General features: G+C 58.3%; 47 protein-coding genes (1 of these 47 running past the window's edge). 25 read left to right on the top strand and 22 right to left on the bottom strand.

The features are described 5' to 3' along the window. Nucleotides 1-200 precede the first annotated feature (200 nt). Both AC0Z42_RS25120 and AC0Z42_RS25115 read left to right on the top strand, forming a co-directional pair. The gene (locus AC0Z42_RS25120; RefSeq protein WP_202634664.1) at nucleotides 201-758 is read left to right on the top strand and encodes a recombinase family protein; all 558 of its coding nucleotides are present in this window, start codon (nucleotides 201-203) and stop codon (nucleotides 756-758) included. Between the two features lie 2 nt (nucleotides 759-760). Beyond that, nucleotides 761-3,730 (top strand): Tn3 family transposase, encoded by a 2,970-nt coding sequence (locus AC0Z42_RS25115; RefSeq protein ID WP_485470800.1) that lies wholly within the window; start codon nucleotides 761-763, stop codon nucleotides 3,728-3,730. Nucleotides 3,731-4,141: 411 nt separating this feature from the next. Here the strand turns inward: AC0Z42_RS25115 and AC0Z42_RS25110 are convergent, their stop codons facing one another. After that, complete coding sequence (locus tag AC0Z42_RS25110; protein ID WP_075791083.1) at nucleotides 4,142-5,158, bottom strand: YeiH family protein; 1,017 nt, start codon at nucleotides 5,156-5,158, stop codon at nucleotides 4,142-4,144. Between the two features lie 106 nt (nucleotides 5,159-5,264). Here AC0Z42_RS25110 and AC0Z42_RS25105 point away from each other — a divergent pair, with 106 nt between their 5' ends. The 8 genes from AC0Z42_RS25105 to sorB all read left to right on the top strand — a co-directional run bounded on the left by AC0Z42_RS25105 (nucleotide 5,265) and on the right by sorB (nucleotide 11,843). Beyond that, nucleotides 5,265-6,188, top strand: a complete 924-nt coding sequence (locus tag AC0Z42_RS25105; protein WP_036216428.1) for a LysR family transcriptional regulator — start codon at nucleotides 5,265-5,267, stop codon at nucleotides 6,186-6,188. An 81-nt stretch (nucleotides 6,189-6,269) separates the two neighbouring features. After that, nucleotides 6,270-6,698: a nuclear transport factor 2 family protein gene (locus AC0Z42_RS25100; protein WP_091874566.1), complete on the top strand. Its 429-nt coding sequence runs from the start codon at nucleotides 6,270-6,272 to the stop codon at nucleotides 6,696-6,698. 28 nt (nucleotides 6,699-6,726) lie between these two features. After that, nucleotides 6,727-7,233 (top strand): RNA polymerase sigma factor, encoded by a 507-nt coding sequence (locus AC0Z42_RS25095; protein ID WP_075791081.1) that lies wholly within the window; start codon nucleotides 6,727-6,729, stop codon nucleotides 7,231-7,233. Next, nucleotides 7,230-8,027 carry an anti-sigma factor family protein gene (locus tag AC0Z42_RS25090; RefSeq protein WP_075791080.1) on the top strand — a complete coding sequence of 266 codons (798 nt, stop codon included), beginning with the start codon at nucleotides 7,230-7,232 and terminating at the stop codon, nucleotides 8,025-8,027. The genes AC0Z42_RS25095 and AC0Z42_RS25090 overlap by 4 nt, the downstream gene beginning before the upstream one ends. A 5-nt stretch (nucleotides 8,028-8,032) precedes the next feature. Beyond that, entirely contained in the window at nucleotides 8,033-8,476 is a 444-nt protein-coding gene (locus tag AC0Z42_RS25085; protein ID WP_051306793.1) for a DUF305 domain-containing protein, read from the top strand. A gap of 3 nt (nucleotides 8,477-8,479) precedes the next feature. Further along, complete coding sequence (locus AC0Z42_RS25080; protein ID WP_485470799.1) at nucleotides 8,480-9,874, top strand: YncE family protein; 1,395 nt, start codon at nucleotides 8,480-8,482, stop codon at nucleotides 9,872-9,874. A 119-nt stretch (nucleotides 9,875-9,993) separates the two neighbouring features. Beyond that, nucleotides 9,994-11,193, top strand: a complete 1,200-nt coding sequence (gene sorA, locus AC0Z42_RS25075) for a SorA family sulfite dehydrogenase catalytic subunit (protein WP_485470804.1) — start codon at nucleotides 9,994-9,996, stop codon at nucleotides 11,191-11,193. Nucleotides 11,194-11,204: 11 nt separating this feature from the next. Next, on the top strand, nucleotides 11,205-11,843 hold the full coding sequence (sorB, locus tag AC0Z42_RS25070; protein WP_228892616.1) for a SorB family sulfite dehydrogenase c-type cytochrome subunit: 639 nt from the start codon (nucleotides 11,205-11,207) through the stop codon (nucleotides 11,841-11,843). A 146-nt stretch (nucleotides 11,844-11,989) separates the two neighbouring features. Here sorB and AC0Z42_RS25065 read toward each other — a convergent pair whose 3' ends face one another. Further along, nucleotides 11,990-13,006 (bottom strand): tyrosine-type recombinase/integrase, encoded by a 1,017-nt coding sequence (locus tag AC0Z42_RS25065; protein ID WP_083684450.1) that lies wholly within the window; start codon nucleotides 13,004-13,006, stop codon nucleotides 11,990-11,992. Between the two features lie 186 nt (nucleotides 13,007-13,192). On the opposite strand from AC0Z42_RS25065, the gene AC0Z42_RS25060 reads away from it, so the two are divergent. After that, the gene (locus AC0Z42_RS25060; protein WP_485470798.1) at nucleotides 13,193-14,161 is read left to right on the top strand and encodes a DNA-binding protein; all 969 of its coding nucleotides are present in this window, start codon (nucleotides 13,193-13,195) and stop codon (nucleotides 14,159-14,161) included. Between the two features lie 107 nt (nucleotides 14,162-14,268). Further along, entirely contained in the window at nucleotides 14,269-17,229 is a 2,961-nt protein-coding gene (locus AC0Z42_RS25055) for a Tn3 family transposase (protein WP_290419606.1), read from the top strand. An 8-nt stretch (nucleotides 17,230-17,237) separates the two neighbouring features. On the opposite strand, the gene AC0Z42_RS25050 is transcribed toward AC0Z42_RS25055, so the two are convergent. Beyond that, nucleotides 17,238-17,810 carry a hypothetical protein gene (locus tag AC0Z42_RS25050; protein WP_485470797.1) on the bottom strand — a complete coding sequence of 191 codons (573 nt, stop codon included), beginning with the start codon at nucleotides 17,808-17,810 and terminating at the stop codon, nucleotides 17,238-17,240. 123 nt (nucleotides 17,811-17,933) lie between these two features. Beyond that, nucleotides 17,934-18,950: a DNA-binding protein gene (locus tag AC0Z42_RS25045; protein WP_485470796.1), complete on the bottom strand. Its 1,017-nt coding sequence runs from the start codon at nucleotides 18,948-18,950 to the stop codon at nucleotides 17,934-17,936. A gap of 252 nt (nucleotides 18,951-19,202) precedes the next feature. Between AC0Z42_RS25045 and AC0Z42_RS25040 the strand changes: the two genes are divergently transcribed. Then, a complete protein-coding gene (locus AC0Z42_RS25040; protein ID WP_070289365.1) occupies nucleotides 19,203-20,153 on the top strand; it encodes a site-specific integrase in 951 nt (316 codons plus the stop codon). A gap of 174 nt (nucleotides 20,154-20,327) precedes the next feature. Then, nucleotides 20,328-20,891: a hypothetical protein gene (locus AC0Z42_RS25035; RefSeq protein WP_485470795.1), complete on the top strand. Its 564-nt coding sequence runs from the start codon at nucleotides 20,328-20,330 to the stop codon at nucleotides 20,889-20,891. Here the strand turns inward: AC0Z42_RS25035 and AC0Z42_RS25030 are convergent. The 9 genes from AC0Z42_RS25030 to AC0Z42_RS24990 form a co-directional block, all read right to left on the bottom strand. Next, nucleotides 20,882-21,970, bottom strand: a complete 1,089-nt coding sequence (locus AC0Z42_RS25030; RefSeq protein ID WP_070289012.1) for a DMT family transporter — start codon at nucleotides 21,968-21,970, stop codon at nucleotides 20,882-20,884. The genes AC0Z42_RS25035 and AC0Z42_RS25030 overlap by 10 nt on opposite strands. A 107-nt stretch (nucleotides 21,971-22,077) precedes the next feature. Then, nucleotides 22,078-22,440 (bottom strand): hypothetical protein, encoded by a 363-nt coding sequence (locus tag AC0Z42_RS25025; RefSeq protein ID WP_139142964.1) that lies wholly within the window; start codon nucleotides 22,438-22,440, stop codon nucleotides 22,078-22,080. Between the two features lie 112 nt (nucleotides 22,441-22,552). After that, nucleotides 22,553-23,161, bottom strand: coding sequence for a hypothetical protein (locus AC0Z42_RS25020; RefSeq protein WP_070289015.1), 609 nt, complete (start codon nucleotides 23,159-23,161; stop codon nucleotides 22,553-22,555). Nucleotides 23,162-23,172: 11 nt separating this feature from the next. Next, nucleotides 23,173-23,883, bottom strand: a complete 711-nt coding sequence (locus tag AC0Z42_RS25015) for a HupE/UreJ family protein (RefSeq protein ID WP_070289017.1) — start codon at nucleotides 23,881-23,883, stop codon at nucleotides 23,173-23,175. A gap of 50 nt (nucleotides 23,884-23,933) precedes the next feature. Beyond that, entirely contained in the window at nucleotides 23,934-25,163 is a 1,230-nt protein-coding gene (locus AC0Z42_RS25010) for a TolC family protein (RefSeq protein WP_070289019.1), read from the bottom strand. Continuing rightward, nucleotides 25,160-25,462, bottom strand: a complete 303-nt coding sequence (locus AC0Z42_RS25005) for a DUF3240 family protein (protein ID WP_070289021.1) — start codon at nucleotides 25,460-25,462, stop codon at nucleotides 25,160-25,162. Before AC0Z42_RS25005 ends, AC0Z42_RS25010 begins: the two co-directional genes overlap by 4 nt. Next, nucleotides 25,455-28,538, bottom strand: coding sequence for an efflux RND transporter permease subunit (locus tag AC0Z42_RS25000; RefSeq protein WP_485470803.1), 3,084 nt, complete (start codon nucleotides 28,536-28,538; stop codon nucleotides 25,455-25,457). The genes AC0Z42_RS25005 and AC0Z42_RS25000 overlap by 8 nt, the downstream gene beginning before the upstream one ends. Then, the gene (locus AC0Z42_RS24995; RefSeq protein WP_070289025.1) at nucleotides 28,538-29,653 is read right to left on the bottom strand and encodes an efflux RND transporter periplasmic adaptor subunit; all 1,116 of its coding nucleotides are present in this window, start codon (nucleotides 29,651-29,653) and stop codon (nucleotides 28,538-28,540) included. Before AC0Z42_RS24995 ends, AC0Z42_RS25000 begins: the two co-directional genes overlap by 1 nt. 223 nt (nucleotides 29,654-29,876) lie before the next feature. Next, nucleotides 29,877-30,272 (bottom strand): hypothetical protein, encoded by a 396-nt coding sequence (locus AC0Z42_RS24990; RefSeq protein WP_139142965.1) that lies wholly within the window; start codon nucleotides 30,270-30,272, stop codon nucleotides 29,877-29,879. Nucleotides 30,273-30,703: 431 nt separating this feature from the next. On the opposite strand from AC0Z42_RS24990, the gene AC0Z42_RS24985 reads away from it, so the two are divergent. Continuing rightward, nucleotides 30,704-31,375 (top strand): heavy metal response regulator transcription factor, encoded by a 672-nt coding sequence (locus AC0Z42_RS24985; protein ID WP_070289029.1) that lies wholly within the window; start codon nucleotides 30,704-30,706, stop codon nucleotides 31,373-31,375. After that, nucleotides 31,372-32,799: a heavy metal sensor histidine kinase gene (locus AC0Z42_RS24980; RefSeq protein WP_070289031.1), complete on the top strand. Its 1,428-nt coding sequence runs from the start codon at nucleotides 31,372-31,374 to the stop codon at nucleotides 32,797-32,799. The genes AC0Z42_RS24985 and AC0Z42_RS24980 overlap by 4 nt, the downstream gene beginning before the upstream one ends. Nucleotides 32,800-32,841: 42 nt before the next feature. Here AC0Z42_RS24980 and AC0Z42_RS24975 read toward each other — a convergent pair whose 3' ends face one another. From AC0Z42_RS24975 to AC0Z42_RS24940, 8 genes are all read right to left on the bottom strand, one after another. After that, nucleotides 32,842-33,327: an arsinothricin resistance N-acetyltransferase ArsN1 family B gene (locus AC0Z42_RS24975; protein ID WP_070289033.1), complete on the bottom strand. Its 486-nt coding sequence runs from the start codon at nucleotides 33,325-33,327 to the stop codon at nucleotides 32,842-32,844. Nucleotides 33,328-33,430: 103 nt separating this feature from the next. Then, nucleotides 33,431-34,090 (bottom strand): NADPH-dependent FMN reductase, encoded by a 660-nt coding sequence (locus AC0Z42_RS24970; protein ID WP_198511367.1) that lies wholly within the window; start codon nucleotides 34,088-34,090, stop codon nucleotides 33,431-33,433. Nucleotides 34,091-34,167: 77 nt separating this feature from the next. Further along, nucleotides 34,168-34,911 (bottom strand): arsenical resistance protein ArsH, encoded by a 744-nt coding sequence (gene arsH / locus AC0Z42_RS24965; RefSeq protein WP_070289034.1) that lies wholly within the window; start codon nucleotides 34,909-34,911, stop codon nucleotides 34,168-34,170. Next, nucleotides 34,904-35,335, bottom strand: a complete 432-nt coding sequence (gene arsC, locus AC0Z42_RS24960; RefSeq protein ID WP_070289036.1) for an arsenate reductase (glutaredoxin) — start codon at nucleotides 35,333-35,335, stop codon at nucleotides 34,904-34,906. The genes arsH and arsC overlap by 8 nt, the downstream gene beginning before the upstream one ends. A 14-nt stretch (nucleotides 35,336-35,349) precedes the next feature. Continuing rightward, nucleotides 35,350-36,633: an arsenic transporter gene (locus tag AC0Z42_RS24955; protein WP_100429698.1), complete on the bottom strand. Its 1,284-nt coding sequence runs from the start codon at nucleotides 36,631-36,633 to the stop codon at nucleotides 35,350-35,352. Then, nucleotides 36,627-37,136, bottom strand: coding sequence for an arsenate reductase ArsC (locus AC0Z42_RS24950; RefSeq protein WP_070289038.1), 510 nt, complete (start codon nucleotides 37,134-37,136; stop codon nucleotides 36,627-36,629). Before AC0Z42_RS24950 ends, AC0Z42_RS24955 begins: the two co-directional genes overlap by 7 nt. A gap of 69 nt (nucleotides 37,137-37,205) precedes the next feature. Beyond that, nucleotides 37,206-37,706 (bottom strand): arsenate reductase ArsC, encoded by a 501-nt coding sequence (locus AC0Z42_RS24945; protein WP_070289039.1) that lies wholly within the window; start codon nucleotides 37,704-37,706, stop codon nucleotides 37,206-37,208. Nucleotides 37,707-37,763: 57 nt separating this feature from the next. Continuing rightward, the gene (locus tag AC0Z42_RS24940) at nucleotides 37,764-38,090 is read right to left on the bottom strand and encodes an ArsR/SmtB family transcription factor (protein WP_070289040.1); all 327 of its coding nucleotides are present in this window, start codon (nucleotides 38,088-38,090) and stop codon (nucleotides 37,764-37,766) included. Nucleotides 38,091-38,631: 541 nt separating this feature from the next. Here AC0Z42_RS24940 and AC0Z42_RS24935 point away from each other — a divergent pair. Further along, nucleotides 38,632-38,976, top strand: a complete 345-nt coding sequence (locus AC0Z42_RS24935) for a CzcE family metal-binding protein (RefSeq protein WP_083287603.1) — start codon at nucleotides 38,632-38,634, stop codon at nucleotides 38,974-38,976. 39 nt (nucleotides 38,977-39,015) lie between these two features. Here the strand turns inward: AC0Z42_RS24935 and AC0Z42_RS24930 are convergent, their stop codons facing one another. Then, entirely contained in the window at nucleotides 39,016-39,444 is a 429-nt protein-coding gene (locus AC0Z42_RS24930) for a YybH family protein (protein WP_083287604.1), read from the bottom strand. Between the two features lie 443 nt (nucleotides 39,445-39,887). Between AC0Z42_RS24930 and AC0Z42_RS24925 the strand changes: the two genes are divergently transcribed. The 8 genes from AC0Z42_RS24925 to AC0Z42_RS24890 form a co-directional block, all read left to right on the top strand. Then, nucleotides 39,888-40,241, top strand: coding sequence for a hypothetical protein (locus AC0Z42_RS24925; RefSeq protein WP_070289041.1), 354 nt, complete (start codon nucleotides 39,888-39,890; stop codon nucleotides 40,239-40,241). 1 nt (nucleotide 40,242) lies between these two features. Beyond that, on the top strand, nucleotides 40,243-41,628 hold the full coding sequence (locus AC0Z42_RS24920; protein ID WP_070289042.1) for a TolC family protein: 1,386 nt from the start codon (nucleotides 40,243-40,245) through the stop codon (nucleotides 41,626-41,628). Then, nucleotides 41,625-43,016, top strand: a complete 1,392-nt coding sequence (locus AC0Z42_RS24915) for a multicopper oxidase family protein (RefSeq protein WP_070289043.1) — start codon at nucleotides 41,625-41,627, stop codon at nucleotides 43,014-43,016. Before AC0Z42_RS24920 ends, AC0Z42_RS24915 begins: the two co-directional genes overlap by 4 nt. A gap of 25 nt (nucleotides 43,017-43,041) precedes the next feature. Continuing rightward, a complete protein-coding gene (locus tag AC0Z42_RS24910; RefSeq protein ID WP_070289045.1) occupies nucleotides 43,042-43,371 on the top strand; it encodes a copper-binding protein in 330 nt (109 codons plus the stop codon). A gap of 21 nt (nucleotides 43,372-43,392) precedes the next feature. Beyond that, nucleotides 43,393-43,761 (top strand): copper homeostasis periplasmic binding protein CopC, encoded by a 369-nt coding sequence (copC, locus tag AC0Z42_RS24905; RefSeq protein ID WP_070289046.1) that lies wholly within the window; start codon nucleotides 43,393-43,395, stop codon nucleotides 43,759-43,761. Next, on the top strand, nucleotides 43,762-44,661 hold the full coding sequence (locus AC0Z42_RS24900; RefSeq protein ID WP_070289047.1) for a copper resistance D family protein: 900 nt from the start codon (nucleotides 43,762-43,764) through the stop codon (nucleotides 44,659-44,661). Between the two features lie 41 nt (nucleotides 44,662-44,702). Next, a complete protein-coding gene (locus AC0Z42_RS24895) occupies nucleotides 44,703-45,206 on the top strand; it encodes a cupredoxin domain-containing protein (RefSeq protein ID WP_413770987.1) in 504 nt (167 codons plus the stop codon). Between the two features lie 99 nt (nucleotides 45,207-45,305). Further along, nucleotides 45,306-46,520: the 5' portion of a heavy metal translocating P-type ATPase gene (locus AC0Z42_RS24890; protein WP_070289048.1), read on the top strand. Its footprint extends 1,167 nt past the window's final position; the window shows 1,215 of its 2,382 coding nt (coding positions 1-1,215); its start codon is at nucleotides 45,306-45,308; its stop codon lies off the right edge, out of view.

Genomic DNA, 46,520 nt, shown 5'->3' with positions numbered 1-46,520 from the left:
GATATGCGAAATTGTGAAATCGGACGTACTCCATCCGAAATTACGGATTGATATCGAATAAGTCAGATTAGGCTATACCCTAACCTGATGTCAGATGCTGTACGCAAACAACGTCAGAATAGAGTCTTAATTCATATTTATTGACACATTCAGCCAAAGGTAATAGATTTCATCCTGACACTTTTACCTTTGGAGGAATTTTGCAAGGTCAACGCATCGGCTATGTCCGCGTCAGCAGCTTCGACCAGAACCCGGAACGGCAATTGGAGGGTGTTCAGGTGGCGCGGGTGTTCACCGACAAGGCTTCTGGCAAGGACACCAAGCGCCCCGAACTTGAAAGGCTGCTGGCCTTCGTCCGCGAGGGCGACACCGTGGTGGTGCACAGCATGGACAGGCTGGCACGCAACCTTGATGACCTGCGCCGCATCGTTCAAGGGCTGACGCAACGGGGCGTGCGCATGGAGTTTGTCAAAGAAGGGTTGACGTTCACCGGTGAGGACTCGCCGATGGCCAATCTGATGCTGTCGGTCATGGGGGCCTTTGCTGAATTCGAGCGCGCCCTGATCCGCGAACGTCAGCGCGAAGGAATCGTGCTTGCTAAGCAGCGCGGGGCCTACCGGGGGCGGAAGAAATCGTTGAACAGCGAACAAATTGCCGAGTTAAAACGGCGAGTCGCGGCAGGGGATCAAAAAACCTTGGTGGCCCGTGACTTCGGCATCAGCCGCGAAACCTTGTACCAGTACCTGCGGGAAGACTGACCATGCCGCGCCGCTCAATCCTGTCCGCCACCGAGCGAGAAAGCCTGCTGGCACTGCCAGATGCCAAAGACGAATTGATCCGGCAGTACACGTTCAACGAAACCGATCTGTCGGTTATTCGCCAGCGTCGCGGGCCAGCGAACCGGTTGGGCTTTGCCATCCAGCTTTGCTACCTGCGATTCCCTGGCGTCATCCTGGGTGTCGATGAACTGCCGTTTCCGCCTTTGTTGCGCATGGTGGCGGCACAGCTCAAGGTTCCGGTGGAAAGTTGGGATGAGTACGGTCAGCGTGAGCAGACACGGCGCGAGCACCTAGTCGAACTGCAAGCGGTGTTTGGGTTCAAGCCCTTCACCATGAGCCACTATCGGCAAGCCGTGCATACATTGACAGAGCTGGCCTTGCAGACCGACAAAGGCATTGTGCTGGCCAGCACCCTTGTCGAAAACCTGCGGCGGCAGAGCATCATCCTGCCCGCCATGAATGCCATCGAGCGCGCAAGCGCCGAGGCCATCACCCGTGCCAACCGGCGTATTTACGCGGCGCTGGCCGATTCTTTGTTGCAGCCCCACCGTCAGCGACTGGACGAACTTCTCAAGCGCAAGGACGGCAGCAAAGTGACGTGGCTGGCATGGCTGCGCCAGTCGCCCGTCAAGCCGAATTCTCGGCACATGCTCGAACACATCGAGCGCCTCAAAGCTTGGCAGTCGCTTGACTTGCCCGCAGGCATCGAGCGTCAAGTTCACCAGAACCGTCTGCTCAAAATCGCCCGTGAGGGTGGACAGATGACACCCGCCGACTTGGCCAAATTCGAGGTGCAACGACGCTATGCCACTCTGGTAGCGCTGGCCATTGAAGGCATGGCCACCGTCACCGACGAAATCATTGACCTGCACGACCGCATCATCGGCAAGCTATTCAATGCGGCCAAGAACAAACATCAGCAGCAGTTTCAGGCTTCCGGTAAGGCGATCAATGACAAGGTGCGGATGTATGGCCGAATCGGCCAAGCCTTGCTGGAAGCCAAACAGAGCGGTAGCGATCCGTTCGTCGCCATCGAGGCCGTTATGCCGTGGGACACCTTTGCCGCCAGCGTCACGGAGGCGCAAAAGCTCGCACAACCGGAGGGCTTCGACTTTCTGCATCGCATCGGTGAAAGCTATGCCACGTTGCGCCGGTACGCGCCGCAGTTCCTGGATGTACTCAAGCTACGGGCGGCTCCAGCCGCCAAGGGCGTGCTCGATGCCATCGAGGTGCTGCGCGACATGAACACCGACAACGCCCGCAAGGTGCCCGCCAACGCGCCGACCGCATTCATCAAGCCACGATGGACCAAACTGGTGCTCACGGACGAAGGCATTGACCGGCGCTACTACGAGCTGTGCGCGCTGTCGGAGCTGAAGAACGCGCTGCGCTCGGGTGATGTCTGGGTGCAGGGATCACGTCAGTTCAAGGACTTCGACGAGTACCTGGTGCCGGTCGATAAATTTACCTCCTTGAAGCTGGCCAGCGCATTGCCGCTTGCCGTGGCCACTGATTGCGATCAGTATTTGCACGACCGGCTGGCATTGCTGGAACAGCAGCTCGCCACCGTTAACCGCATGGCGGCGGCCAATGATCTGCCGGATGCCATCATTACCGAGTCCGGCCTGAAGATCACGCCGCTGGATGCGGCGGTGCCGGAGACCGCGCAAGCCCTGATCGACCAGTCGGCGATGCTGCTGCCGCACGTCAAGATCACCGAACTCTTGATGGAAGTTGATGAGTGGACGGGTTTCACCCGGCACTTCACACATCTGAAAACCGGTGACACCGCCAAGGAAAAGACGTTGCTGCTGACGACGATCCTGGCCGATGGCATCAATCTTGGGCTCACCAAGATGGCCGAGTCCTGCCCTGGCACGACCTACGCGAAGCTGTCGTGGCTGCAAGCGTGGCACATCCGGGATGAAACGTACTCAACGGCCCTGGCCGAGCTGGTCAATGCGCAGTTCCGGCAACCCTTCGCCGCGAACTGGGGTGATGGCACCACGTCATCGTCGGACGGACAGAACTTCAGAACCGGCAGCAAGGCCGAGAGCACGGGGCACATCAACCCGAAATATGGAAGCAGCCCAGGACGGACTTTCTACACCCATATCTCCGACCAGTACGCACCTTTCAGCGCCAAGGTGGTCAACGTCGGCGTGCGCGATTCCACCTATGTGCTCGATGGCCTGCTGTACCACGAGTCGGACTTGCGCATCGAGGAGCACTACACAGACACGGCAGGCTTTACCGATCATGTCTTCGGCCTGATGCACTTGCTGGGATTCCGGTTTGCACCGCGTATCCGTGACTTGGGCGATACCAAGCTGTTCATCCCCAAGGGCGATGCCGCCTATGATGCGCTCAAGCCGATGATTAGCAGCGACAGGCTGAACATCAAGGCTATTCGCGCTCATTGGGATGAAATCCTACGGCTGGCCACTTCGATCAAGCAGGGCACGGTGACGGCCTCGCTGATGCTGCGCAAGCTCGGCAGCTACCCGCGCCAGAACGGCTTGGCCGTGGCGTTGCGCGAGCTGGGGCGTATCGAGCGCACGCTGTTTATTCTGGATTGGCTGCAAAGCGTGGAGCTGCGCCGGCGCGTTAATGCCGGGCTGAATAAGGGCGAGGCGCGCAACGCGCTGGCCAGAGCTGTGTTCTTCTACCGATTGGGTGAAATCCGTGACCGCAGCTTCGAGCAGCAACGCTACCGTGCTAGCGGCCTCAACCTAGTAACAGCGGCCATCGTGTTGTGGAACACGATCTATCTGGAGCGCGCCACCAGTGCTTTGCGTAGCCACAGCCAGACAGTCGATGACGCGCTGTTGCAGTACCTGTCGCCGCTGGGGTGGGAGCACATCAACCTGACCGGCGATTACCTCTGGCGCAGCAGCGCCAAGGTTGGTGCGGGTAAGTTCAGGTCGTTGCGACCGCTGCCACCGGCTTAACGTGCTTTATTTTCCGTTTTCTGAGACGACCCCACCTGGCGAAGTTCCGTCCTGCGGGGGCGACCAGTACGAGCAGCGCCCGGCAGTAATGGCTCGATGAGTTTCCATTCCTGATCACTCACATCAGTAGGATAACCCTTGCGCTCCTTGGGAACCCGGACCTTATGCCGTGTTCGTTGCTCTGCTGTCCACATGGCGTACTCCTATCGAAGAGGACCATTTGGACATCATAGTTGCTTCCGAGTTTTCAAACCGTCTCTAAGCGATGAATCAAGACCGCTCTGGCAAGCGCATTGCGCGACTGCTTGCCAAGCGTATCAGACTGTAACTTTCTGCAATACCACCAAGTTTCTCGTATTAAAAAAATACAGATCCTCGATTTCTAACGGTAGCCGCTAATCGGGCAGTGCTTCAAACGATGCCGAGCATTTTTATCAGGAAAAAACTGATGACTGCCAACGCCAGCAGCGACAACACGACAACTGCGGCGACCCGGCAACCGGCCCGCATGACTGAGCGCGCATCGACGCCGAGTCCGAGTGCGGCCATCGACATAATGGTGAGGAAATTCGCCGTCACGTGCATCGGCGCAATTGCCGCCTCTGGAATGGCGCCGAACGAGCGCAAGGTCAGCAGTAGCAAAAAGCCGACGATGAACCACGGGACCATATGCGACAGCGCAGGACGACGACCACCTTCGCGCCGACCAATCAGCGACAGTACCAGCACGACTGGGCCCAGCATCAGCACCCGCACCAGTTTCACCAGGGTGCCGATGTGGACGCTGCTAAGCGATATCGATGAGGTCGCGGCCAGCACCTGGGGCACCGCGTAGACGGTCAGCCCGGCAAAGACACCGAACTGCGTTGGTGAAAACGACAACAGTGACACCATTAGCGGCAGCACCAGCACCACGACAACGCCAAGCACGGCAGTGAAGGCGATCGCCGCAGCGACGTCCTTTCCATCCGCATCGATAACCGGGGCCACCGCGGCAATGGCAGAGTTACCGCAAATCGAATTGCCGCAGGCAATCAAGATGGCCATCTTGCGCGGCAGACCAAAAGCACGGCCAAGGGCAAAGCTGAGCGCAATCGCGATGGCGACCACTGCCGCGATGCCGCTCATCAGACCGATGCCGTTTTCGAGCAGCGCACCGGCGCTGACCGAAGCGCCCAGCAGCACGACCGCGATTTCCAGCAATAATTTCGCACCGACTTGGATGCCGTCTTCGAAGCGAGTATCGAGCCGATGCACCGTCCGCACGGCGGTGCCTAGAAGAATGGCCAGCACCAGGCTTTCGAGCCATGCGTGGCCAAATAAAGCGCTTTCGATGTTTTCCATTGCGTAAGCTATCGCAGTAACCACAGCGCAAAGTGCCAAGCCTGGCAGCGCGTTGCGAACGAGTTTTAGTGGTTGCTTGACCATTTGCCGCTCCTGATTCTCGAATTCAATAGAACGATTATCAAGTCGACAGATTGTTATGTCCATCTTACAATATCGAATATATCGTTCAATAGAATTGAACAATCAGATGACACTAGAACAATTGCGGATTTTTGTTGAAGTCGCCGAGCGACAGCATTTGACCCAGGCCGCCGCAGTGTTGGCGCTCACCCCTTCAGCGGTAAGTGCTTCGATCAAGGTGCTGGAAGAACGCTATGGTACTGCCCTATTCAATCGCGTCGGCCGCGGCATCGAGATCAGCGAAGCGGGCCGTATTTTCCTGATAGAAGCACGCCGCACGATCGCCAGCGCGCGCGCCGCCGAACTGACATTGGCCGAGCTGGGTGGAATGAAACGTGGCACGCTGACCATTCATGCGAGTCAGACTATCGCCAGCTATTGGCTACCCGAGTACCTCGTGCAATTTCGCCAAGCGCATCCGGCGATCGCACTGAGCGTGACCATCGATAACACCCATAATGTCGCCCAAGCAGTGCTTCAGGGGGGCGCCGACCTTGGCTTTGTCGAGGGCGCCATCGACGAGCCGACACTATCGGTCGATGCCATCGCATCCGACCAGATCGTCGCTGTAGTCGCAGCGCACCATCCATGGGCTTCAGGGAGGAGGCTGCTGCACGCGGATCTTCTTGAGGCACAGTGGATCTTGCGCGAAAAGGGGTCCGGCACGCGCTCGGCGCTCGAGTGCGCACTTCAGGCGATGCATGTCGACTTCGATGCACTCGATATCGCACTCACATTGCCGTCCAACGAAGCGGTCCGCTCCGCTGTGATGGCCGGCAAGTTCGCCACCGCCATGTCGGAACTGGTAGTAGCCTCGCATCTGCGGGCAGGTTTGCTGGCGAAAGCAAACATCGACTTGCCGGAGCGCGCGTTCTACATGTTGCGCCATCCCGAACGGTACAAGACAAAGGCATCTCTGGCGCTGGAAGCGATGATCCGCCTCTCCCAAATAGCGCGCGACGAAACGCCTGCGAAAATTAATTTGAAATAGATGGAATAAATCATCCGCAGATCCGTTCACCTCGATAACACCGGTTTTTTCCGTCCGACTGACCCAACCAGGGAGAATTTCATGAAACAAGCGACCTTCGCCGTCATCCTCGCTATCGCTTCGATCGGCAGCGCTGTCGCCAGCCCGATGAGCGATGCCGCGCAGATTCACTTTAGCGCCATTGGCGCCGGTGACACGTCCGTCATCATGCGTGGCTATGCCGACAACGCCCAGCTGACATGGGTCGGCGGGCCGCTTGACGGCATGTACGCCGGTTCCGATGCCATTCGCGCCACCTGGGAAAAGTTCGGCAAGGCTGTCGGGCCGGCGCGCGTGACTGTGCTTGCTCTGGAGGAATCGGCGAACCCAAAGGGTGCGACGATCGTCGCCAAGGTGCAGTTCGAAGGCAAGGCACAGGTCAATGTGCGCTATGTGCTGACCTACCGCGATGGCAAGCTGGTCAACGAAACCTGGCAGATCGATCCGAAACTGACCGCAGCAGCTTATTGATTAATCGACCGATACTCCAGTGACATCCATGCCCAATTCGCGCGACCAGCTGCTGGCCTGCATTCCCCGTCTGCGCCGCTATGCGCGGGCATTGGTCGGCGATCGGGCCGGCGCCGACGACCTGGTGCAGGACACGGTCGAGCGCGGATGGGGGAGACTGGCGTCATGGGAGGGTGGTAGCGATATGCGCGCATGGTTGTTCAGCATCATGCACAACCTGCGTATCGACCAGGCGCGGCGGCCTTCAGTGCCGACGGAAGCGCTCAACGAGGAGACATCGATGGCACTAGCACCTGGCAGTCCTTCAAGCGGACTCGAACTGCGCGACATGGAAACGGCCTTGCGTGCGCTGCCAGAGGAACAGCGTGAAATCCTGCTGCTGGTGGCCTTGGAAGAAATGAGTTACGACGACGTCGCGCAAACGCTCAAGATTCCCATCGGTACGGTCATGTCGCGCCTGTCGCGCGCGCGTGAAAAAATGCGCGCGAATATGGAAGGGAGAGCGTACATCGCACCCTTGAAGGTGGTCAAATGAATACCCTACCCATCACGGAAGCCGACTTGCACGCCTTCGTCGACGGCAAGCTGCCTGCCGCGCGCCGACTCGAGGTCGACGCCTATCTGGCGCAGCGCCCGGAAGAGGCGGAGCGGCTGCGCGCCTATACAGCGCAAAACGATGAACTGCGCGCGCTTTTCAATCCCGTGCTCGACGAAGCGGTGCCGGAGCGCTTAAGCGCAGCGCGACCGCGCCAGTGGCAATGGCAGCGGCTGGTAGCCGGTCTTGCCATCGCCCTGTTCAGCGGCACGACAGGGTGGCTGCTGCATGGCCAGCAGGCAGGCGAGATTCAGTACGCCCAAGGTGATTCCATGCAGGCCAGGCCGGCGCTGTACGTTGCCGGCTTGGCCCATCAGGCCGCAATCGCCCACGTTGTCTATAGCCCGGATGTCAAGCGGCCGGTGGAAATCGGGGCTGACCAGGAAGAGCAGCTAGTGGCATGGCTGTCCAAACGCCTCGGCACGGCAATTCGGCCACCCCGGCTGGGCAAACTCGGCTACGAGCTGATCGGTGGTCGCCTGCTCCCTGGCGCCCAAGGCGCGGTGGCGCAGTTCATGTACCACGACGCGACCGGGCAGCGCCTCACCTTGTACGTGTCGACCGACCAGGCGCACAACAAGGACACAGGTTTTCGCTTCGCCCAGGAGGGACCGGTGAATGTGTTTTATTGGATCGACGGCAAATTCGGCTATGCGCTGTCGGCTGGAATTAACAAGGCCGAACTGGCGCGCGTTGCCACCGCCGTGTACGACCAACTGGAGAAACCGTCATGACCTTAATGAACCGTCCCTTGTACCTTCGACGCTTGGCCACGTTCGCCGTTGCCGCCCTGATTGGCGCTAGTGCTCTCGGACAGGCCATGGCCCACCATCATGGCCAGTCGCCAGCGGCAAAGCCCCCCGTATTTATCGCCAGCACGGCCAAGCCGTTTGCCGCGCTGACGGACGATGCCATGGCCGTCATGGATGACGGCATGAAGCGCGCGCCAATGAATGGCGTTGCGGAACATGATTTCGTGACGATGATGATTCCGCACCACCAGGGCGCCATCGACATGGCGAAAGCGCTCCTGCTCACCACCAAGGATCCTGAATTGCGCAACGTCGCCCAAGGCATCATCACGGAACAGCAAAACGAAATCAACATTATGCAGGCCTGGTTGCAGCGCTACCAATCGGCTCAGGCAAAAGTTGCTCCCACTTCGATCACCAAGAAAGAATAAATCATGCAACTCCGTCACTGCGTTTTCTCGTTGACCGTCAGCAGCCTGCTCACCGCCTCCGCGTTTGCCGCTCCTGGCGCGCAAGACCGCGTCTACACCGCTGACCAGAATACCAATACCGTTTCAGTGATCAACCCGGCGACCAATTTGCTGCTCGGCCAGATCAAACTGGGCAACCAGCGTCCGGACGTGTTGTCGCCGCTATACAAGGGCGAGATCAATGTGCACGGCCTGGGCTTTTCGCCCGACCACAAGACCCTGATTGCCATTTCAAACGGCTCTAACTCGGTGGCATTCATCGACACGGCGACCAACAAGGTCAAAGGAATCACCTATATCGGTCGCTCGCCCCATGAAGGGTTTTTCACTGCCGACGGCCGCGAAGTCTGGGCGGTGGTGCGCGGCGAAGACTACATCTCGGTGATCGACCCGGTCACCTTCAAGGAGAAAAAGCGGATCGAGACGACCGCCGGCCCCGGCATGGTGCAGTTCCTGCCGAACGGCAAGCTGGCGTTCGTCGTCTCCAGCTTCAATCCCGTGGTCGACGTGATCGACATGAAGTCGCACAAGGTCATCAAGCACATTAAGGTCGTCAGCCCGTTCTCGCCGTTCCTTCAGTTCACCCCTGATTTCAAGGAAATGTGGATGACGCACAAGGATGCCGGCAAAGTGACGCGCATCGATACTGCCAGCCTGGAAGTAAAGGGCGTCATCGATACCAGCTTCATTACCAACCACTTGGCGTTCGCGAAGACTGCGGCTGGCACCCGTGCTTACGTAACGATCGGCGGTGAGAATGTCGTCAAGGTGTACACCACCGACGCCACGCCGACGCTGGTTGCGACGATCCCTACCGGCGCGTTGCCCCACGGCATCTGGACCTCCGACGACGGCACACGTCTGTATGTGGGACTTGAAAACGGCGACGCGGTCGATGTCATCGACAGCGCCACCAACAAGGTGATTGCGCGCGCACCGGTCGGCCAGGCGCCGCAGGCACTGGTGTACGTTTCGAACGCCGTGCCGCACGGCGACGGCATGACCAACCTGGTCCCGCGCGCCAACAGCGAGCCAATCAACATTGCGCTTAAACCCGCTGCCGGCGAGGCCAAGGGATTCGTTGTGGCCCGTAACCTGGGCGTGGTGGACGCGCTGGAAGTGTCGCTGTTCAAACTCAAGCCGCAGACCGCGTACAGCGTGTACGTCACCGGCCAGGCCGCGCCGGTGGCCAGTTTCAAGACGAATCCGATGGGGATGGCGAACGGCACTGCGATCGGACCGATGCGCGCCGTGAGCAACAGCCTCAACGACAAGGCCGCGACGGCGAGTCGCATCCTGGTGATGGAAGGGGACGTGGCCGTCGATCCACAAAAAGCCGTATTGAGTAGCGTGCAGTAAGCAAATCACGACAATACTGTGGCAGTATCGAGCTAACCGATTTCACAATAATAACGGAGACCAGTATGGCGAAGAACTCGTTGATATTGACGGCGGAGGCGTTGCGGCGCCGTTCCTTTATGAGGCAGGCCGGCACGCTCGGTGCCGCCGGCGTGTTCGGCAGTCCGGTATTGAGCGCGCTCGCGGCGGAGGCAGGCCACGTCACGCTGCCGTTTGAAAACGGCGAGCGCGAACTGGTCGTGTATCCTCAAAAGCGGCCGCTGATCCTGCTGACCGCCCGTCCGCCGCAGCTGGAAACTCCGTTCAGTGTGTTCAACGAATCGGTGATTACGCCGAACGATGCGTTTTTCGTCCGATATCACTGGAGCGGCATTCCCACCGCGATCGATGCGCAAACATACCGTCTCAAAGTCGGCGGCAATGTTAATACGCCGCTGGAGCTCTCGCTCGCCGACCTCAAGCAAATGGCTGACGCCACCGAACTGGTTGCCGTGAACCAGTGTTCCGGTAACAGCCGCGGCCACCTGTCGCCGCGCGCCAACGGCGGCCAGCTATCGAATGGTGCCATGGGCAACGCACGCTGGACTGGCGTGCCGCTACGCAAGGTGCTGGAAAAGGCCGGCGTCAAGGCCGGGTCGGTACAGGTCTCGTTCAACGGCCTTGACACGCCGCCCGTTGGCGACGGGCCCGATTTCATGAAGGCGCTCAATATCGACCATGCGCTCGACGGCGAAGTCATGTTGGCCTGGCAAATGAACGGTGCCGATCTGCCGATGTTGAATGGCTACCCACTGCGCCTGGTGGTGCCCGGCTACTACGGCACCTATTGGGTCAAGCATCTGTCCGACATTACCGTGACCGACAAGGTATTCGACGGATTTTGGATGAGCACGGCCTATCGCATCCCCGACAATCAGTGCGCCTGTACCGAGCCGGGAAAGGCGCCGACCAAGACCGTCCCGATCAATCGCCTCAACGTGCGCTCGTTCGTGACCAGCCTGACCGACGGCATGCACGTCAAGGTCGGGCACCAGACGGTGGTGCGCGGGATTGCGTTCGACGGCGGCTACGGCGTGAATGAGGTGGCGTTTTCATCCGACGGTGGCAAGAACTGGCAAGCCGCACAACTGGGCAAGGACCTGGGGCGCTATTCTTTTCGAGAGTGGAGCGCGGCGTTCACGCCGAAACAAAAAGGAAACCACGAACTGCTGGTTCGGGCGGGCAACCGGATCGGTCAAGGCCAACCCGCGAGCGCCCTGTGGAACCCTGCCGGCTACATGCGCAATGTGGTCGAATCGACGCGCGTCGTCGCGGTATAAGGGGAACCACATTGAAACATCCACTGATTTGCTCTCTGTTCACCATCAGTCTGATGGCTGCGGCCCCAGCTTTCGCCCTCGACATTCAGCTTCCGCCTGAAACTGCTGTCTTCAAACCCAGCGAGTTGCCGGGATATGCGCTGGCCCAGCGCAACTGCATGACATGTCACTCGGTCCATTACATCCAGTCGCAGCCCACGACATCGCCGCGCGGCTACTGGGATGCCACCGTGAGAAAGATGAAGAAACCGTTCGGTGCGCAATTCTCAGACGCGGATATCCCGGACATGGTCGATTACCTGGTCAAGACCTACGGTGCCGAACGCAGTAACGCAGTGCCGATTGCGAACGCGGCGATAAAGCCAGCTGCAGTTGCACCGAAGGCCGGCGCCACCGCAGCAATCGATACGAAAGCGTTGCTTGCCGCAAATGCTTGCATGGGATGTCATTCGATCGACAAAAAGGTCGTCGGGCCGGCATTCAAGGAAGTGGTGGCAAAGTACAAGGGCAAGGCAGACGCGGTATCACTGGTGGCGAGGAATATTCGAGCGGGCGGCGCTGGCAAATGGGGGCCTGTACCGATGCCAGCTTTCTCCCAACTGAGCGAGGGCGAAGCGATGGCCTTGGCGCATTATGTCCTGGCGCAATGAATTTGATGCCATCCCCTTCCTGTAGACGCCTTTACTGAGCATGCCCGCCGGGGACGTGCTTCGCGCCATGCCGTCGCTCGCCCCGGCACAGCCGGGGGCCGGCCGGTGCTGCTTTTCAACAACGGGCAAGCGGGCGCTGAGACAAATCAGGCCGGTTTGACCCGCTTACGCAACAGACTGCCGGCCGCGTTATCCTCGAACCGGCTGGCCTCCTCAATGTAGCCATGGACCGTGCCGTCGTGGCGCCAGCCTCCTTGCTTCTTGATGTCGCGGAAGTCGGCTCCGGCGCGGTGCGCGCTGGTGGCCATGCCACGCCGCAGACTGTGACTAGACAGGTCTAGCACGTAGTCGAGTTTGACCAGTGTCGCGCAATCCTCCAGGATCGTATTCACGCTGCCCACGCCCAGAGCGGCGCTGGCCACCGTCCCCCACTTGCTGATAGACCGAAACACCGGTCCGGCCATGATGTCGGCGGCGTCGAGCCAGGCGCGCAACGCCGCCGCCGGGCAGCAAGGGCCGTCGCTGTACGGGATCGCCTTGATGATCCCTTCGCCCAGTTGGTCAGTCTTCGAGCGCGGCAGCATGATCTCGATGCCCTCGGGTGTCCAGCCAATATGTCCGACCTCGATGGCGACCAGCTCGCTGCGCCGCAATCCGCCGAAAAAACCGATCTGCAAAAGTGCGTTGTCGCGCGTCGCCTTCAACGTGCCGGCGCTGACCAGCTGCACCACGATACGTTCCAGGTCCTCGATTGGAAGGGCCTTGGCCCTCTTCTTCGGGCGGCCGTGCGTGCGTGCGATCCCCGTCAGTGTCTTGCGCACGGTCGGTGTCGAAGCCGGATTGGGGAAGCCCAGGTGGACGTGCCACTGCGACAGTGCCGTCAGGCGCAACGCCAAGGTGCGGGGATTGAGGGTCGGCGCGTAGGTGAGCAGGTATCGGATGATCGCCGCTTCGTCGGCCGGCAACACGCCGCCCCACGCCAGGTAGTGGTTTACGGCGGACCGGTACGCCCGGCGCGTGTTGTCGGCCGTGGCGGCGGCCAGGACGGCGCGGTGCTGGGCTGCGAGCACGGCGTCCACAGCTGTAACGGCAGAGTGCAGCGCCGACGCTGGGTGTGCATCGTTATTTTCGGCGCCGTTGTCGGCGGGTTCGGGGGTGGCCATGGCTGTGTTGCTCGCGGTCGGGCTTGTAACGGGGGTTACGGCAGGATAGCACGCTGCGGATCGGCATCGGTGTCGATAATCTACATTATCGAGCCTAATTATTCACTCATTTCGGATCGATTTTATATCGTAATATAACGTACCATTACGTATTACACCGCACGTTATCTTATCCAAGGAGCGATCATGGCCAGAGCCGGTATCCTGTACTCCCACGTCGCCAAGGCGGCCGCCCAGCTGACCGCCGCCGGCAAGAACGCCACCGTCGACACCGTGCGCGAGGCCTTGGGCGGCACCGGCAGCAAGAGCACGATCGCGCCAATGCTTAAACAATGGAAGGCGCAGCACGAAGGCGAGGTCGCGGCGGCGGGCGCGGGCGTGCCGGCCGATCTGCTGGAGGCGATCAAGGGCGTCTACGACCGGGTGCAGGTAGGCGCGCAGGTTCAGGTCGAGCAGCTGCGCATTGAGCACCAGCTGGCGGCACATAAAGTCGCAAAAGCGGCGGAGGCGCTGCGCGAAGAGGTGCGCCAGCTTGGCATAGAGCGCGAAGCCCTGAAAGCCGAACTGCACAGCGTAATGGCGGCGTTCGCGCGCGAGCAGGCTGCCCGGCATCAAGATGCGGTGGCGATCGCCGCCCTGGAATCAGAAAAGACGGGGCAGGCCCAGCGCCTGGCCGACCGCACGGCCGAGGTCCGGGAGCTGGCGGACCAGCTGGCGCAGGCGCGGCGCCAGTTCGAGCACTTCCAGGAGGCGAGCGCGGCCCAGCGGCAGGATGACAAGCACGCCTACGAAACGCGGATTGCCCGCGCCGAACAGGAGGCGGCCACGCTGCGCGCCAACTTCCAGGACGGCCGCGAGGCGCTGGCCGTGCTGCGGAGCGAGAAGGCCCAGCTGGAACACACATTGCACGAGCAGCGAGACGCGGCCAGGGAGCAAGCCCGCAAGCTGTACGAGGCCACGGAAGGACTGACGGCGACGCGCGAGTTAGCTAGCAGCAGGCAGTTTGAACTGGAAATGGTGGTGGAACGCCTGGAGCATGCCCACCAGGCGAATGAGCGGCTGGAGGCTCGCGTTAGCGAGCTGGAGGGCGAGAACGCGGATTTGAAAAAGAAACCCGCCGCAGCCAGTCCGAAAACACGGAAGACAAAAACGTAAAGCGCTTTACCTTTTTAAATTTAATGGGTTCGAATGATGCGAACCATTGTCAGGGCGATCCTTCTACCGGCGCACCACACAAACCTTTCAGCGAAGGATCGGACCGAATGCCACGCCGCTCACTGCTGTCCGATACCGAACGCGACAGCTTATTGGTATTGCCACAAAGTCAGGATGATTTGATTCAGCAATACAGCTTCACGGATGCCGACCTGGCGTTGATCCGGCAGCGGCGCGGGGCAGCGAATCGCCTTGGGTTTGCGGTCCAGATGTGCCTGTTGCGCTATCCCGGCTACGCGCTTGCCAGCGACACCGCGCTGCCGGATTCGGTGTTGCACTGGATCGCCAAGCAGGTGCGCAGCGACGCCGGCGCCTGGCCGGAATACGGCGAGCGGGAGAAGACGCGCAACGAACACCTGCACGAGCTGCGCGCCTACCTGGGACTGTCAGTCTTCGGCCTGCCGGACTTCCGCAAGCTGGTGGACAGCCTGGCCGACCTCGCTATGCAGACCGACAAGGCGATGGTCCTCGCCGCGCATTCCCTTGAAACGCTGCGCCAGAAGCGCATCATCCTGCCGGCGCTCACTGTCATCGAGCGGGCCTGCGCCGAGGCCGTGACGCGGGCCAACCGGCGCATTTACCGCGCGCTGATCGATCCGCTGGAGCGGCACCACAAGCGCTCGCTTGACAACCTGCTCAACGTGGCGCCTGACATGAGCATCACCTGGCTTGTGTGGCTGCGCCAGTCTCCGCTCAAGCCCAATTCCCGCTACATGCGCGAACACATCGAAAGGCTCAAGGTGTTTCAGTCTCTGGCACTGCCGGAGGGGCTTGGCCGCCAGATCCACCAGAATCGCCTGCTGAAGATGGCGCGCGAGGGTGCGCAGATGACGCCGCGCGACCTGGCGAAGTTCGAGGATGAGCGGCGCTATGCGACACTGGCGGCGCTGGCCATCGAAGGCATGGCCACCGTGACGGACGAACTGGTCGACCTGCACGACCGCATCATGATCAAGCTGTTCAGCGCGGCCAAGAACAAGCATCAGCAGGACTTCCAGAAGCAGGGCAAGGCCATCAACGACAAGGTGCGCCTGTACAGCCGAATCGGGCGCGCGCTGGTCGAGGCCAAGGAATCCGGCATGGACCCGTATGCCGCGATCGAGGCCGTGCTGCCGTGGACAGACTTCACGCAAAGCGTGACCGAGGCGGCAGAACTGGCCCAGCCCGAGACGTTCGACCACCTGCACCTGGTGGGAGAGCAGTACAGCACCCTGCGGCGCTATACGCCTGAGTTCCTCGATGTGCTTCGGCTTAAAGCTGCGCCGGCGGCGCAAGCGGTGCTGGACGCGATCGACGTCCTGCGCGAGATGAACATGACCGGGGCGCGCAAGGTGCCGGACGATGCGCCGATCGCGTTCGTGAAGGCGCGGTGGAAGCCCCTGGTCATCACCGACGACGGTCTTGACCGCCGCTTCTACGAGATTTGCGTCTTGTCGGAGCTGAAGAATTCGTTGCGGTCGGGCGACATCTGGGTGCAGGGTTCGCGCCAGTTCCGGGACTTCGAGGAATACCTGCTACCCACGGAAAAGTTCGGGGCGATGAAATCAGCGCGCGAGCTGCCGATCGCGGTCAACCAGGACTGCGACCAGTACCTGCACGACCGCTTGCTCTTGCTCGAACAGCAACTGGCCACCGCCAACCGGCTCGCGCTGACGAACGAACTGCCCAATGCGATCATTACTGAGACAGGACTGAGGATCATCCCACAGGACGCCGTGGTGCCGGACGAGGCCCAGGCGCTGATTGACTTCGCCAGCGGCATGCTTCCCCGGATCAAGATCACCGAACTGCTGATGGACGTGGACGACTGGACCGGTTTCACGCGCCACTTTGTCCATCTTAAGAGCGGGGAGCAGGCCAAGGACCGGACGTTCCTCATGTCCGCGATCCTGGCCGACGCCATCAACCTCGGCCTGACCAAGATGGCGGAATCGAGTCCCGGCGCCACTTACGCGAAACTGTCCTGGTTGCAGGCCTGGCACATCCGGGACGAAACCTATTCGGCCGGCCTGGCTGAACTGGTCAACGCCCAGTTCAAGCACGCCTTCGCTGCGCACTGGGGCGACGGCACAACGTCGTCGTCGGACGGCCAGCGCTTCCGCGCGGGCGGCCGGGCCGAGAGCACGGGCCACATCAACCCCAAGTACGGCGCCGAGCCCGGCAAGCTGTTCTACACCCATATTTCCGATCAGTACGCGCCGTTCAGCACCAGAGTGGTCAACGTCGGCGTGCGCGACTCGACCTATGTGCTCGACGGCCTGCTGTACCACGAATCGGACCTTCGCATTGAGGAGCACTATACCGACACCGCCGGCTTCACCGACCACGTGTTCGCGCTAATGCACCTGCTGGGTTTCCGCTTCGCGCCGCGCATCCGCGATCTGGGAGACACCAAGCTGTACGTGCCGGCCAAAGTGGGCGATCACCCCGCCTTGCGCTCGATGATCGGCGGCAGCCTGAACGTCAAGCACCTGCGCGCACACTGGGACGACGTGCTGCGCTTGGCCGCCTCGATCAAGCACGGCACCGTCACAGCGTCGCTCATGCTGCGCAAGTTAGGCAGCTACCCGCGCCAGAACGGCCTGGCGATCGCGCTGCGCGAGCTGGGGCGGATCGAGCGCACGCTGTTTATCCTGGACTGGCTCCAGAACGTCGAGCTGCGCCGACGCGTACACGCCGGTTTGAACAAAGGCGAAGCGCGCAATGCGCTGGCCAGGGCGGTATTCATCCACCGGCTGGGCGAGATCCGCGACAGGTCGTTTGAGCAGCAGCGGTACCGCGCCAGCGGCCTGAATTTGGTGACGGCCGCAATCGTACTGTGGAACACGGTCTACCTGGAGCGGGCGACGCAGGCCTTACGTGAGAAAGGCAAGTTGCCAGACGACGGTATGCTGCAATTTTTGTCACCGCTGGGCTGGGAGCACATCAACCTGACCGGGGACTATGTGTGGCGCCAGCAGCGTATAGCCGAAGGCGGGTTCAGGGAGCTGCGCAAGCCCCAAGAGTAGGAAATATTCTAGAAAAGGGAAGATTCAGTTCGCGGCTGCGTGAATCGATTCCCCCGCCCCTCACGCAAGATTCTTAGCTTCTCTAAATAAACCAAGCCCTGCCAGCCTGGTGTGGCCAGATTGAGCCCTGGGTATTGCCGGCGGCAGTTTTCCAGGGCAGGCGACTGAGCATTGCGTTCTTCGTCACGCAGCGCATCCGAGGCGCCTCTGATAATTCGTGCAGCTTCCTCGCGCTCTCGCTGTTCTTCTTGTCTAGCGCGTAAATCCAGTGCTCGGGCATGCTCCAGTTGAAGCCGCTGTACCTCCAGCATGGCAATGAAGCGTTCAATGTTTTCGGCTAGTAGCTGACGCTCGGCGTCGGTAAGAAGCTGGCCAGCGCTTGATCCATAAACGGGCACCGCCCCGGTGTCATAGGAGCCGTATAGGAGCTTGAAGCACTCGGAGCCGAGGACGGTGAACCGCCCATTCTCCCGCACGATGTGGATGCGTTTGTACACGCTGTGGCGACAGCCGTCGCGCTGACAAATTATCCGATCTCCTTTGTCTACCTCGACTACTGCCATCAGCTGCGCGTTCGACATCTTTTATTTTTCCAAGCAAAGACCGCCCCCGGTCATAAATGTCGACTATACAGTATAGGGTCAGGGCGTTTGCAAGTCGACTGCGCGGAATGGTTTGCGGGCGATATGCTCGGCCAAATCGCCTTAGCGCCCGATTTTTTCCGTTTTCCCTATTCGCCCCTCACTGATGCCTTGGCTCGCTTCTGCTCTAGCGTTAGCTTGGGCCAAGGACAATTCGAGTTCATGGAATCGGGTTTTCAGTCCCCCCAACTCCTTTTCCAATTCTGCTACCTGCCCCAGCAATACCTCATTCCCAGTCACTTTGGCGGCAAGTTGTCGTTCCAGGTCTCCGGCATGCAGCTGCTCCGCATGAAGCTGATCGATCTTTTGATCTTGCCGACGGCCGAGCGCTTGTTGCTCGTAAAGCGCCTGTTTGGCATGTGACAGCTCGGCAACCAATTTAGCGCCTTCCTGGTTCAATCGAGTCGCCTCTTCCTGTTTGAGCACCACCGCTTGTTGCTGTTGCCGTAACTCGGCTTGCAGTTGCTGTGTCTGCTGTTCATGGCGCCGCTGATCCTGATCGCGCTGTTCCTTGACTGACTGACGATAATGCTCCAGGGAGTCGCGCGCATGGGCATGCTTTTCCTCTAGCGACCGCCGGTGCGCCTCATTTTCGGCCAGGCGCTCTTGCAAATCGGCCACCTGCTGCTGCGCTGTGTGGCGCAAGATGGTCTCATTTTGCAGACTGGAGCGAGTTTGGGTATGCGTCCGTATTTCCTCGACGCCGTCCTCCCTGGCCTGGCGCAATTGCTGTTGTAGTGCCGCCAGTTCTTTCATATAGTTGTTCACGGCCGCGGCATGGTCTCGCTCCTGCTCGGCGTTCCGAGACTCGATAGCCGAGGTCCGTTCGTCGGCTTCTTCATGCAGTCGCGCGGCCAGCCGAACCACAATATCATGCAAGGCATCGCTGATCGGCGCCTTGCGCCCGTCACCAGAGCCTTCTTCCGTCTCCAGTTCTTTCAGATATTTATGGATGGTGGTCTTGGACCCAGTGTTGCCTAATGCAACGCGGACTGCGTCGACCGAGGGGTAGCGCCCTTGCGCCAGCAACGCATCGCGCGCTTTTTTGATATCCGATTGATACAGTCCGGCGCGGGCCATGGCGTCTCCACGAAATAAGATGATGGATTACATACCATGTAATTACATACCATTTTTCGAGAAATTCAAGCTCAAATTTTCCTTGAAATTAAAGCAGGATAATATAAGGTTATCCTGTGTCAGACGTCTTTTCGTGCCATTTTGGCCGCGTTTGCTGTACATTTGCCGATAGAGCCGGACATAATTGGTGACGCCGCTCGCCACGATCTATCCAGCCGGCCTTACCCGCCCGCTTTTCAGCCTTGTCATGCCATGTCTGATATCGACCTCTTTCTGCAGGCTGCTACGCGCGAGAACACGCGAAAAAGCTATCAAAGCGCGCTCCGCGATTTTGAAGTGGAATGGGGTGGTCTTTTGCCGGCGACGCCGGATAGCGTGGCACGCTACCTGGCCGACCGTGCCGGCAAACACGCTGTCAACACCCTGCGTCAGCGATTGGCCGCATTAGCCCAGTGGCATCTCGACCAGGGCTTTCCAGACCCAACCAAGGCACCGGTAGTACGCCAAGTCTTGCGCGGTATCCAGACGCTGCACCCCGCCCAGGAAAAGCGAGCAAAACCCTTTCAGATCGATCAACTCATGTTGGTCGATCACTGGTTGACGGCCAACGCCGACGCCGCGCAATCCCAGGGAGAACTGGCCGCCGAGCTGCGGTACCGCCGCAATAAAGCATTGTTCTTGCTGGGTTTCTGGCGCGGGTTTCGCGGCGATGAGCTGACGCGCGTGCAGATCGAGCATATTCACATCACGCCAGGTGAAGGGATGACTTGCTTTTTGCCGCGCACCAAGGGTGATCGCCAGCTCAAAGGCGGCAACTTCAAGGTGCCGTTGCTATCGCGCCTATGCCCTGTCACCGCTTATGAGGAATGGATCGCTGCAGCGAGATTGACGGCTGGGCCGGTGTTTCGTGCCATTGATCGCTGGGCCAACATTAGCGCTAACGGCCTAAACATCGATAGCTTGGTGCCGCTTCTGCGTAATATCCTGCAGGAAGCTGGCGTGGATGCGCCTGAGTTGTACAGTGCCCACTCGCTGCGCCGCGGCTTTGCCAGTTGGGCAACCGCGAATGGGTGGGATCTGAGAACGCTGATGGAGCATGTGGGCTGGAAAAATGCACAGTCCGCCATGCGCTACATCGATCGGGAAGATTCCTTTAACCAGCGCCGTATTGAGCATGCCCTGCGTCCTACTGGGGGCAAGTGACTAGCCCATTAGTTAATTGCCGGACCTATCCACTGAGCATCTGATAGTCAACTGCTCGGGTTTGATCGTTGCTACTGGGTCAAAACATGTAAAAACGAGACGCGTTGCGACTGCAGCGTCTCGCAGGGAGACGCCTATCCGATACAATGGACTGTATAAATTTTCGGAATCACGATGAGTCACTCACCGCTTTTGAACCATATTCTGGAAGGAAAAGAGTATGGGCCGATTTTGAAGAGCCCCGATGTTGCGCTGCACCGGACTGAATGGCGCTCCCTGTTCAAAAGACTGATCATTTGCCCGCCGAAGGATCGCACCATTGCCGATAACTTCCACACACAATGGCATGTATCTCATCACTACATTCGGCAGCTTATAGATGACGATGCTTTGCTAATGGATATGTTATGGGTTTGGCTCCCGCGCTACAACGGTCCTTCAGTGGAACTATATCGAGGTGAGAACATTGATCGGCTTGAAAATGGTATGGTCGGAACCGCATGGACCGGCAGGGAGGAGACGGCCAGCACGTTCGCTGGCGGCTTGAACGCCGTCGGCAAAGGCGGCGTGATCCTTCAGACGATAGCCCCAGCCTCGTCAATCATCGCTGGTCCTTCCAAGCATTCCATCTATTTGGGAGAGTACGAATTCACCCTCGACACCCGTAAGCTTGGCGAGATTGTGCGAATCCGCGATTTCAGCCCATGCAACCTTCTCCTTGACCAGAGTCAGGAATGATCGTGCCGATGATGAATGTCGGGGTAATGGAGATGCGCATGGCGCAGCGGCAGATGCTGATGGGCGTGCACATGCGGTTCCTTGCCGTCCCAGCCGTCATCGTGCGTATGCTGGTGATGGGCGTCGTGGCTGTGCGTATGCGTATGGTACAGCGGCTCATGCTCGTGATCGTGCACATGCTTTTCCGTCAAATGCAGCCATATGCCGGCAGCCATCAGCGCTGCGGCTAGCCAGAACAGCAGTCCGGGTATATCGCCCAGCATGAACAGCGAGATCACCGCGCCAACGAACGGCGCCGCCGAAAAATAGGCGCCCGTGCGGGCCGTTCCCAGATGGCGCAAGGCCAGCACGAACATCACCAGGCTCAAGCCGTAACCACAAAAACCCACCAGTCCGGCGCCCAAGGAGATGCTTACGCTGGGCAAGGTGTAACCCAGGGCCAGCGCGATGGCCAGGTTGACGGAACCGGCCACCAAGCCCTTCAAGGCGGCAATTTGCAAGGCATCGCTGGCCGACACCTTGCGCGTCAGGTTGTTGTCGATGCCCCAGCACAGGCAGGCGCCGACAATGGCGATCGCGCCCCAAGGCACGCCAAGCTTTGGCACCTGCTCCCACGACAGCAGGATGCCGGCGGCGACGATCAGCAGCATGCCGATGAAAATGCGCCGATCAAAATTTTCCTTGAAGACAAACCAGGCCAGCATGGCCGTGAGTACGCCTTCGATATTGAGCAGTAACGATGCCGAGGACGCGGGCGTCAGCGTCAGGCCGAACATCAGCAGCACCGGTCCGGCAATGCCGCCGAAGGCAATCGCCCCCGCGAGCCATGGCAGATCCGTAGCCGTGAGCGTGGCGGGTTTGTCGTTACTGTTGAGGGTGAGCACCGCGCGCATCACGAAGCAGGCCAGCAAGCCCAGTCCGCTGCCCAAGTACAGCATACCGGCCAGAGTGACGGGAGCAACCTGCCCAACCAGCATTTTGGCAAAAGGCGTACTGGCGCCAAAAAGGGCCGCCGCCAGCAAGGCGTATGCGACACCCTGATGCGTACCTGGCCAAGATGAAGACGATGAGGAAGTCATACCATGCTTTCGTAGAGTGTTTTTGCTTTGGCTGCCAGTATGCACGATCTCGCGCACGCTGGCAGCGCAGCCCTCGCACGTGGCCCGTTGAAGGGCCGCATGGTGGCTTACTTGGCGACCAGCTCGGCCTTGACCGTGTTCTTGTCCGCAAAGGTGATACTGGCTTGGGCACGGGTGCCGGCCACCAGCGGCGTCGCCGTCATGGCGACCATCGTATTGTCCGCGCCAGGCTGCAAGACAACGTCGGTTTTGGTACTGCCCGAGATGATCGTCAACACACCCGTTGCGCCGGCAGTTGCGTAGTTCTTGCCCGCGCTTTTGGCATATACCGTGGCGCCCGTCTTGCCGCCCTTCAGTTCCAGCTTGATCTTGGCCTGCGCCTCATCATGATCGTGGTCGGTATGGGCCCACCCGCCAGGTGCGCTGGAAACGAGCAACAAGGTGGCCAACGTCAACATAACTTTTTTCATGCAATTCTCCATGGATGCGGCGATTTTTTGGTCGGCCTCGCCGCGATAAGCCGTCTTACATGTACGCTGCACCGTGTCATCAGCGCCGCGCAGAGAAAATCAAGCGGATTACTTACTTTTTGTAAATATCGGCGTAAAAACCGCTGGAGCGCAGGACCAGCGTCACCGGCTCGGCCGATTTATTTTTCCAGTACCAGCCGTGCACGCCCGTAAAGGGCGCGATCAGCGAGCCGCTGGAGCTGCTCACACCTTTGTCGGCGATAAAGCTCTCGAACTCGTCTTCGCGCGCGTTGACTGGCTCGCCATGGAAATCATGATTGACCACGGCGCCACCTTTCGTTTCCCAGGAATAAATCAGCGTTGCGCCCTTGGCCAGTTGGGTTTTGACCTCCAGGCCCTTGCCGGGCGCCAGCGTAATTTCCTGCTCGTCCGAACGGTACGGCACCGTTTGCTTGGCAGCAATGGTGAGCGCGCGTTCCTCGCCCGGCGCCGCTACCTGCGAGCCCTGCGGTGCGGGTGCGCTTTCGGCAGCGCTCGCCGCCGGGCGATGCAAGGTGGTCAAGCCCAGCGTCTTGCCGATTCCTGTGGGATCGATGCCGTATTCGGCAGGCAGGATCGCAACGGTCAAAATGAGGCCGGCAACCAAGGCCGCCAGGCCGGTACCGCGCAGCAGTTCTTTTTTTGCGACCGAAATGCCGCCGTTCATTGGGAGGGATGTCATGGGTGGTGCTCCTATTTGCTGAGAAAGCCGGTGAATTGGAAGCCGGCCAGAATGAATCCGGCCGTCATCAGGACGAAATTGCCGGTGGCTGCATGCCGTACAAAGCTGGCCGTGCTGCGCCAGTAGCGCATGGCGATCAGGATCATGCTCAGAGCGAGCAGCTGACCGATCTCCACGCCGACATTGAAGGCAATCATGTTCGGCACCAGGCCATCGGCGGACAGGGCAAAGTCCTGCAGCTTGGTGGCCAGTCCCAGACCATGGAAGAAACCGAAGATCAGCACGGCCGCCCGCTTGTTCGGTTGTATGCCAAAGACCGTCTGGAAGCCGCCCAGGTTGTCGAATGCGCGGTACACGATGGACAGGCCGATAATGGCGTCGACAAAATAGGCATTGATATGCCAGCCGTTGATCACGCCCAGCAGCAGGGTCGTGCTGTGGCCAATGGCAAACAGCGTCACATACAGGCCGATATCCTTCATGCGGTACAGGAAGAAGATCACGCCGCACAAAAACAGCAAATGGTCGTAGCCGGTGACCATGTGCTTGGCGCCCAGATAGATGTACGGCAGGATCTGCATACCGCTGCTGGCCTGCAGAAAACCTTTGTCGGACTCGGATACGCCATGGGCGGCCGCGACGCCAGCACATAGCCACAGCAAGGCGCTGGCCAGCCAGCTCCACCAGGCGCCAAGGCCCGGCTTGTTCGTCATCAATTTCATGTGTTGCTCCTGTTAAAAGTCATAGTGTCGGGAGACGCCTGGAAGGTGCCTTATTCATGATCCATGTCCCACACCACATGCGCGTCGACCAGGATGCCGTAATACGCACGCGCCGCCGCCACCCGCGCCGCTAGGGCGTTTTGCTGGGCAGTGGTTGCCTGGCGCCGCGCCGTCAGTAGCGTAGGAAGATCGGCTTCGCCCAAGGTGTAGGCACGTTGCAGCAGGCGTGCGTTGTCACGCATGTCCGCCGCGCCCGCTTCGGCCACTTGCCAGCTTTCATGCGCGCCTTGTGCCGATGCCAGTGATACGGCAATGGCGCCATCGAGGGCGCGCCGCTTCCGTGCGACCTCATGCTGCGACACCTCCATGGCCTGGACCGCCCGCCCATCGCGTGCGGCCCGGTGGGCTCCCGGCAAGGGAATGCTGAACATGACACCCGTGATGCGCTCACGCCCGCCCACCTCCGACGCCGTGTACAGGCCGACAGTGGGGTCTGGCGTGCGCTCGGCCCGCATGCGCGCGCTGAGGCCTTGCGCCTTGAGCAGTTGCGCCTCGGTAATCTTGAGTTCGTCACTCTGGGCCAGGATGCGCTCACGCCAGAACGTCGGCGACTCGGCAAGGGGCAGCGAGGAAGGCAAGGTGGACAACTCGCGCTGGAAGCCAGGAAAACGCGCATGCAGGCGCGCCCAGGCAACAGCAGCGGCCGTTTTGGCTTCGATACTGACGCGTTGCTGGTCGGCCAGATCGCCACGCGCCAAGCTGGCATCGAGCACGGCGGCGTCACCTGCCTTGACGCGCTTGTTCACCGCAGCAAGATTGTCGCTGGCCGCCTGCTGGTGCTCGGCCGCCAGTACCAGCGCCTGTTCTGCGTGCGCCCAATCCAGCCACAGCCCCAACAATTCACGGGCGGTCTCGTGCAAGGCCTCGCCATAGCGCGCCTCACCCTCGTCCAGCAGCGCCTGGCCGATGCGGCGATCGGCACTGGCCTTGGCCGGCAAACGCAATGTGCGCTCCACGCCCGCATTCCACTCCTTGTATTGGGGACCTGCTTCCACGGTACGCCGCTGGGCCGTGACCTTGGCGGTCCATTCATAAGGTGAGTCCTGCGCCAGCGCGGCATCCTGGCGCAGCATCTCGCGCCCGGCACGGGCCGCAGCCACCTCGGTATCCTGGTCCAGCAAGGGACGAACCATCGCTGTCGGCAACAAGCCGGGCGCCGGTGGCAGTGGCGCGGCCTGGACCGCACCTGCCGCCAGCGCAATGAGTAAGGCAAATTTCATAGCTCCTCCCCCGCGTCGATGACGGACGTGAACCAATAACGCAAACCAGCACCCTGGAATACCTTTCGCAGCATGGCAATCACCTTATCCTTATGCTCTTCCGGCAGAAGTGCATCGATGCGTGTCATCTTGGCCAAACCAAGTACTTGCTCGGTGGCGCTGAGCCGATCGTGCGCCAGGCCGTGTGCGGCCGCCGCCGTACTGGTAAAAAGGGAAATTTCGCTACTCATCAGCAGCGTGTCGAGCACGCGCTCTTCCAGTGCTGGAGGACACAGCAAGGTTAAACACAGTTCAGTCATGGGATTTCTCCTGCTTCGCCACCGCGAAGCGCAAGTAAAGAATGGGCAACAGCAGCAGGGTCAAGGCGGTCGCCGTGATCAGGCCGCCAATCACGACGATGGCCAAGGGGCGCTGGATTTCCGAGCCCGGGCCGCTGGCAAAGAGCAGCGGAATCAAACCAAAAGCGGTGATCGAAGCGGTCATCATCACTGGGCGCAGGCGTCGTCTCGCTCCTTGCACCACCAACTCGGCCAAGGCCATTCCCTCGGCACGCAGCTGATTGAAATAGCTGACCAAAACGATGCCGTTGAGCACCGTGATGCCCAGCAAGGCGATAAAACCGACCGATGCCGGCACCGACAGATACTCGCCCGTGACCCACAAGGCGACGATGCCACCCACCAGGGCGAACGGGATGATCGACAGTATCAGCAGTGCCTGGCGCACCGAGCGGAAGGTGGAAAACAGGACAATGAAGATCAAGCCCAATGCCACCGGAACGACGACACCCAGCCGGGCGGCCGCGCGCTGCTGATTCTCGAACTGGCCACCCCAGGTGATGCGGTAACCGGTCGGCAGCGTCAGCGTCTTGGCCACACTGGCTTTGGCTTCGTTGACGAAACCCACCAGGTCGCGCCCGCTGACATTGGCAATGACCACGCTATAGCGGCTACCCATCTCGCGGTCAATCTTGACCGGCCCCTCGGCCCGTTCCAGCTTGGCGACCGAACTGAGCGGCACGTTGCTGCCGTCCTTGGCGGTGATGCGCACGGCGGCAAAATCCGTCGGCGACAAACGCACAGATTCGTCGGCGCGCAGCAAGATAGGCGTACGTCGATTGCCCTCGACCGCGTGGCCCGCCTGCTGGCCTTCGATTTGCACCCGCAGCGCGTCCTGGATTTCTTCGACACTCAGGCCTAATCGGCCAGCCTGCAAGCGGTCGACGGCCACACGCAGGTATTGCACGCCATCGTTTTGCACCGTGTACACATCCTGATTGCCCGGTATGGTTTTCAGCACGCTTTCCACCTGCGACGCGAACTGGTTTAGTTGCGCCAGGTCGGGACCGAAGATTTTCACGGCGATATCGCCGCGCACGCCAATGATCATCTCGCTCACGCGCATTTCGATCGGTTGCGTAAAACTGTATTTAATGCCCGGCAGCTGGTCGAGTACCTTGCGGATCTCGTCCATCAGCGCTTCCTTGCCCTTCATCCGCCATTCGCCGCGTGGCTTGAGCAAGAGATAAGTGTCGGTTTGATTCAAACCCATCGGGTCGAGGCCGATCTCGTCAGAACCCGCGCGCGCCACCACGCCCGTCACTTCGGGCAGTGCCTGCATCAGGGCCTGATGGATCTTGAGGTCCAACGCAGCGCTTTGCTCCAGGCTGACGGAAGGCAGCTTTTCGATGCCGACAATCAGGTCGCCCTCATCCATGGTTGGCATGAACGTCTTGCCCACCTGTGTGTAGAGCAAGCCCGCGCCGAGCAACATGACTGCGGCGCCGATGGCAACCACCCGTTGCCGGCGCATGCTCCAGGCCAGAACGGGTTCGTACCAGGTCAGCAGCTTGCGCGGCAACCAGGGTTCCTGATGCGCCACGTCGCGCAGCAGATACGAAGCCAGCACGGGAATGACGGTCAGCGACAGCAGCAGCGAGCCGGCCAGCGCAAAAACGATCGCCAGGGCGACCGGGGCAAAAAACTTGCCTTCCAGATCCTGCAGCGTCAACAGTGGCAAAAAGACAGTGATGATGATGACGATGCCGGAGGTAACGGGGACGGCCACTTCGCGCACCGCCCGGTAAATCGTATGCAGGCGGGGCAACTTGCCGGCAGTCGGATCGTGCGCCAGCCTTTGGACGATGTTTTCCACCACGACAACGGCCGCGTCGACCAGCATGCCGATGGCAATGGCCAGGCCGCCCAAACTCATCAGATTGGCCGACATATTGAAGCCGCGCATGAGAAGGAACGTGATCAGCGCCGCCAGCGGTAGGACCAGGGCCACCGTCAGCGCCGCGCGCAAGTTGCCAAGGAACAGCACCAGCAGGACAACGACAATCACCGTTGCTTCCAATAATGCGGACGAGACGGCACCCACAGCTTTCGAGACGAGCTGTGCCCGGTCATAGAAGACATTTAGGGTGACGCCCTTGGGCAGGGTGGGCTTGATTTCGTCGAGCTTCTTGCGCACGCCTTCGACCACTTGCTGCGCATTGGCGCCGGCCAAGCCAAGCACCAGACCTTGCACCGCTTCCCCTTTACCACTTTGGGTCACGACGCCATAGCGTGTCAGTGAGCCGATACGCACTTCGGCCAGTGCGCCCACACGTAGCGGCACCCCGTTCTGTACCGTGACGACGACCGCGCGCAGATCATCGAGGCTGGTAATGCTGCCTTCGCTGCGCACCAGCAACACCTCATCGCCTTCACCCAGGCGCCCGGCACCGTCGTTGCGGTTGTTGGCGCGAATAGCCTCGCTCAACTGCGCCAGGGTGACGCCGCCGGCCGCCATGGCCAGCGGATTAGGCACGACCTCAAAGGCGCGTACGACACCTCCCAAGGCATTGACGTCAGCCACCCCTGGCACCGTGCGCAAGGCGGGGCGGATCACCCAGTCGAGCAAACTGCGGCGCTCGGCCAGGGAAAGACCGCCGCCCTCGATGGTAAACATGAACATTTCACCCAGCGGCGTGGTGATCGGCGCCATGCCACCGCTGATGCCACCGGGCAAGCTCTCGGTGATACCGGCAAGCCGTTCACTGACTTGCTGGCGGGCCCAGAAAATATCAGTGCCGTCCTGAAAGTCGATGGTGACGTCGGCCAGGCCATATTTCGTGACCGAACGCAGGACTTTGGTCTTGGGAATTCCCAGCATTTCGACTTCGATCGGCACAGCAATGCGGCTTTCCACTTCTTCCGGCGTCATGCCGGGGGCCTTCATGATGATCTTGACCTGGGTACTTGAGACGTCCGGAAAGGCGTCGATGGGCAACTGGTTGAAGGCATACCAGCCAGCACCACTCAGCATCAACGCCGCCAGCAGGACAAATAGCCGTTGCGAGAGACAGGCCTGAATCAGACGGGCTAACATCAACTGCCTCCTTTTTCGCCAAGCCAAGAGCCTTTCAGGGCCACGACGCCGGAGATGGCGAGATGATCGCCTGCCTTCAGCTTCCCGGACACGCGCACGCGCTGCCCGGCGCTACTGACGACGGTCACCGGATGGGCTTCAAAGCCATCCTTATTTCGCACAAAAACGTAAGCTTGCTTGCCGTCGTGTGCCAGCGCGGCCAGCGGCACGTCCCAGGCGGCAGTATTGGCACTCAACGGCAATTGCACGGTGACCATTTCACCGGGCCGCAAGCCGCTTGTCCCAGCATCCAGTTCGGCGCGAATAGCGACCGTCTGGCTACCGGGTGCGACGACCGGACTGATACTGACGATGCGTGCCTTGCTGTTGCGCCCCTCTATCTGCAAGGCGCCGCCGACCCGCCAAGCCGCAGATTCAGCGGCAGGCGCCTGGATGTCCAGTGCCAGGCGATCCACTTGCGTCAGGTGCAGCAAGGCGGTGGCAGGGTCGATTCGCTGACCCGGCTTGACCTCGATGTTGGTCACGATGCCGGCCTGGGTGGCCGTGAGCGTCAATCCATCCTCCAGCTTGCCGCTGGCGATAATGCGTTCGATAGACTGTGCCGACAAACCAGCTAGGCGCAGCGCGGCTTTTGCCTGGCGTAATGTCGCCTCGCTATCTTGCAGCGTTGCCTGCGCCTCTTGCACACGGCGCTGGGCGATGATGCCTTCATCGAACAAGGCGCGTTCGCGCTGCGCAGTCTGGCGGGCCAGGCCGGCCCGGCTCGCAGCTTGCAGCAATTGCAATTGCAAAGGCCCGAGTTCCTGGCTCACCAGGCGCAGCAATGGTGCACCGCGCTTGACTACCTGGTTCGGCTGCACGTACAACTGGACCGCCAAGCCCGTCACGGGCGAGCTGACAATCTGTTCACCACTGGCGGGCAACGTGACTTGTGCAGGCAGGTTCAGCACGACCAGCTCGGCATCGCGCTGCAATGCCCGCACTTGAATATCGAGGGCTTTCATCTGCTGTTCCGTGACAGCAAATTTGGCCGAGCGCTCCGCAGCGGACGACGGAAGGCACCATGCCAGCGCAAGCGCCAGGCACAAGGGTGAGAGTATTTCTCTTGTTTTCATGATTCTTTCCTGAATGAGACAGACAGGGCTACCGGGCAATCGACGCCATGGCCCGCAGGCCAGGCACGCCAACGCTCCCCAGGTGCGCCAAAGTGGCGGCTGTGAAGGAAGGCAGCACAAGGTAAAGATGCAACGAGGACAGAGACGCGCGGCGCATCAGGGCGCGCGTCTACCCCGGCAGATGCTGGATGGGGAGCGCAGGCTCCCGGTCTTGCAGACGGAGTTAGGCTGTCAGCGCACCGCTACAAGGCGGGCGGAACGGAGGGTCGTACGATGGGAGCGGCAAGCGCAGGGTGACGAATTGCGGCGGGACATTGGCGTCCGCAGCCAGCATGGAAAAACCACCAAAGGCGGTATCCGGGAAAAACTGAAGGTGGTCGACGGCGTGCAAGGCCTGGTGTCCGGACTTGCCGGGCACCTCATTGTTGCGATCATCATGATCGCCGTCGTCACTGTGGCCCAGGTGGGCATGCTCATGCTCACCGGCATCCTGGTCGAGCTGGCCGATATGCGCCATCTCATGTGCCAGGCGAACGCTGCTCCCCGTCCATGCGCCGCTGTTCGTCATGAACATGACGAACAGGAAAAAAGCGAGGTAATGGGAGAGTGACTTGCGCATGCCCGGAATGTATCACGCCTGTCATGACTTTGCGAGGGCTACTTGCAAGAGAAAAATTTCACCACATCACATGAAAACATTTGGCAAACAATGAGGTCGAAATTTCTTGCAAACGTTTTAACATTCAGACATACGGCAGTCATGAGAACCATCCATCTACAACGCTTTCTGCTCGTTGTAAGCCTGCCGACCGATAGCGCGCCCTCCTTGTCAGCGTTCATATCATGGCGCTGTTGTGAAAAGTTTAAAAAAGTGCAGACACCTTTCTTCGTATTCTCATTAGCACTGGTAAACAGTTCAATTCTGACAGGATTGTAATCCTGGCGTTAGACGACTGTCACCTTTCCAATGTAGACTAAAGACAGAGACCGACGGGGATCTTCGCCATCCGCAGAACGTGGACACAGCAGTTGAACTAGTGAAAAAGTGATATGCGATTATTAGTGGTGGAAGACGAGCAAAAGGCGGGCGAATATATCCAGAAAGGTCTGAACGAGTCTGGCTTCGTGGTTGACTTGGCGAGAACTGGACCCGACGGACTTCACGCTGCCACTACTGCCCATTATGACCTGATCGTGCTTGACGTCATGCTTCCGGGCTTAGATGGTTGGCAAATCATCTCTGAGTTGCGCAAAACGGTTGATACGCCGGTGCTATTTCTTACCGCACGGGATGGGCTCGATGACCGCATCAAGGGTCTGGAGCTTGGTGCAGATGATTACTTAGTTAAGCCATTCGCTTTTGTTGAGTTGCTTGTTCGTATTCGAACGTTGTTGCGCCGAGGGCCGATCAGAGAAGCTGATATTTTTCAGATTGCCGATCTGGAACTGGACATTCCTAAGCGAAGAGTAATACGGGCCGGTGTTCGGATTGATTTGACTGCGAAAGAATTTGCACTTTTGCATTTGCTATCCAAACGGGTCGGACAAGTTTTATCCCGGCCGTTGATTGCATCGCAAGTCTGGGATATGAATTTTGACAGCGACACGAACGTGGTGGATGTCGCGGTACGCCGTCTACGAGCAAAAATTGACGACCCCTTCGAGGTAAAACTGATCCATACGATTCGGAGTATGGGCTATGTATTAGAAGATAGACAATGAAGACCAAGAACTGGTCTCTCACCACGCAGCTGGGGGCGCTCTTCGCCTGCATCTCGGCAATTGTATTTTCGGCCTTAGGCATCTATCTCTATCAAGCTCTCACGGTACAGCTCCAAGCACGGGATGACGCAGACCTTGTCGACCGTATTGTGTTCATCAGACATATGCTTGAGGAAACACCGAGTGTAGAGTCGATTCGTGTGGATCCGCACCGTTTTTTAGATGCGGTCGATTTGCATGGCGGCTTTTTGCTCGTTATGCAGGCACAAGACGGTGAAGAATTAACCCGCAATACCCGTGACCGTTCATTCATGCATGCCAGTCGGGCTGTACCGGTAGAGACGTTGCCAGAGCCATCTCACGTACGTGCTGCACCAGGGCATAGCGAACCCAACCTAAGAGTTATTGCTGCCCTGGGTACCGTTGGTTCGACAGGTTCCGTGGTGAAAATCACGCTCGCCAGAAGCGAAGAGAGCCGCGCAGCTGTTCTATCTGCATACAAGTTAAAAGTGCTTGCATCGGGCTTCTTTGGTGCGGTGCTAACAGCCCTACTGGGGTTTCTACTAGTACGTCGCGCGTTGCACAAAGTAAAGCTCATCGCGCAGCAAGCTCAGCAAGTCAGTGCGCACAATTTGGAAGTGCGCTTGCATGCAAAATCAGCACCGAAGGAAATCCAGATACTGGCTGATTCGTTCAATGAGGTGCTTGACCGCCTGCAAAATAGCTTTAATAACCTTTCCCAGTTTGCAGATGACTTGGCACACGATTTGCGTACGCCTCTCAACAATCTGATGGTTCAAACAGAAGTTGCCCTGTCTCAGCCCAGATCATCCGATGAATATCAAAACCTGCTTTCATCTAACTACGAGGAGTTTGGCCGTCTAGCTAGAATGGTGGAAAGCATATTATTTTTGGCGCGGGCTGACCATGACCAAGTTTCGCTAGCAACTGAGCAGCTTGATATGGATGTTGAGCTGACGCGAATCGCCGAGTATTTTGAAGGGCCGGCATCCGACGCAGGGATATCATTCATCGTCATCGCCTCAGGTAAAGTGCTTGCTGATGGGCACCTGCTTCGCCGCGCGGTGAGTAACCTTGTATCGAACGCTCTTCGGTACACGCCGAAGGGCGAAATTATCTTGCTCAAGGCGATAGAGGACGACGACGGGGCCGTAGTTTCTGTTTCCAATCCTGGCCCAGGCATCGCGCAGGAACACCTGTCGCGGTTGTTTGACCGGTTCTACCGTTCCGATAAATCGAGGGCCAGTACGTCAGCCTCCGCTGGATTGGGTCTTTCAATCGTCAAATCCATCATGGCGCTTCACCATGGCCGAGCCAGTGTCACGAGTGAGCTTGATGGAGTTACCCAATTCACGCTATTTTTTCCTGGCACGACAGCATCGAACGAAACAGTTAAGCGCTGAAAATGGATTTTTGAGGACAGAAATCTTGTGCTCAGCGGTTAACTAAGCAAGCTGCAGCTCCCAGTATCCGACATCAATCCACTGATCAAATTTACAGCCAACCCGCTTGAACATGGCCACCTTCTCAAATCCTAGGCGCTCGTGCAAAGCAACGCTAGATTCATTGGGCTGCGCAATGCCACCAATGACCACTTGCAGTTGGCGGTGCCGGAGCTCCTCGATCAGGGTACTGTAAAGCTGTCGGCCGATGCCCTGACCGACTCCATCGTGCGCCACGTACACCGTTGACTCGACCGAAAAACGATAGGCGCTCCGGGCACGCCAGGGCGTTGCGTAGGCGTAACCTAGTATTTGACCATCGCGTTCAAAGACGTACCACGGCAACTGCGCACCCACAGAAGCGATGCGCTGGGCCATCTCATCGATGGCGACCATCTGCTCTTCAAACGTGATGGTGGAGCTGCTGACGTAATGGTTGTATATCGTGGCGATCGCAGCAGCATCGGCGGTAGTGGCAAGTCGAATCATCAGCGGGATCCAAATAGACGTGAAATGGCAGGAAGGAGCACGGCCGCAAACTACGCACGGCACCCTAAAGTATCATTCTAGCAATAATCCATCCTATGTGGCTTCACGGCGCATTGCGTTGAGTAGGATCGCGCAGAAAAGCTGGTGAAGGCCCTGTGCCTCCCGAGCGGGCCCGCTCCCGTCCTGCGGCCTCTGCCCACCAGATCAACTGGGAAAAGGTGCGTTCGATATAGGAAACCCAACGCGTACTGTCGACTTCAGGTGCAAAGCTGCCATCGGCAGCAAAAACAGTATGTGCTGTCGGAATATGGATCATGGCCGACACCGGCAAACAGCCCAGCTCGGACAGAAAAGCGCGCATACCCACCGCCGCCCGCACACCACCCCACTGGCCCGCCGAATAAGTGACGATGGCGCTGGGCTTGAAGGCAAACAAAGAACTGCCAAAGTGGTTCAGTAAATGCATCAGTGCCGGACTCATTGAATGATTGTATTCAGAACTGACCATCACATACCCATCGGCGCTGGCAATCTCACTGGCCAGTTGCTCCAACGGCAAGGGCGCGCGCCCCTGCGCATAGGAAAAGTGTGGCTTGAACACGTCACCTAGCTCGTAATCGAGCGGATCGATGAGCACCACATTGTGGCCATCATGGCGGCACTGCGCCACGATGGCCTTGGCGACCCGTTCGCCCACGCGCGCAGGCAGGGGCGGTGTGCTGGTGCGAATAGAACCGAGAAACACCAGAATTTTCATCTTCATCTTACCCTTTCCAGCCAAAACCTCGGCTAGGTCATCGTGCAGTGAAAACCCGGCGAACGGGCCAACATGAAAACAGCCTATTTGCTTGGCGTCTCGTGATTCATGGCCGCTTCGGCGAGGGCGCGTACTTCGGCCGGCATGGATTCCTTGCGCTCGCTATAGCGGCTGGTCAGGTAATCCGAGCGATCGCGCACCACCAGGGTGAATTTATACAATTCCTCCATGACGTCGACCAGGCGGTCGTAATATGGCGACGGCTTCATGCGGTCGTTTTCGTCGAACTCCTGGTATGCCTTGGCAACGGACGACTGGTTCGGAATGGTCACCATGCGCATCCAGCGGCCCAGCACGCGCAAGCCGTTGACGGCGTTGAACGATTGCGAGCCGCCCGACACTTGCATCACCGCAAGGGTCCGCCCCTGCGTCGGACGCACGCTGCCCATTTCCAGCGGCAGCCAGTCAATTTGTGACTTGAACACACCTGTCACAGCGCCATGGCGTTCCGGACTGCACCAAACCTGGCCTTCCGACCAGAGCGACAGCTCGCGCAGCTCCTGCACCTTGGGATGGTCAGGGCTGACGCTGTCGACCATGGGCAAGCCATGCGGGTCGAAAACCCGCGTCTCGGCGCCAAAATTCTGCAGCAGCCGCTCCGCCTCCAGAGTCAGCAAGCGGCTGAACGAGCGTTCACGTAGCGAGCCGTACAGCAAGAGCATGCGCGGCGGATGCGTTGCCACCGTCGCTGGCATAAGTTTATCAACCGTCGGCGTATCGAGGTGCGCAGCACTGATATTGGGCAAGTCCTTGACTGGCTTATACATGGGGCACCACCCGCTTTCCTTGCGCATCGATGACCGCCTCGCCGTCTTCTTTGGCAAACGTGCCCAGTTGCGGCAAGGGCAGAACGTCAAGCACCAACTCCGATGGGCGGCATAGGCGCACGCCAAGCGGCGTGACCACGAACGGACGATTGATAAGGATGGGATGGGCCAGCATGGCGTCCAACAGTGCCTCGTCGCTGATTTGGGCCTGGTCGAGACCCAGTTCCAGGTACGGCGTACCTTTCTGGCGAATGGCCTCGCGCACGCTCAAGCCAGCACGGGCAATCAAATCGACCAGGGTCTCGCGCATTGGCGGTTGCTGCAGGTATTCGATGACCTGCGGCTCAGTGCCAGTATTGCGGATTAACGCCAGGGTGTTGCGCGAAGTGCCACAGGCCGGGTTGTGATAAATAGTGATATCCATAATAAATCCTTTCCTTAATAACTGAGGCGCAGTGCCAGCGCCGCCAGGGTCACCAGCAACACAGGCAAGGTGAGGACGATGCCGACGCGGAAGTAATAACCCCAGGAGATGTGAATCTTCTTACTGTCGAGGACATGCAGCCACAACAGGGTCGCCAGGCTGCCGATAGGGGTAATTTTCGGCCCCAGGTCACTGCCAATGACATTGGCATAAATCATCGCCTCGCGCACGGCGCCCTGCGCTGAGGTAGGATCGATCGACAAGGCCCCGATTAGCACCGTCGGCATATTGTTCATGATCGAGGACAGGACGGCCGTCAGCACGCCTGTGCCCATGGCCGCGCCCCATACGCCATATTGGGCAAAGTAATTGAGTACGCCAGTCAGGTAGCCGGTCAGGCCCGCGTTGCGCAGGCCATATACGACCAGATACATGCCCAGAGAAAAAACAACGATCTGCCATGGTGCATTGCGAATGACTTCGCGCGTGGGTATCACATGGCCTTTAGCGGCGACAGCCAGCAACAGAGCGGCGCCAACGGCGGCCACGGCACTGATCGGCACGCCCAGGCTCTCAAGCCAGAAAAAGCCGATCAGCAGCAGCGCCAGGACCAGCCAGCCGGCCTTGAAGGTCGCCATGTCGCGGATCGCGGCGCCGGGGCGTTTGAGCTGGGAGACGTCATAGTCTTGCGGGATGTCCTTGCGGAAAAACCACATCAGTGCAAGCAGGGTCGCTATCACTGCCACCGCGTTGACCGGCACCATCACGGCCGCATACTCGGCAAAGCCGATCTTGAAATAGTCGGCCGAAACGATATTGACCAGGTTCGACACCACCAGCGGCAGGCTGGCCGTGTCGGCGATAAAGCCGGCCGCCATCACGAAGGCCAACGTAGCTTTGGCTGAAAACTTCAGTTCGAGCAACATGGCGATCACGATAGGCGTCAGTATCAGCGCCGCACCATCGTTGGCAAACAACGCAGCGACAGCGGCGCCCAGCAGGACCAGCAAGACAAACAACTTGCGGCCGCTACCACCTCCCCAGCGTGCCACGTGCAGCGCGGCCCACTCGAAGAAACCGGCCTTGTCGAGCAGCAGGCTGATGATGATGACGGCGATAAACGTGCCGGTTGCATTCCAGACGATGTGCCAGACGACGGGCATGTCCGACAACTGGATGACACCAGCCAGCAGCGCGACGCCAGCGCCGATGGCCGCGCTCCAGCCAATACCCAAGCCACGCGGCTGCCAGATAACCAGTACCAGAGTCGCCAAGAAAATCAGGAAAGCAGTCAACATACGAGCGCCTCCTTGGGGGCAGCCGGGGCAAAGACACTAGAAATGTTGTCGAGTTCAGCTTTCAGGCGTACAGGGTCATGCTGCAGCTGCTCTAGCGGCAAGGCGAAGAAAGCCTCGATGCGTGCGCGCAGAATGCCATACGTCACCCGGAAAGCAGCGTCCTTTGCTGCGTCCGTCCCCGTGACATGGCCGGGATCGTCTACACCCCAGTGGCTACGAAGCACTGGGCCCAGGTAGGCCGGGCACGTCTCGCCAGCGGCGCTGGCACACACGGTGATGACGATATCGGGCACGGAAGGCAGAGCGTCCCAGGACTTGCTGTAATACCCCAGGGTCGATATCTGCTCGTTGGCCAGCAACGCCAGTGCTCCTGGGTGCAGCGCCCCGGCCGGATGACTGCCTGCGCTCAGCGCATGCCAGCCTGCCGGCGCCAGATGATTGAAAGTCGCTTCTGCCAGGATGGATCGGCAAGAGTTGCCGGTACACAAAAAAAGAACGTTCATGAAATTATCGCAAAATAGTGAAAAGTAAGGCATGCCCGTTATCAACAGGCATGCCGGGGCGCTCGCCTACTAGACGGCGCTTTGTCCAATTGCCTTGATCTCGTGCTGGATCGCGTTTTTTTCGAGCATGTGCAGCGGCAAACTGACGAAAACGTTCATCCGGGTCATGATCTGCCGGAACACCTTATGGAATACCTCGCGCTTTTCTGCGTCGGTGCCAGTAGCTGCAGCCGGATCTTCGAATCCCCAGTGCGCCGAAAGCGGATGACCTGGCCAGTATGGGCAGACTTCGCCGGCGGCGTTGTCGCACACAGTAATGATGAAGTCCATGTGTGGTGCGTCTGGAGTACCGAATTCATCCCAGCTCTTGCTGCGCAGTTTATCGAGCGGATAGCCGGTCGCTTCAATTTGCTCGATGGCGAATGGGTTGACGCTGCCGCCCGGGTGGCTGCCAGCCGAAAAGCCACGGAAGCGGCCCTTGCCCATGGTGGAGACCAGCGCCTCGGCCATCACGCTACGGGCTGAGTTGCCGGTACAGAGAAACAACACGTTGTACACTTTGTCGGTCATGACGAATCCTTTAATCACTGCGTTGGTTGGGGGGCGATTCAATTTGTACGTTTGGATTCATGCGGCATCACAGGCTGCGCCTTGCGCAGTAGTGCAAGGCGCGCCGCCGCAGCAGTTTTCGGTCAAAAAGCCGATCAGGGCATTCATGCTGTCGATATGCGCGGCGTAGATGACAAAGCGTCCATCTTGGCGCGGCACGATCAGGTCCGCGTGCACCAGTTCCTTCAAGTGAAATGACAGGGAAGATGGCGGGATGCCCAGCTGTTCGGCAATCTTCGTTGCCGCCATCCCTTGCGGTCCGGTCTGGACAAGCAAGCGAAAGATGGCCAGGCGTGACTCCTGTGCCAGTGCCGCCAACGCAGCGATGACATTTTTAGTTTCCATGTGCACTCCTTTTAATTTCATATTTCTATAATAATCGAATTATGAAATTAATGTAAACCTATTTTTATGCGCGGCTATCGATTCACCTTGGTACGGAACTCTTGACGTCCTGGTCTTCTCCAGACGTATCGACATACCAATTAGCTGAATCTTCGTACTCAGTGGCAGAGGTGTGCGTCTCTCAGCACGTTGGAAACTCTGGTATCGCATGTATCTGGCGACAAACGACTTATCGAGAGGTAATAAGCTGCTCAATCAAATGGCGGTACTGCTAGCGCTTAAAGCGAATGCTTGGCGGCCGCAACGACGGCATGCCTATCTTCACACTCGACCTACTCTTGATAAACCATTGCTGCGCCTAGCATGTTGCCGCAAGAAAGTCGCGGTTCCACTTCGAACCTGCTACCTTAATCAAATTATCAAGGTTTCTGTAATGAAAATGTAATGTTTCAGTCATTCGGGTGTGCGGGTCCCCTACGTAGAATAGCTTCATCGGATCCGCAACTTCATTCACCCGCACCTGAAAAATAAGGACATTCCAATGAAATCCATCAAAGCCAACATCGTCGCCGTTTTTGCTGTCATCGCTCTCAGCCCGCTTGCCGCGATGGCACACCAAGGCGAAATGCACTCGAATCCAGCGTTTGGCAGTGCTGCTCCGGCGCCGGCCGCCACGCGCACTATCACGATTTCATCGACTACGAAGTATGTGAATGTCGCCCAGGGCGACGTCGTCAAGTTTGATGTGGATGGTAAGACGTTCACTTGGCAGTTCGATACGCTACGAGCCAATTCGAGCTTTGACTTTTCGGCAATTGCGCCGTCTGGCGTGAATACCCACGGCGTACGTGTGTACGTGGCACCTAACCCGACCTACGCCAACTAATTACATGTACGCCCGCCAGTGTACTGCTGGCTCATGAAGTTATTGAGATTTGCGGGACGACCAGTGCAGATGAAAGATGACCCATTGATCGCCCTGTTTTTCGAGCAAAGCTGTTTCCGTGCCGAATAAGTGCACATTTTTGCCCTGGAATTGTCCTGTGGTCTCTGTTTCCTGCATCACGACGGCCAGGTTTCCATCAATACGTTCGTTTTGTTTTAGGACTTTGCTTTTAGTGGCCTTAGCAAAGGCGGTATCGGCTGGCAGGTGATGGCCAGCGTATTCATCACGTGAACGCTCAACATGCCCAGATTCGTAAATTTTAATTTCAGGGCTAAGCAAAGTGCTCGCCTGCTCGGATATTCCGCTGGCGAGCGCTTCGTGAAATGCAGCAACAGTTTCAGTTGGTGTGGCGGCGTATAGGGGAAGACTGAATACGGAAATAGCGATCAGGGAAGTAAGTTGGCGCACGAGGTCTCCAGTGTTTTTGTTTATATGATGAATTGCAGTGATGCAATTAAATCAGCGGGCGGTGATTGTGACAAGGTGGAAGTGAAAATACTCTGGAAAACTGAAATTCGCTTGACCTTCCGCCAGTTGGAAGGTGTAGCGTAAAAAGGCGATTTCATCTCAGGTGGTTCAGGTAATTTGCAAGGAACTTAGTTGTCCGTCATAGGGAAGATACTGCAGATGAATTTCATGCTGACGCGCATTGTAAGCAACCGGGCCGAAATAGGTGCAGGACAGCGTACGCCTTACTCTACCTTTGGAGGCAACAATAGCCGCCACTCATTCCTCGCGTCCCTTGAGCTCCCTCCACACCACTTTCCCCGCCACCTCCTGAAATCATGCACTGGCGTTCGCCTCACCTCGTGCTGTATCCACCCAGTAACCAGTCATTTTGAAAGAGAATCATGCAACGCTTCCACTTATTGCTTCTGGCAACGGTTAGCTTCTCGCCGGTTGTCTATGCACAATCCACTCAACCCGCGAGCACCACGGCGACAGTGACGGATGCTAAGGCCATTGTGCCGCCGTTGAAATATGTTTCTGCTTTTGCGGATGCTAAGCCGATTGGGGAGCCCCCGATATCTCCAGATAAGGCCTGGATTCAGGCAAATAAAGAAGTGACAGGGGACTCTCAGCATGGCGATCTGGGGGACATGTCGATGGAAATGGTACCCGGTGCAAAAAGCCAGGAAGAACCCAAGCCGTCTTCGGCGAACGATCCGCACAAAGGCCATCAAATGAACATGAAAGGCAAATGACATGAAGCGACTATCGTTGCCAACACCCAATCGGGTAGCTACTGTATTCGGTGTCATATTTCTTGCAGGTTGCGCCAGCTTTTCACCGGATGGTGGATTAAATGATGTCTCCCGGCTAACGCAAGAGAGGATTGGACAGGTCAAGCCCTTCACGAAAGAGACGCTGAAAGATAGCCAACAGTCCACTTCACAGGTGCAATCACTGCTGTCCGCGCCACTGACGCCTGAATCTGCGGTTCAGATTGCGCTGCTCAATAATGCAGCGCTGAAGATCTCCTTCGCTGAATTGGGCGTCTCGGAGGCTGAGTTTGTACAAGCTGGACGGATGCGCAATCCAAGTTTTAGTTTCGGCCGCGTCAGTGGTGGTGGCGATGCGGAAATCGATCGCAGTGTGATGTTTGATATTGCGGGCCTGCTGACGTTGCCCACGCGTCGCCGCGTTGAGCAAGGACGCTTTGAGCAAGCCAAGTTGCTAACAGCTGCTCAGGCTGTGCAGTTGGCGGCAGAAACCCGTCGGGCATATTTTATGGCCGTTGCGGCGGCCCAATCGGCCGCTTTCGCGGAGCAAGTGCGTGGCGCCGCCGAGGCATCATCGCAACTCGCCGACAGCATGACCAAGGTTGGAAACTGGAGCACACTTGATCAGGCCCGTGAGCGTGCGTTTTACCAAGATGCGTTGACACAATTAGCGAGGACCAGGCATGAAGCAACAGCCACGCGCGAACAGCTCATTCGCCTCCTGGGCCTGTGGGGAGAGCAGCAAAATTTCGTCCTGCCTGACAGATTGCCTCCACTGCCGGAAAAGCCGCAGGAAACGAACAATGCGGAAGCACAGGCAATGTCGCAACGTCTCGATATGCTGTCGGCCCGCCGCGATACCGAGGCAACGGCCGCGGCACTTGGCTTGACAAAGGCAACTGGCTTCATCAACGTTTTTGATGCCGGCTACACCAATAAGAGTACGACAGGTTTGCCACGCGAGAGCGGCTACCAGATTTCCCTTGAATTACCAATTTTCGATTGGGGTGGCGCCAAGGTCGCGCGGGCCGAGGCGCTCTACATGCAGTCCGTTCATCGCACCACCGACACTGCCGTGCGGGCGCGCTCGGAAGTTCGGGAGGCGTACTCCGCATACCGCACTAGCTATGACATCGCCCGTCATTATCGTGACGATGTTGTGCCGCTGCGGAAAAAAATATCCGACGAGGTTCTGCTTCGCTACAACGGGATGCTTGCCAGCGTATTCGAATTACTGGCAGATTCGCGCGAGCAACTGGTGAGCGTAAATGCCGCCATCGAAACCCAGCGCGACTTTTGGATTGCAGAAACCAAACTTCAATCCGCCATCAACAGCGGAAGTACGAACGATACAAGGGCCATGCCATGATTTCACGTAGAGATTTTTTCAGAGGTGCAGGTGCTGTAGCGGTAAGCGCCGCTGCCGTTAGCAAGGCCGGTGCCGCGTCATTGCCTGAGGCCATGTTGATGGACAATGCCAAGACGCACATCCCTCCGGTGCCACCCACTGGCCGGCCCTACAATCCGGTCGTGACCCTGAATGGCTGGTCATTGCCATGGCGGATGAATAACGGCGTAAAAGAATTCCATCTCGTTGCCGAACCCGTGGTGCGTGAACTTGCACCAGGGATGAAAGCCAACCTTTGGGGCTATAACGGGCAATCCCCAGGCCCGACAATTGAAGTGGTCGAAGGTGACCGGGTGCGTATTTTCGTGACCAACAAGCTACCTGAGCACACCAGTGTTCATTGGCATGGCCAGCGCTTGCCGAACGGTATGGATGGCGTAACGGGCCTCAATCAACCGGGTATCGCTCCGGGAAAGACTTTCGTCTACGAATTCGAGGCCAAACGGCCAGGTACATTTATGTATCATCCCCACGCCGACGAGATGGCCCAGATGGCGATGGGGATGATGGGCTTCTGGGTGACCCATCCAAAGGATCCATCGCTCCATGCTGTGGACCGTGATTTCGTTTTCCTGCTCAACGCGTATGACGTGGAGCCGGGAAGCTATACGCCGAAGATCAACACCATGCTGGACTTCAACCTGTGGACATTCAATAGCCGCGTCTTCCCCGGCATTGATTCATTGCCTGTGCGCCAAGGTGACAAGGTACGCATCCGTGTCGGTAACCTGACGATGACGAATCACCCTATTCATATACATGGCCATGAGTTTTTCGTCACTGGTACGGATGGCGGCTGGACACCACCGGCGTCGCGCTGGCCTGAAGTCACCACCGATGTCGCAGTTGGGCAAATGCGCGCCATCGAGTTCGTCGCTACTGATCTGGGTGACTGGGCACTTCACTGCCATAAATCCCACCATACCATGAATGCAATGGGCCATTCGGTACCGACAATGATTGGCGTCAACCATCGCGGGGTTGCTGAAAAAATTAACAAAATCGTCCCTGAATATATGGTGATGGGCGACAAGGGCGGCTCCATGGGAGGCATGGAAATGCCGCTACCAGATAATACTTTACCGATGATGACGGGTGAAGGACCGTTCGGTGGGGTTGAGATGGGGGGAATGTTTACCGTCTTGAAGGTGCGCAAGGACCAGAAGCGCGGCGACTACTCCGATCCTGGCTGGTACAAGCATCCGGCCGGAACCGTGGCATACGAGTGGACGGGTAACCTTCCTGAGCCAGAACGTGCAACTAACGCTGGGGGGCAGTCGATGCCGACGATGAACAAACCCAATATTGAAGTTACTGTTCGTAAACCGACCGGACATAGCGGTCACTAATTTTTTTTAACTGAAAGGAAACATCATGAAAAACCTGCACAAAGTTGTATTGGCAACCTTGATTGGCCTGTCATCCGTGGCAACGACCTCCGTGGTGCTCGCACAGCAGCAGAGCGCCTCCGCGACGCAAGACGCGATGAGCGAAGGGGAAATCAAGAAAGTGGATAAGGACGCCGGCAAGCTGACCATCAAACATGGCGAGCTGAAGAACTTGGGCATGCCTGGGATGACTATGATGTTCAAGGTCAAAGAGCCGTCGATGCTTGACAAGGTCAAACAAGGCGACAAAGTACGTTTCGTGGTGGAAAAAGTTGGCGGTGCATTGACGGTCACTTCCATCGAAGCAGTAAAGTAAATTTAACAAAGAGAGTTGAACATGAAGACACTGCGGAAAATGATTCTTGCCACATCCATTGTGGCGGCAACGCTGGCTACCCCATTTGCCTTGGCACATGCGAGCTTGAAGAGCTCCAATCCCGAGGCAGGTGCCTCCCTGGCAGTTGCACCAAAGGAAATTGCGCTGACCTTCAACGAGAAGGTGGAAGAAGCCTTTAGCTCAATCACTCTGAGCGATGACGAAGGCAAAGCCGTTGCTGCAGACAAGGCAAAGGTTGATGCAGCAAATCCGGCCATCTTACGCTTGGAAGTACCGACATTGAATGCTGGCGCCTATACCGTGAGCTGGGCAGTTGCAGGGCACGATGGACACCGTCGCAAAGGCGACTTTAAGTTCACGGTGAAATAAATGGATGCAGTCTCGCTGTTGCAAGTCAGTTCAGCTTTGCTGCTGAACCTCGGCTTTGCCTGGCTCGTTGGATCATGGTTTGCACGCTACTGGATGCGTTCTAGCGGTGTCGATCATGATCATTTCGAACCAGCGCTGCGCAAACTTGACTTGATGGCAGCGGCAATCAGCATGGTTGGTAGTGCATCGGCACTATTGAGCGCGACGGCGGTCATGGGAGGTGTAGGGCTACGCGAAGCGTGCCCGATGTTTTGGATGATGGTGTCGACAACTGACTACGGACATGCAGGCTGCGCCATTGTTGTGACGATGCTTGTTCTCTTTATTGTTCGATTTGTAGGCGGAGTCGGCCGCAGCAGCGATATTGCTGTCGTTCTGCTTTTGGCTATTTTTTCTGCAACACGGGCGTCCATGGGGCATGCGGGCGAGGAAGGCTTCTGGACCATTCCGCTAGCGGTTGAAGCGATCCATTATTTTGCCATCGGCCTATGGACTGGTGCAGTGATGGTTTCCGGCTGGTTTGTTCTACATAAGTCGCGGATAAGGAAATTTGATACGGGTACCACCGATCAATACCTAGAATTGATGTCCCAGGCAGCAATGCTTGCAGTAGTTGCCATTGTTGCTACTGGAATTTACAGCGCATGGCACCGAGTGGGGAGCTCAGAGCATCTTGTTCATACCACCTATGGCATCACCTTACTGGTCAAAGTTGCAATGGTCCTTCTTGCCGTCGCCTTGGGCGGCTACAACAAATTTCTTGGATTGCCTGCCGCCTCCCGCTCCTCCCGCGGCGTCACTCTGGTGAGAGTCGTTTTACAAGTAGAGACCTTGCTACTGCTCGGTGCACTGTTTGCGGCGGCAATTCTTACCACTCAACAACCACCTACCGCGATGTAATGTCGCGACGGTTTTCTACAAGGGAGTACGATATGAAAAAGATGACCTTAAATGCAATTGCAGTAATGTTACTGGCCAGTTTGAGCACTTTCAGCATTGCTGCGGTACCGGATAGCAACCCAGCAGCACATAGTGGCCACCAGCATGGCGCAAATGAGCAGAGCGCATCTCTTGTGGGCAAGGCGGGTGACCCGAAAAAAGCGACGCGTACCGTCACTGTCGATATGAACGACACCATGCGTTTTAACCCAGCGTCTATCGCCGTGAAACGGGGCGAGACTATTCGCTTTGTCGTCAACAATTCCGGCAAGATCAAGCATGAGATGGTCATTGGTTCTGAGAGCGAGTTGAAAGAACATGCCCAACAAATGGCAAAGTTTCCGGAGATGGAGCATGCGGAACCCAATCAGGTGACCCTGACGCCTGGGAAATCGGGAACCATTGTCTGGCAGTTCGACAAAGCCGGCAAAGTGGAATTTGCGTGCTTACAACCCGGCCACTTTGAGGCGGGCATGAAGGGGCAGGTAGTGGTTTCTGCCAAATAGATGACTTCATTCGGCGGGAATGTTCAATTCCCGCCGTTGCCGCAATAGCTGGTTCCACCACAGCCAACGAAACAGGCGAATCTGGCCAAGGAGTGATTCATGAGTAGAACTGACGCCGAGCATCATGCACACGAGCATCATCACGACAGCCACAGTAAAACTGAACCCGACGATGCGCGGCTGGCAGTAGACGAAAAACCATTCATTGACCCGGTATGCGGTATGCACGTTGGCGCAAATCCCGAAAAAGAAATCACCTACAAAAGTATGGTCTACCACTTCTGTAGCGGAAAGTGCATGACAAAGTTCAACGCAGCGCCAGATTCCTTTATCGATAAAGCGAATGCGGCACCCAACCCTGCGCATGCCCCCCAGGAGGGAGCAGTCTACACCTGCCCGATGCACCCCGAGATTCGCCAGCCAGCACCGGGAACTTGCCCTATTTGCGGCATGTCGCTCGAACCTGAAATGCCGACGCTAGATGAGGCGGAAAACCCGGAGCTAGTCGATTTTCGCCATCGTTTCTGGTGGACGCTGCCTCTTACCTTAGTGGTGTTCTTACTGGCGATGTTTGGGCATGTGTTCCTTTCTATGGGGCTGCCAGGCCAAAACTGGATTGAATTCGCATTAAGTACACCTGTCGTACTGTGGGCCGGCTGGCCATTTTTCAGACGCTGGGCGCAATCGCTGGCACGCATGAGCCCGAATATGTGGACTTTGATTGGCTTTGGCGTAATGGCTGCTTATGGCTATAGTGTCGTCGCCACAATCGCACCGGGCCTCTTCCCGCTTACCTTTGCTGCACATGGCCGCATAGGCGTATATTTTGAAGCAGCGGCAGTCATTGTTTCGCTCACGCTTCTTGGACAGATACTTGAGCTGCGCGCACGCTCCCAAACTTCCGCCGCAATCAAATCCTTACTTGGCCTCGCTCCAAAGACGGCTCGACGCATTCAGGACGATGGCTCCGAGAATGACATCCCGCTCACGCACGTCCACGTCGGCGACAAACTCCGTGTCCGACCCGGTGAGAAGGTACCAGTTGATGGCGTAGTGCTCGATGGCGAGAGCTCGCTCGATGAGTCAATGCTGACTGGCGAGCCCTTACCTGTGACAAAGCGTGCAGGAGACACGTTGATTGGCGCAACGATCAATACCAGCGGGAGCCTGATTATGCGTGCCGAAAAAATCGGCAGCGACACGATGTTGTCTCAAATCGTACAAATGGTCGCGCAGGCGCAGCGCTCCCGCGCGCCTATGCAACGACTCGCCGATAGTGTTGCAGGCTATTTCGTGGTCGTTGTCGTGGCAATA

Source organism: Janthinobacterium sp. 1L-D-8-B-C4, assembly GCF_057291295.1.
The sequence above is the reverse complement of the archived record's forward strand: the minus strand, read 5'-3'. Positions and strand labels throughout refer to the sequence as shown.

Excerpts from the sequence above, each read along its gene's own strand:
- AC0Z42_RS25115 (WP_485470800.1), top strand. The coding sequence starts at position 761 with ATGCCGCGCCGCTCAATCCTGTCCGCCACCGAGCGAGAAAGCCTGCTG.
- AC0Z42_RS25110 (WP_075791083.1), bottom strand. The coding sequence starts at position 5,158 with ATGGTCAAGCAACCACTAAAACTCGTTCGCAACGCGCTGCCAGGCTTG.
- AC0Z42_RS25105 (WP_036216428.1), top strand. The coding sequence starts at position 5,265 with ATGACACTAGAACAATTGCGGATTTTTGTTGAAGTCGCCGAGCGACAG.
- AC0Z42_RS25100 (WP_091874566.1), top strand. The coding sequence starts at position 6,270 with ATGAAACAAGCGACCTTCGCCGTCATCCTCGCTATCGCTTCGATCGGC.
- AC0Z42_RS25095 (WP_075791081.1), top strand. The coding sequence starts at position 6,727 with ATGCCCAATTCGCGCGACCAGCTGCTGGCCTGCATTCCCCGTCTGCGC.
- AC0Z42_RS25090 (WP_075791080.1), top strand. The coding sequence starts at position 7,230 with ATGAATACCCTACCCATCACGGAAGCCGACTTGCACGCCTTCGTCGAC.
- AC0Z42_RS25085 (WP_051306793.1), top strand. The coding sequence starts at position 8,033 with ATGAACCGTCCCTTGTACCTTCGACGCTTGGCCACGTTCGCCGTTGCC.
- AC0Z42_RS25080 (WP_485470799.1), top strand. The coding sequence starts at position 8,480 with ATGCAACTCCGTCACTGCGTTTTCTCGTTGACCGTCAGCAGCCTGCTC.
- sorA (WP_485470804.1), top strand. The coding sequence starts at position 9,994 with ATGAGGCAGGCCGGCACGCTCGGTGCCGCCGGCGTGTTCGGCAGTCCG.
- AC0Z42_RS25065 (WP_083684450.1), bottom strand. The coding sequence starts at position 13,006 with ATGGCCACCCCCGAACCCGCCGACAACGGCGCCGAAAATAACGATGCA.
- AC0Z42_RS25060 (WP_485470798.1), top strand. The coding sequence starts at position 13,193 with ATGGCCAGAGCCGGTATCCTGTACTCCCACGTCGCCAAGGCGGCCGCC.
- AC0Z42_RS25055 (WP_290419606.1), top strand. The coding sequence starts at position 14,269 with ATGCCACGCCGCTCACTGCTGTCCGATACCGAACGCGACAGCTTATTG.
- AC0Z42_RS25050 (WP_485470797.1), bottom strand. The coding sequence starts at position 17,810 with ATGTCGAACGCGCAGCTGATGGCAGTAGTCGAGGTAGACAAAGGAGAT.
- AC0Z42_RS25045 (WP_485470796.1), bottom strand. The coding sequence starts at position 18,950 with ATGGCCCGCGCCGGACTGTATCAATCGGATATCAAAAAAGCGCGCGAT.
- AC0Z42_RS25040 (WP_070289365.1), top strand. The coding sequence starts at position 19,203 with ATGTCTGATATCGACCTCTTTCTGCAGGCTGCTACGCGCGAGAACACG.
- AC0Z42_RS25035 (WP_485470795.1), top strand. The coding sequence starts at position 20,328 with ATGAGTCACTCACCGCTTTTGAACCATATTCTGGAAGGAAAAGAGTAT.
- AC0Z42_RS25030 (WP_070289012.1), bottom strand. The coding sequence starts at position 21,970 with ATGACTTCCTCATCGTCTTCATCTTGGCCAGGTACGCATCAGGGTGTC.
- AC0Z42_RS25025 (WP_139142964.1), bottom strand. The coding sequence starts at position 22,440 with ATGAAAAAAGTTATGTTGACGTTGGCCACCTTGTTGCTCGTTTCCAGC.
- AC0Z42_RS25020 (WP_070289015.1), bottom strand. The coding sequence starts at position 23,161 with ATGACATCCCTCCCAATGAACGGCGGCATTTCGGTCGCAAAAAAAGAA.
- AC0Z42_RS25015 (WP_070289017.1), bottom strand. The coding sequence starts at position 23,883 with ATGAAATTGATGACGAACAAGCCGGGCCTTGGCGCCTGGTGGAGCTGG.
- AC0Z42_RS25010 (WP_070289019.1), bottom strand. The coding sequence starts at position 25,163 with ATGAAATTTGCCTTACTCATTGCGCTGGCGGCAGGTGCGGTCCAGGCC.
- AC0Z42_RS25005 (WP_070289021.1), bottom strand. The coding sequence starts at position 25,462 with ATGACTGAACTGTGTTTAACCTTGCTGTGTCCTCCAGCACTGGAAGAG.
- AC0Z42_RS25000 (WP_485470803.1), bottom strand. The coding sequence starts at position 28,538 with ATGTTAGCCCGTCTGATTCAGGCCTGTCTCTCGCAACGGCTATTTGTC.
- AC0Z42_RS24995 (WP_070289025.1), bottom strand. The coding sequence starts at position 29,653 with ATGAAAACAAGAGAAATACTCTCACCCTTGTGCCTGGCGCTTGCGCTG.
- AC0Z42_RS24990 (WP_139142965.1), bottom strand. The coding sequence starts at position 30,272 with ATGCGCAAGTCACTCTCCCATTACCTCGCTTTTTTCCTGTTCGTCATG.
- AC0Z42_RS24985 (WP_070289029.1), top strand. The coding sequence starts at position 30,704 with ATGCGATTATTAGTGGTGGAAGACGAGCAAAAGGCGGGCGAATATATC.
- AC0Z42_RS24980 (WP_070289031.1), top strand. The coding sequence starts at position 31,372 with ATGAAGACCAAGAACTGGTCTCTCACCACGCAGCTGGGGGCGCTCTTC.
- AC0Z42_RS24975 (WP_070289033.1), bottom strand. The coding sequence starts at position 33,327 with ATGATTCGACTTGCCACTACCGCCGATGCTGCTGCGATCGCCACGATA.
- AC0Z42_RS24970 (WP_198511367.1), bottom strand. The coding sequence starts at position 34,090 with ATGAAGATGAAAATTCTGGTGTTTCTCGGTTCTATTCGCACCAGCACA.
- arsH (WP_070289034.1), bottom strand. The coding sequence starts at position 34,911 with ATGTATAAGCCAGTCAAGGACTTGCCCAATATCAGTGCTGCGCACCTC.
- arsC (WP_070289036.1), bottom strand. The coding sequence starts at position 35,335 with ATGGATATCACTATTTATCACAACCCGGCCTGTGGCACTTCGCGCAAC.
- AC0Z42_RS24955 (WP_100429698.1), bottom strand. The coding sequence starts at position 36,633 with ATGTTGACTGCTTTCCTGATTTTCTTGGCGACTCTGGTACTGGTTATC.
- AC0Z42_RS24950 (WP_070289038.1), bottom strand. The coding sequence starts at position 37,136 with ATGAACGTTCTTTTTTTGTGTACCGGCAACTCTTGCCGATCCATCCTG.
- AC0Z42_RS24945 (WP_070289039.1), bottom strand. The coding sequence starts at position 37,706 with ATGACCGACAAAGTGTACAACGTGTTGTTTCTCTGTACCGGCAACTCA.
- AC0Z42_RS24940 (WP_070289040.1), bottom strand. The coding sequence starts at position 38,090 with ATGGAAACTAAAAATGTCATCGCTGCGTTGGCGGCACTGGCACAGGAG.
- AC0Z42_RS24935 (WP_083287603.1), top strand. The coding sequence starts at position 38,632 with ATGAAATCCATCAAAGCCAACATCGTCGCCGTTTTTGCTGTCATCGCT.
- AC0Z42_RS24925 (WP_070289041.1), top strand. The coding sequence starts at position 39,888 with ATGCAACGCTTCCACTTATTGCTTCTGGCAACGGTTAGCTTCTCGCCG.
- AC0Z42_RS24920 (WP_070289042.1), top strand. The coding sequence starts at position 40,243 with ATGAAGCGACTATCGTTGCCAACACCCAATCGGGTAGCTACTGTATTC.
- AC0Z42_RS24915 (WP_070289043.1), top strand. The coding sequence starts at position 41,625 with ATGATTTCACGTAGAGATTTTTTCAGAGGTGCAGGTGCTGTAGCGGTA.
- AC0Z42_RS24910 (WP_070289045.1), top strand. The coding sequence starts at position 43,042 with ATGAAAAACCTGCACAAAGTTGTATTGGCAACCTTGATTGGCCTGTCA.
- copC (WP_070289046.1), top strand. The coding sequence starts at position 43,393 with ATGAAGACACTGCGGAAAATGATTCTTGCCACATCCATTGTGGCGGCA.
- AC0Z42_RS24900 (WP_070289047.1), top strand. The coding sequence starts at position 43,762 with ATGGATGCAGTCTCGCTGTTGCAAGTCAGTTCAGCTTTGCTGCTGAAC.
- AC0Z42_RS24895 (WP_413770987.1), top strand. The coding sequence starts at position 44,703 with ATGACCTTAAATGCAATTGCAGTAATGTTACTGGCCAGTTTGAGCACT.